Annotated in this window: 55 protein-coding genes (1 of these 55 running past the window's edge); 30 read left to right on the top strand and 25 right to left on the bottom strand. The window is 51.7% G+C overall.

Annotation, left to right across the window (positions count from 1 at the left end):
• The first annotated feature begins 454 nt into the window (after positions 1–454).
• Positions 455–2,365 (top strand): endonuclease MutS2, encoded by a 1,911-nt coding sequence (locus EVJ34_RS11705; protein WP_131485734.1) that lies wholly within the window; start codon positions 455–457, stop codon positions 2,363–2,365.
• A gap of 90 nt (positions 2,366–2,455) precedes the next feature.
• Positions 2,456–3,163 (top strand): hypothetical protein, encoded by a 708-nt coding sequence (locus EVJ34_RS11700; protein WP_131485733.1) that lies wholly within the window; start codon positions 2,456–2,458, stop codon positions 3,161–3,163.
• Positions 3,164–3,191: 28 nt separating this feature from the next.
• Here the strand turns inward: EVJ34_RS11700 and EVJ34_RS11695 are convergent, their stop codons facing one another.
• The gene (locus EVJ34_RS11695; RefSeq protein ID WP_131434548.1) at positions 3,192–3,761 is read right to left on the bottom strand and encodes a hypothetical protein; all 570 of its coding nucleotides are present in this window, start codon (positions 3,759–3,761) and stop codon (positions 3,192–3,194) included.
• A 142-nt stretch (positions 3,762–3,903) separates the two neighbouring features.
• Between EVJ34_RS11695 and EVJ34_RS11690 the strand changes: the two genes are divergently transcribed.
• The 6 genes from EVJ34_RS11690 to EVJ34_RS11665 all read left to right on the top strand — a co-directional run bounded on the left by EVJ34_RS11690 (position 3,904) and on the right by EVJ34_RS11665 (position 11,023).
• A complete protein-coding gene (locus EVJ34_RS11690) occupies positions 3,904–4,554 on the top strand; it encodes a response regulator transcription factor (protein WP_131485732.1) in 651 nt (216 codons plus the stop codon).
• Positions 4,551–5,819 (top strand): HAMP domain-containing sensor histidine kinase, encoded by a 1,269-nt coding sequence (locus EVJ34_RS11685; protein ID WP_131485731.1) that lies wholly within the window; start codon positions 4,551–4,553, stop codon positions 5,817–5,819. The genes EVJ34_RS11690 and EVJ34_RS11685 overlap by 4 nt, the downstream gene beginning before the upstream one ends.
• Positions 5,810–6,550 carry an AAA family ATPase gene (locus tag EVJ34_RS11680; RefSeq protein WP_131485821.1) on the top strand — a complete coding sequence of 247 codons (741 nt, stop codon included), beginning with the start codon at positions 5,810–5,812 and terminating at the stop codon, positions 6,548–6,550. The genes EVJ34_RS11685 and EVJ34_RS11680 overlap by 10 nt, the downstream gene beginning before the upstream one ends.
• A 210-nt stretch (positions 6,551–6,760) precedes the next feature.
• Positions 6,761–7,612 carry a BglG family transcription antiterminator LicT gene (gene licT / locus EVJ34_RS11675; RefSeq protein WP_131485730.1) on the top strand — a complete coding sequence of 284 codons (852 nt, stop codon included), beginning with the start codon at positions 6,761–6,763 and terminating at the stop codon, positions 7,610–7,612.
• Between the two features lie 99 nt (positions 7,613–7,711).
• Positions 7,712–9,562, top strand: a complete 1,851-nt coding sequence (locus EVJ34_RS11670) for a beta-glucoside-specific PTS transporter subunit IIABC (protein WP_131485729.1) — start codon at positions 7,712–7,714, stop codon at positions 9,560–9,562.
• Between the two features lie 9 nt (positions 9,563–9,571).
• On the top strand, positions 9,572–11,023 hold the full coding sequence (locus tag EVJ34_RS11665) for a glycoside hydrolase family 1 protein (RefSeq protein ID WP_483297328.1): 1,452 nt from the start codon (positions 9,572–9,574) through the stop codon (positions 11,021–11,023).
• Positions 11,024–11,142: 119 nt separating this feature from the next.
• Here EVJ34_RS11665 and EVJ34_RS11660 read toward each other — a convergent pair whose 3' ends face one another.
• Positions 11,143–11,613, bottom strand: a complete 471-nt coding sequence (locus tag EVJ34_RS11660; protein ID WP_131485727.1) for a DUF6188 family protein — start codon at positions 11,611–11,613, stop codon at positions 11,143–11,145.
• 199 nt (positions 11,614–11,812) lie between these two features.
• Here EVJ34_RS11660 and EVJ34_RS11655 point away from each other — a divergent pair, with 199 nt between their 5' ends.
• Together EVJ34_RS11655 and EVJ34_RS11650 are read left to right on the top strand one after the other, a co-directional pair.
• Positions 11,813–13,330: a sensor domain-containing diguanylate cyclase gene (locus tag EVJ34_RS11655; protein ID WP_161568917.1), complete on the top strand. Its 1,518-nt coding sequence runs from the start codon at positions 11,813–11,815 to the stop codon at positions 13,328–13,330.
• A complete protein-coding gene (locus EVJ34_RS11650) occupies positions 13,327–13,845 on the top strand; it encodes a hypothetical protein (protein WP_131434564.1) in 519 nt (172 codons plus the stop codon). The genes EVJ34_RS11655 and EVJ34_RS11650 overlap by 4 nt, the downstream gene beginning before the upstream one ends.
• 13 nt (positions 13,846–13,858) lie before the next feature.
• Here the strand turns inward: EVJ34_RS11650 and EVJ34_RS11645 are convergent, their stop codons facing one another.
• Positions 13,859–14,731, bottom strand: a complete 873-nt coding sequence (locus EVJ34_RS11645) for an ROK family protein (RefSeq protein WP_161568916.1) — start codon at positions 14,729–14,731, stop codon at positions 13,859–13,861.
• 150 nt (positions 14,732–14,881) lie between these two features.
• On the opposite strand from EVJ34_RS11645, the gene EVJ34_RS11640 reads away from it, so the two are divergent.
• Positions 14,882–15,493 carry a class I SAM-dependent methyltransferase gene (locus EVJ34_RS11640; protein ID WP_131485724.1) on the top strand — a complete coding sequence of 204 codons (612 nt, stop codon included), beginning with the start codon at positions 14,882–14,884 and terminating at the stop codon, positions 15,491–15,493.
• 17 nt (positions 15,494–15,510) lie between these two features.
• Positions 15,511–16,173, top strand: a complete 663-nt coding sequence (locus tag EVJ34_RS11635) for an NAD(P)H-dependent oxidoreductase (RefSeq protein ID WP_131485723.1) — start codon at positions 15,511–15,513, stop codon at positions 16,171–16,173.
• Between the two features lie 37 nt (positions 16,174–16,210).
• On the opposite strand, the gene EVJ34_RS11630 is transcribed toward EVJ34_RS11635, so the two are convergent.
• Positions 16,211–16,840, bottom strand: a complete 630-nt coding sequence (locus EVJ34_RS11630) for a nitroreductase family protein (protein WP_483297301.1) — start codon at positions 16,838–16,840, stop codon at positions 16,211–16,213.
• Positions 16,841–16,842: 2 nt separating this feature from the next.
• Positions 16,843–17,289 carry a MarR family winged helix-turn-helix transcriptional regulator gene (locus EVJ34_RS11625; RefSeq protein WP_131434574.1) on the bottom strand — a complete coding sequence of 149 codons (447 nt, stop codon included), beginning with the start codon at positions 17,287–17,289 and terminating at the stop codon, positions 16,843–16,845.
• A 183-nt stretch (positions 17,290–17,472) separates the two neighbouring features.
• Here EVJ34_RS11625 and EVJ34_RS11620 point away from each other — a divergent pair, with 183 nt between their 5' ends.
• The 3 genes from EVJ34_RS11620 (at position 17,473) to aceA (ending at position 21,299) form a co-directional block, all read left to right on the top strand.
• Positions 17,473–19,665, top strand: coding sequence for a malate synthase G (locus EVJ34_RS11620; protein ID WP_131485722.1), 2,193 nt, complete (start codon positions 17,473–17,475; stop codon positions 19,663–19,665).
• Positions 19,662–19,958, top strand: coding sequence for a hypothetical protein (locus tag EVJ34_RS11615; protein ID WP_131434578.1), 297 nt, complete (start codon positions 19,662–19,664; stop codon positions 19,956–19,958). Before EVJ34_RS11620 ends, EVJ34_RS11615 begins: the two co-directional genes overlap by 4 nt.
• Before the next feature lie 66 nt (positions 19,959–20,024).
• Positions 20,025–21,299 (top strand): isocitrate lyase, encoded by a 1,275-nt coding sequence (gene aceA / locus EVJ34_RS11610; protein WP_131434580.1) that lies wholly within the window; start codon positions 20,025–20,027, stop codon positions 21,297–21,299.
• Between the two features lie 41 nt (positions 21,300–21,340).
• Here aceA and EVJ34_RS11605 read toward each other — a convergent pair whose 3' ends face one another.
• A complete protein-coding gene (locus EVJ34_RS11605; protein ID WP_131485721.1) occupies positions 21,341–22,534 on the bottom strand; it encodes a LysM peptidoglycan-binding domain-containing protein in 1,194 nt (397 codons plus the stop codon).
• A 278-nt stretch (positions 22,535–22,812) separates the two neighbouring features.
• Here EVJ34_RS11605 and EVJ34_RS11600 point away from each other — a divergent pair, with 278 nt between their 5' ends.
• Positions 22,813–23,562 (top strand): FixH family protein, encoded by a 750-nt coding sequence (locus tag EVJ34_RS11600; protein WP_131485720.1) that lies wholly within the window; start codon positions 22,813–22,815, stop codon positions 23,560–23,562.
• A gap of 33 nt (positions 23,563–23,595) precedes the next feature.
• Here the strand turns inward: EVJ34_RS11600 and EVJ34_RS11595 are convergent, their stop codons facing one another.
• The gene (locus tag EVJ34_RS11595; protein ID WP_131434586.1) at positions 23,596–25,221 is read right to left on the bottom strand and encodes an ABC-F family ATP-binding cassette domain-containing protein; all 1,626 of its coding nucleotides are present in this window, start codon (positions 25,219–25,221) and stop codon (positions 23,596–23,598) included.
• A 131-nt stretch (positions 25,222–25,352) separates the two neighbouring features.
• Between EVJ34_RS11595 and EVJ34_RS11590 the strand changes: the two genes are divergently transcribed.
• Positions 25,353–25,964: a stage II sporulation protein M gene (locus EVJ34_RS11590; RefSeq protein WP_131485719.1), complete on the top strand. Its 612-nt coding sequence runs from the start codon at positions 25,353–25,355 to the stop codon at positions 25,962–25,964.
• A gap of 24 nt (positions 25,965–25,988) precedes the next feature.
• Here the strand turns inward: EVJ34_RS11590 and EVJ34_RS11585 are convergent, their stop codons facing one another.
• The 6 genes from EVJ34_RS11585 to EVJ34_RS11560 form a co-directional block, all read right to left on the bottom strand.
• On the bottom strand, positions 25,989–26,672 hold the full coding sequence (locus EVJ34_RS11585; RefSeq protein ID WP_161568915.1) for a DNA/RNA nuclease SfsA: 684 nt from the start codon (positions 26,670–26,672) through the stop codon (positions 25,989–25,991).
• A 41-nt stretch (positions 26,673–26,713) separates the two neighbouring features.
• A complete protein-coding gene (locus EVJ34_RS11580; RefSeq protein ID WP_131434592.1) occupies positions 26,714–27,160 on the bottom strand; it encodes an OsmC family protein in 447 nt (148 codons plus the stop codon).
• Positions 27,161–27,216: 56 nt separating this feature from the next.
• The gene (gene pepT / locus EVJ34_RS11575; protein ID WP_131485717.1) at positions 27,217–28,455 is read right to left on the bottom strand and encodes a peptidase T; all 1,239 of its coding nucleotides are present in this window, start codon (positions 28,453–28,455) and stop codon (positions 27,217–27,219) included.
• Between the two features lie 111 nt (positions 28,456–28,566).
• Positions 28,567–29,304: a glucose 1-dehydrogenase gene (locus EVJ34_RS11570; protein WP_131434596.1), complete on the bottom strand. Its 738-nt coding sequence runs from the start codon at positions 29,302–29,304 to the stop codon at positions 28,567–28,569.
• A 92-nt stretch (positions 29,305–29,396) separates the two neighbouring features.
• Positions 29,397–30,071, bottom strand: coding sequence for an LrgB family protein (locus EVJ34_RS11565; protein WP_131485716.1), 675 nt, complete (start codon positions 30,069–30,071; stop codon positions 29,397–29,399).
• Positions 30,068–30,424: a CidA/LrgA family protein gene (locus tag EVJ34_RS11560; protein WP_131485715.1), complete on the bottom strand. Its 357-nt coding sequence runs from the start codon at positions 30,422–30,424 to the stop codon at positions 30,068–30,070. Before EVJ34_RS11560 ends, EVJ34_RS11565 begins: the two co-directional genes overlap by 4 nt.
• Before the next feature lie 151 nt (positions 30,425–30,575).
• On the opposite strand from EVJ34_RS11560, the gene EVJ34_RS11555 reads away from it, so the two are divergent.
• Positions 30,576–31,313, top strand: coding sequence for a YwqG family protein (locus EVJ34_RS11555; protein WP_131485714.1), 738 nt, complete (start codon positions 30,576–30,578; stop codon positions 31,311–31,313).
• Between the two features lie 44 nt (positions 31,314–31,357).
• Here EVJ34_RS11555 and EVJ34_RS11550 read toward each other — a convergent pair whose 3' ends face one another.
• Positions 31,358–34,501: an efflux RND transporter permease subunit gene (locus tag EVJ34_RS11550; protein WP_131485713.1), complete on the bottom strand. Its 3,144-nt coding sequence runs from the start codon at positions 34,499–34,501 to the stop codon at positions 31,358–31,360.
• 24 nt (positions 34,502–34,525) lie between these two features.
• Positions 34,526–35,098 (bottom strand): TetR/AcrR family transcriptional regulator, encoded by a 573-nt coding sequence (locus EVJ34_RS11545; RefSeq protein ID WP_131485712.1) that lies wholly within the window; start codon positions 35,096–35,098, stop codon positions 34,526–34,528.
• 228 nt (positions 35,099–35,326) lie between these two features.
• Between EVJ34_RS11545 and EVJ34_RS11540 the strand changes: the two genes are divergently transcribed.
• The 3 genes from EVJ34_RS11540 to EVJ34_RS11530 all read left to right on the top strand — a co-directional run bounded on the left by EVJ34_RS11540 (position 35,327) and on the right by EVJ34_RS11530 (position 38,876).
• On the top strand, positions 35,327–36,397 hold the full coding sequence (locus tag EVJ34_RS11540; protein ID WP_131485711.1) for a Fe(3+) ABC transporter substrate-binding protein: 1,071 nt from the start codon (positions 35,327–35,329) through the stop codon (positions 36,395–36,397).
• Positions 36,398–36,531: 134 nt separating this feature from the next.
• Positions 36,532–38,169 carry an ABC transporter permease gene (locus EVJ34_RS11535; protein ID WP_131485710.1) on the top strand — a complete coding sequence of 546 codons (1,638 nt, stop codon included), beginning with the start codon at positions 36,532–36,534 and terminating at the stop codon, positions 38,167–38,169.
• Positions 38,169–38,876 (top strand): ABC transporter ATP-binding protein, encoded by a 708-nt coding sequence (locus EVJ34_RS11530; RefSeq protein WP_021068048.1) that lies wholly within the window; start codon positions 38,169–38,171, stop codon positions 38,874–38,876. Before EVJ34_RS11535 ends, EVJ34_RS11530 begins: the two co-directional genes overlap by 1 nt.
• 97 nt (positions 38,877–38,973) lie before the next feature.
• Here the strand turns inward: EVJ34_RS11530 and EVJ34_RS11525 are convergent, their stop codons facing one another.
• The 3 genes from EVJ34_RS11525 to EVJ34_RS11515 all read right to left on the bottom strand — a co-directional run bounded on the left by EVJ34_RS11525 (position 38,974) and on the right by EVJ34_RS11515 (position 42,093).
• A complete protein-coding gene (locus tag EVJ34_RS11525) occupies positions 38,974–39,870 on the bottom strand; it encodes a class F sortase (protein ID WP_131485709.1) in 897 nt (298 codons plus the stop codon).
• A gap of 20 nt (positions 39,871–39,890) precedes the next feature.
• Positions 39,891–41,231, bottom strand: coding sequence for a globin family protein (locus EVJ34_RS11520; protein ID WP_131434615.1), 1,341 nt, complete (start codon positions 41,229–41,231; stop codon positions 39,891–39,893).
• A gap of 82 nt (positions 41,232–41,313) precedes the next feature.
• Entirely contained in the window at positions 41,314–42,093 is a 780-nt protein-coding gene (locus tag EVJ34_RS11515; RefSeq protein ID WP_131485708.1) for a helix-turn-helix domain-containing protein, read from the bottom strand.
• Positions 42,094–42,207: 114 nt separating this feature from the next.
• On the opposite strand from EVJ34_RS11515, the gene EVJ34_RS11510 reads away from it, so the two are divergent.
• Together EVJ34_RS11510 and EVJ34_RS11505 are read left to right on the top strand one after the other, a co-directional pair.
• Entirely contained in the window at positions 42,208–43,857 is a 1,650-nt protein-coding gene (locus EVJ34_RS11510; protein WP_131485707.1) for a glycoside hydrolase family 13 protein, read from the top strand.
• 102 nt (positions 43,858–43,959) lie between these two features.
• The gene (locus EVJ34_RS11505; protein ID WP_131485706.1) at positions 43,960–44,466 is read left to right on the top strand and encodes a flavodoxin domain-containing protein; all 507 of its coding nucleotides are present in this window, start codon (positions 43,960–43,962) and stop codon (positions 44,464–44,466) included.
• Here the strand turns inward: EVJ34_RS11505 and EVJ34_RS11500 are convergent.
• A complete protein-coding gene (locus EVJ34_RS11500; protein ID WP_131485705.1) occupies positions 44,430–46,028 on the bottom strand; it encodes a glycoside hydrolase family 55 protein in 1,599 nt (532 codons plus the stop codon). The two genes, EVJ34_RS11505 and EVJ34_RS11500, sit on opposite strands and share 37 nt — an antisense overlap.
• Before the next feature lie 267 nt (positions 46,029–46,295).
• Here EVJ34_RS11500 and EVJ34_RS11495 point away from each other — a divergent pair, with 267 nt between their 5' ends.
• The 4 genes from EVJ34_RS11495 (at position 46,296) to EVJ34_RS11480 (ending at position 48,112) form a co-directional block, all read left to right on the top strand.
• A complete protein-coding gene (locus tag EVJ34_RS11495; protein WP_016507985.1) occupies positions 46,296–46,496 on the top strand; it encodes a cold-shock protein in 201 nt (66 codons plus the stop codon).
• A gap of 128 nt (positions 46,497–46,624) precedes the next feature.
• The gene (locus tag EVJ34_RS11490) at positions 46,625–47,038 is read left to right on the top strand and encodes a pyridoxamine 5'-phosphate oxidase family protein (RefSeq protein ID WP_131434625.1); all 414 of its coding nucleotides are present in this window, start codon (positions 46,625–46,627) and stop codon (positions 47,036–47,038) included.
• 191 nt (positions 47,039–47,229) lie between these two features.
• Positions 47,230–47,733 (top strand): DoxX family membrane protein, encoded by a 504-nt coding sequence (locus EVJ34_RS11485; protein ID WP_131434627.1) that lies wholly within the window; start codon positions 47,230–47,232, stop codon positions 47,731–47,733.
• An 82-nt stretch (positions 47,734–47,815) separates the two neighbouring features.
• On the top strand, positions 47,816–48,112 hold the full coding sequence (locus EVJ34_RS11480; protein WP_131434629.1) for a DUF3817 domain-containing protein: 297 nt from the start codon (positions 47,816–47,818) through the stop codon (positions 48,110–48,112).
• Between the two features lie 22 nt (positions 48,113–48,134).
• On the opposite strand, the gene EVJ34_RS11475 is transcribed toward EVJ34_RS11480, so the two are convergent.
• On the bottom strand, positions 48,135–49,400 hold the full coding sequence (locus tag EVJ34_RS11475; RefSeq protein WP_131485704.1) for an MFS transporter: 1,266 nt from the start codon (positions 49,398–49,400) through the stop codon (positions 48,135–48,137).
• Between the two features lie 111 nt (positions 49,401–49,511).
• Between EVJ34_RS11475 and EVJ34_RS11470 the strand changes: the two genes are divergently transcribed.
• Positions 49,512–50,702, top strand: coding sequence for a helix-turn-helix domain-containing protein (locus tag EVJ34_RS11470; RefSeq protein WP_131485703.1), 1,191 nt, complete (start codon positions 49,512–49,514; stop codon positions 50,700–50,702).
• A gap of 4 nt (positions 50,703–50,706) precedes the next feature.
• Here EVJ34_RS11470 and EVJ34_RS11465 read toward each other — a convergent pair whose 3' ends face one another.
• Positions 50,707–51,714 carry a S66 family peptidase gene (locus EVJ34_RS11465; protein ID WP_131485702.1) on the bottom strand — a complete coding sequence of 336 codons (1,008 nt, stop codon included), beginning with the start codon at positions 51,712–51,714 and terminating at the stop codon, positions 50,707–50,709.
• Between the two features lie 63 nt (positions 51,715–51,777).
• Positions 51,778–52,104 carry a winged helix-turn-helix transcriptional regulator gene (locus EVJ34_RS11460; protein WP_034780682.1) on the bottom strand — a complete coding sequence of 109 codons (327 nt, stop codon included), beginning with the start codon at positions 52,102–52,104 and terminating at the stop codon, positions 51,778–51,780.
• Positions 52,105–52,211: 107 nt separating this feature from the next.
• On the opposite strand from EVJ34_RS11460, the gene EVJ34_RS11455 reads away from it, so the two are divergent.
• Positions 52,212–53,012 (top strand): VOC family protein, encoded by an 801-nt coding sequence (locus tag EVJ34_RS11455; RefSeq protein ID WP_131485701.1) that lies wholly within the window; start codon positions 52,212–52,214, stop codon positions 53,010–53,012.
• Positions 53,013–53,026: 14 nt separating this feature from the next.
• Here EVJ34_RS11455 and EVJ34_RS11450 read toward each other — a convergent pair whose 3' ends face one another.
• Complete coding sequence (locus EVJ34_RS11450; protein ID WP_021068063.1) at positions 53,027–54,019, bottom strand: 5'-3' exonuclease; 993 nt, start codon at positions 54,017–54,019, stop codon at positions 53,027–53,029.
• A gap of 192 nt (positions 54,020–54,211) precedes the next feature.
• Entirely contained in the window at positions 54,212–55,534 is a 1,323-nt protein-coding gene (locus EVJ34_RS11445; RefSeq protein WP_236636700.1) for a hemolysin family protein, read from the bottom strand.
• A gap of 190 nt (positions 55,535–55,724) precedes the next feature.
• On the opposite strand from EVJ34_RS11445, the gene EVJ34_RS11440 reads away from it, so the two are divergent.
• The gene (locus EVJ34_RS11440; RefSeq protein WP_131434639.1) at positions 55,725–56,522 is read left to right on the top strand and encodes a glucose 1-dehydrogenase; all 798 of its coding nucleotides are present in this window, start codon (positions 55,725–55,727) and stop codon (positions 56,520–56,522) included.
• A 41-nt stretch (positions 56,523–56,563) separates the two neighbouring features.
• Here the strand turns inward: EVJ34_RS11440 and EVJ34_RS11435 are convergent, their stop codons facing one another.
• Positions 56,564–57,086, bottom strand: the end of a protein-coding gene (locus tag EVJ34_RS11435) for a HAMP domain-containing sensor histidine kinase (RefSeq protein WP_131485700.1). 1,433 nt of this gene lie beyond the right edge of the window; only the last 523 of its 1,956 coding nucleotides appear in the window; the start codon falls outside the window, past its right edge; the stop codon is at positions 56,564–56,566.

The following is a 57,086-nucleotide window of genomic DNA, read 5'->3' as shown; positions in this document are numbered from 1 at the left end:
ATCATCCTTTCGCTTGAAAAATGATTGTGAAAAAACAAAACAGGCATGGAGTATAGACGGGTGGCGTGAGCCTTTCGTCCTACCCCATGCCTGATCGAATCAGTCACATGTGATCATTATTCGTTTTGTCACCTTCAAGATAGCACGCCAATGTATAGATATCAAGACCTAATTTGAAAGCGTTCTCTAGAAATTTTACTTCTTCGAAAATCTGTTGTATAGTAAGGGCGAAACTGAATGAGAAAGGTGTTGCATGTTAATGAGTGAGGTTGTATCTGCCTAACGAACTGAAAAATGTTGGATGACACATGTTTTTGTCATGCCTTCATGTTCTGTTACAGATACCGCCCATCCTAAACTGCCAGACACCGGTCTGTCTTTTTGCGTTGGTCGTCATCGGCCGACGCTTTTTGTTTGCGCGGTATCTCCAACCTAATTTTAAGGAGAGATCACCATGAACGAACAAACATTAGAGAAATTACAATATAACGACTTGATTCAACGCGTTGAGCGCTACTGCATCAGCGGATTCGGCCGTCACTTGCTCCGGAACCAACGTCCGACGAGTCACCTGCAGACGGTAAAAAAACGGCTCCAAGAGACATCGGAGGCACGTGCGATTCTCGACGCGACGTCACACGTTCCTTTTATTGGCGTGTCTGCTATGGAACCGCTCATCGGTAAAATCAGTCGTGGCATCCAGCTCGAGGCGAGCGAACTCGAAGCCGTCGCTGAATTTTTCCGAGGTGCCCGTAAGTTGAAACGCTTCATGGCCGAGCAGGCGTTCTTCGCCCCACTCCTGTCTCTTTATGCGGGCGAAATGAGCGAATGGCGCAGCATCGAGGAAGACATCGTCCAAGCGATCCGCGGGGGACGTGTCGTCGATGAGGCGTCCAAAGAATTGAAGCGGGTCCGCAAACAAATCGATATTCTCGAAGGACGAATCGAGGAGCGGTTGAACAAGTTCTTGAAGAGCGCCGCGAACCGAGAGGCGATTCAAGACGGATTTGTGACGAAGAAACAAGATCGATTCACGATTCCAATCAAAGCTTCATATAAGCACAAAGTCGCCGGGGCGATCATCGATACGTCCAGCCGGGGGACGACGGTCTTCATCGAACCGGAAGCGGTCGCGAAGTTGAACGCGGAACTCGTCGTCAGACGAACCGAGGAAGCGGTCGAAATCTATCAAGTGCTCGCCACGCTCACCGGTATGGTGGCGGAAGTATTGCCGACAATCGAGGCGACGCTCGACGTCATCGCGCAATATGACATGGTGTTCGCGAAAGGAAAGTATAGCCAAACCATCGACGGCATCGCCCCGCGTGTGAACGGTGTCGGGAGAATCCGTTTGAAACAAGTCCGGCATCCGCTCCTCGAAGGTGCGGTCCCGCTCGACTTCTCGCTTGGGGAGACGTACCGTGGACTCATCATCACTGGACCGAACGCAGGCGGGAAGACGGTCGTCTTGAAGACGATCGGGCTGCTCAGCTTGATGACGATGAGCGGCCTTCATATCCCAGCTCATTCCGACACGGACATCTCGACGTTTGACGACGTCTTCGTCGACATCGGGGACAACCAGGACATGGGTTCGGCGCTCAGCACGTTCTCGGCCCATATGCATAACGTGGCAAGTATCATGCAGAAGGCGGGGAAACGGTCGCTCCTGCTATTCGATGAGATTGGGAGCGGGACCGAGCCGAACGAAGGCGCGGCCCTTGCCATCGCGATTTTAGAAGAAGCGTACAAACGAGGTTGTCTCGTCGTCGCTTCGACCCATTACGGGGAAATCAAGGCGTATTCCGAGACGCATCCGGACTTCATGAATGCTGCCATGCAGTTCGACCCCGACACGCTCGAACCGAAATATCGGTTGTTGATCGGACAGTCGGGTGACAGCAACGCCTTGTTCATTGCCCGGAAAATGAAGCTACCTGAATCGATTTTGAAGCAAGCGGCCCGTTATATGCACGACAAGACGTACGACCAGTCGCTCCTTGATACGACGCGTCTGACACAAGAAGTCGTCCGCCCAGTCGTCGAACCAGATCAAGTCTTGTCGAAAGGGGATCGAGTCCGTCTGCTCGATACGGATCAAGTCGGTCTTGTCTATGCGATGGACGAATCGTTGCGTCAAGTCACTGTATATGTTGACGGTGTTTTCAGCGAGCATCCGCTCCGTCGGGTCCGGCGTGAGGCGAAAGCGCTCGACTTGTATCCGGCTGGTTACGACCTGGAAACGTTGTTCGTCGATTATCGGGACCGGAAAGAAGCCCATGACTTTGCCCGCGGTTCGAAGAAGGCGCTCCGTCGTGTCGAGAAAGAGATTCGGGCGCGGCAGCGTGCCGAACGAGGCGAATGAGTGTATGCAACAAGGCACTCGGGTAAGGAACAAGGACCGGGGGTCACCACGTATCATTCGGCTTTCGGGTAACGTGTTGGAGGTGACTGGATGTTTTGGTTAAGCTTGTTGTTTGCCATCGGATTTGCTTTGATTCATTATTTCTCCGGACAATTGATTCATGTGCGGGAGACACCGCGGAGCCGCTTTATGTCGCTCGCCGGCGGTATCGCTGTCGCTTATGTGTTTCTGCATCTTTTGCCTGAGCTGAACGAATATCAACAAGAACTTGAAGGGCATCTTGAGAGCGGCCTGTTCGCCTCGATTGAGAATCATATCCTCGTCGTCAGTATGCTCGGGTTAGCCGTCTTTTATGGATTGGAACGATTGGCCACACAAATGAAAAACCGTGGGCGCGGCAACGTGTTTTGGATTCATATGACGTTGTTCGTCGTGTACAACTTCAGTATCGGTTACGTGCTCGCAGAAAGTGAATTCGATACGCCATGGGCGATGACGCTCTACTTTCTTGCGTTAGGGATTCACTTCATCACGGTCGATCAGGGCCTGAGGCATCATCATCGCGAGCAGTATGACAAGCGTGGCCGATTGTGGCTGTCGTTGGCCGTGCTCGCCGGCTGGGGAATCGGGACATTCTCGGCGCTCCATGAAGTGACACTGTCAATGATTGTCGCGTTCTTGGCTGGTGGCATCATCTTGAACGTCATGAAAGAAGAGTTGCCAGAAGAACGGGACAGCAGTTTTCGCGCGTTTGCCGTTGGGCTGATCGGATACGCATTACTGTTATTGGTCATATGAAAAGGCAACCACGAGGTTGCCTTTTTGTTTATAAGGAATTGGTGCTCTGATTGTCTACGTTATCATCGGTCGCAGGTGTGTCCTCATCTTGATTTGATCCACCGAATGGGCCACCGTGATGAGGGCCGTGTCCACCTCCGTGACGTCCACCACCAAAACCGCGCATATCGCCTAAGTCGTCGTAACTCGTGACGTCAGCAAAACGCTCTTCATGGTCGGCAAGAATCGCGTCGGCCTCCTCTTGCGTCAAGTCACCGGATTCGACGGCTGCCTCAAGTTTCACTTCATGAGAGGTGATCATCCCTTCGATGAACTGTTCGATGGTGATCCCTTTTTCTTCTGCGAGTTCAGGAAGCGATTGTCCTTCTTCTCGCGCAGCTTCCACTTCGGCTTCGGTCAAACCGAGTGCCTCGAGCAAAGCGGCCTGCCCGGCTGCCCGGTCACCGAACATACCCCGCTCACCGCGTTCACCGCGTTCGCATTGTGTCGTCGTTTCCGTTCCTTCTGTCGTGGTCGTATCGTTCGTGGCGGCATAGACGCCGGTGCCTGAGACGGCAAGTAGGCCGGCCAGGGCGATTGCTAATTTAGATGTCTTCATGTCAATCTCCTCCTTTACTACCTCAAGTGTAGGACGTGGGCGTTCAAAAGTTGTGAGGGAGTTGCAAGGTTTCTGCAAATTGTCTTTGGGAAACGATGGGAAGATTTCGCGATACGATATAATGAAGATGGAGGCGATCGAGATGAACGTACTTGTAGTCGAAGATGAACCGAAACTAGCGGACGGGATGGCCCGTTTTTTGACGTATGCGGGTTTTCACGTCAGTGTGGCGAGTACGCTCGCCGAAGCGAAACGACAGCTCGGACAACCGTTTGATGCGGTCCTGCTAGACGTGCGTTTGCCGGACGGGGAAGGATGGACGCTCATTCCGAAACTGAAGACGCTAAAGCCGCGGCCGGCCATCATCTTGACGACGGCACGGGGAGAGGCAGATGACCGTGTGTTCGGCCTCGAGCTCGGAGCCGACGATTATTTGGTCAAACCGATTGTATTAAAAGAACTCGAAATCCGTCTGAAGCGTCTCGTCAAGCAGACGGATGAGCTGTCGTTCGGCGACATGACGGTGGACGTTCGCTCCCGCACGGTGATGGACGCCGGGCAAGCGATTCGCGTGACCAATAAAGAGTATGAGTTATTGCTCTACTTGTTGAAGCATAGCGGAGAAGCGCTCGATCGGAACCGTCTACTTGACGAGGTGTGGGACTATACGTTCGCCGGAGACACACGGACGGTCGATACGCACGTCAAACAGTTGCGCGACAAATCGCCGACGATGAAACGGCAATTGAAGACGGTGCACCGCGTCGGTTATCGATTGGAGGAAATCCGATGAGCCGGTTGATGAAAAAATTACTCTGGACGGCAATTCTCCCCCTCGTTGTCATGGCGTTGCTCACGTTTGGCCTGACATCGCTATTGATTGGACGTTTCGCTGAGACGGAGAGCTATGACCAACTCGAACGTGAGGCGGATATCGTGTATGAGGCACTCGTGGATGGTCGAGGCATCCCGGGTCAACTCGACGTTCTTGTGTTTCAGGACGGAGAGGCGGTCAACCTGGACCGTGGAGGCAGGATGCGTCGTCATATGACCCCAGTCCTCGATCCAGACTCACTTTCCGAACGAGATGAGGTCAGCGCGAACGGGTCAAGGTTATTGACGTTCCTTCGAGAAGAAGGGGATGTGCAAATCGTGACGTATGCACCCGTCCCGCTGTCGACCCCTCAGTTTCGCCAAATTTACGTCATTCTCGGGAGTGGTTTCTTACTGGCACTCCTCGTCGCCATCGGTGTGACGTATTGGATGGGGCTTCGCTTGACGTCCCCGCTCATCAAATTGAAACAGGCAACCACAGCCATCATGTCGGGCAGGCATGACATCGCGCTACCGCCTGTCACCGACGATGAGATTGGCGATTTGACGGAAGCGGTCCGTCAGATGAACACGTCGCTCGAAGAGAAAGAACGACTGCAAAATACGTTCATCTCAGGGGTTACGCACGATGTCCGGACGCCGCTTGCCATCGTACGAAACGAGGCCGAAATGCTTGAACTCGGTGTCGTCAAACAAGAAGATGTGGCGGCGACGGGTCGAAGTTTAACTGAAGAAGTCGATCGGATCGATCGGCTCGTCAGTCAGATGCTTGAGTACTCGAAGTTATCGGCGGGCAAGCTGGCGCTCACGATGGGGTCCGTCCACGTGAGCCAATTAATTGAAGAGACCGTCTTGCGGATGGATGACTGGTTCCTTCAAAAAGAGGTCGCGGTTGTACTCGAACTTGAGGACGTGACAATCCAGGCGGACCGGTTGGCGATGGAACGTGTGCTGTCGAACTTTCTTCAAAACGCATACCACGCCAGTCCAATTGGAGGCGTGATCACCATCAGGCTATCCGAGCGACGACTGGAAATCGAAGACGAAGGGCCGGGTATTGCCGAGACGATGCGCGCCAACATTTGGGACATGTATGTGAAAGGCGATCGTTCGAACGGGCATGGTCTCGGTCTTGCTATCAATAAGCTGTTGCTTGAAGCGCACCAACTCACTTACGGGGTTGAATCAAACGAGGGGGCGATTTTTTGGATCGAATGGGACTGAACTTGTTTTTACGAGGTGTCCGCTTAGAGCGAGATCGGATTGAGACGCGAGGTTACCCGTTCTCGCTCCCGATTTTTGAAGGATTTGACGAGTTGACGCTGACGAAGTCGGTCACGTTTTTAGTCGGAGAAAATGGTAGTGGCAAGTCGACGTTGATCGAAGGGATGGCCATCGCCGCCGGATTCAATCCGGAAGGTGGTGCGACGACGTTCCGATTTGAGACCGAGTCGACACATAGCCCGCTGTTCGAGGCGTTACGTCCGATTCGTGGCGCCTATCGCCCGAAGGACGGTTTTTTCCTTCGGGCCGAGACGGCGTATCAACTGTCGAGTTATGTGGATGAAATTGCACGGACGTCTCCTGATCCGGAACGGTTTTATGCGTCCTACGGGGGGCGGTCGCTCCATGAGCAGTCACACGGTGAGGCGTTCTTGTCGCTCATGCTTCACCGATTCCGGGACGGGGGACTATATATTTTAGATGAGCCCGAGGCCGCCTTGTCGCCGATGCGGCAGTTGACGATGCTCGCACGGATGCATGAACTCGTGCAAACTGGGAGCCAATTTATCATTGCGACCCACTCGCCAATTCTCATGTCGTATCCGGACGCGGCGATTTTGGAAGTCGAGACAGGACTCCAACCGACGACGTTCGATGAACTCGAGCATGTTCGTGTCATGCGTGACTTTTTAGCGGCACCAGAACGAATGCAACGCATCCTGTTCGAGTGAAAACGGTCACGGTGTAAGCGTTTTATTTTTATGTTGACGTCAAGATTTCAACGGAGTATGCTAGTAGCGAGAAGAAGAAAATCCATTTTGGGATTGTTACTGGTCAAGCAGGCAAAACCTAAATTGATGCCGTTCATCCAAATTTGGGGACCGGTGTGAATTTAGGTTTTTTTCTTTTCATTCGAACTTGAGCGGAGGTGAATTGATTCCATGCAGATTTCAAAAGTGTTCAACAACAACGTCGTGGCCATTCAAGCGAACGGTCAAGAGCAAGTCGTCATGGGACGGGGGATTGCGTTTCAAAAGCGTCCGGGCGATGCGATCGATCAAGCGCGGATTGAAAAGGTCTTTACGCTCGAGAGTAAAGAGAGCCACGAACGGTTCGTTCATTTTTTGAATGAGATGCCAGCTACTGAGATGGATACGGTCAAAGAAATCGTCAAGCTCGCGGAGACGCGACTTGAGAAGCCGGTCCATGATTCGCTATACGTGACCCTCGCCGATCACATCCATTTTGCCCTCAGTCGGTATCGGGATGGGATCATCATTCGGAACCCGCTCGTTTGGGAAGTGAAACGATTTTATGGACCCGAGTTCGTAATCGGGAAAGAAGCGGTCGCCCTCATCAACGAGCGACATGACGTCAAGTTAGACGAAGACGAGGCGGTCGCCATCGCCCTTCATCTCGTCAACGCGACGATGTCAGGCGCCAAAGGTGAGAATTTGCATCTTGTCACCGAGATGACACGCGCCACACAAGCGATCCTCACCATCATCACGTACCACTTTCAAATTGATTTGGATGAAGAGTCATACGCTTACTCACGGTTTTTGACCCACTTGAAGTATTTCGTCCAACGACTTGCCTCAGGGGAGCAGATTAAGCCAGGTGGCGACGAGACGCTGTTCGAGATGGTGAAGCTGCGTTATCCGGACGCTTACGAATGTGTCGAGAAAATCGCCGGTCTGATTGCCACGAAGTACAATTACGAGGTCTCGACCGATGAACGCTTGTATATGATGATTCATATCGAAAACTTAATGAAAGAACGACGATCCTAAGGATGGTTACTGATGATGCAGGCCAAACCTAAATGACGACACCTCCCGTGTGCGTTCATTTAGGTTTTTCTTTTTACCCAAATTGAAGGAGTGAATAGCATGAGCCAAACAAAAACGCTCGCCGCGGACATCATTCGTCACGTCGGCGGGAAAGACAACGTCAAAAGCGTGTTCCATTGTGCGACACGGCTACGTTTTAAATTGAAAGATGAACAGAAAGCGAATCCCGAGGCATTAAAAAACCATGACGGTGTCATCACGGTCGTCCAAAGCGGTGGTCAGTTCCAAGTCGTCATCGGCAACAACGTTCCTTACGTTTACCAAGACGTGGTCGAGGCAGGTGGATTCCAGACGTCATCGAACGACGATACGGAAAAAACGGGTGTCTTTAACCGTTTGATTGATGTGATTGCGGGGATTTTCACCCCGATTCTCGGTCCGATGGCCGGTAGCGGTCTATTGAAAGGATTGCTCGCCATTCTTGTCGCCCTCGGCTTGCTCACGCAAGACATGGGCACGTACATCGTCTTGAACGCAGCGGCCGACGCGCTCTTTTACTTCTTACCAGTCATTCTTGGCCATTCGGCAGCGAAGAAGTTCGGCGGCAATCCGTATATCGGGATGATCATCGGGGGTGCGCTCGTCTACCCGGCCATCGTCGCGATGCAAGGAGCGGGCGAGTCACTCACGTTCCTCACGGTTCCGGTCGTCTTGATGAGCTACGCGTCTTCGGTCATTCCGATTATCTTGGCGGCGTACGTGTCATCGAAAGTCGAGACGTTCTTCAACAAACACACGCATGAGGCGGTCCGTAACTTCACGACCCCGATGATGGCCCTCTTGATCGTCGTCCCGCTCACGTTCCTCGCGATCGGTCCGGTCGCGACATACGCGAGCCAAGGACTCGCCGGCGGCTATTCGTTCTTATATGAACTTAGCCCGGTCGTCGCCATCGCCTTCATCGGCGCGTTCTGGCAAGTGCTCGTCATGTTCGGTCTCCACTGGGGGCTCGTGCCGATTATCATCAACAACTTGGCGGTCGTCGGCATGGATACGATCGTCGTCGGGGTCCTCATGGCGACATTCGGTCAAGTCGGAGCGACGCTCGCCATCACATTGAAGGCGCGTGACGCGAAAACGAAAGGGCTCGGGACGTCATCGACGATTGCCGGCGTGTTCGGCATCACCGAACCGGCGATTTATGGATTGACGCTCCCACGTAAAAAACCGTTCGTCTTCGGGATGGTTGGCGGTGCGGCCGGCGGGGTCGTCGGCGGTATGCTCGGTACGGCAGCTTATGCGATGGGTGGCCTCGGTGTGTTCAGCATCCCGGTCATGATTCCGGCGACGGGCCTCGATATGACGTTCTATGGTGCGTTAATTGGGATGGCAGTCGCCACACTCGTCTCGTTCGGACTCACGTTCGCATTCCATAAAGAAGTCGAGGCAGGTGAAGCGACAACGGCAGAAGTAGCACCGGCCGTCTCAAAACACGTCGGTTTCCCGGTATCGGCTCCAGTCAGAGGAGAAGCGGTTTCCCTCGAGACCGTTCGCGATGAAGTGTTCTCAAGCGGCGCGATGGGGAAAGGACTTGCCATCATGCCGACAGAAGGGGTCGTCTATGCCCCATTCGATGGCGAAGTTGTCACAGTCTTCCAATCGAAGCATGCCATCGGCCTCCGCTCGAATGGCGGCGTCGAAGTATTGATTCATGTCGGAATCGATACGGTCCAACTCGGTGGAAAACATTTTGAAACGTTCGTCCAAGCTGGACAGCGTGTGACCGAGGGTGATGTATTGGTGAAATTTGATTTAGAGGCTATCGCCCAAGCCGGTTATGACACGATTACCCCGGTCATTGTCACGAATACAGGGAATTACTTAGATGTCTTGCCGACACATGTCGGCATTGTCGAACCAAACCACGACGTCTTGCGCGTCTTAGCCTAAAAGGAGGAAATGAACATGAAACAAGTAGCGAAAAACTTTTTATGGGGTGGCGCCACGGCGGCGAACCAATTTGAAGGTGGGTACCAAGAAGGTGGCAAAGGGCTCTCGATCGCGGATGTGATGCCAGGCGGCAAGGATCGGATGAAAATCATCCATGACCCGACGTTCGATTTCGAGTTGCATGACGAGTACACGTACCCGAACCATGAAGGGATCGACTTCTATCATCACTACAAGGAAGATATCGCCCTCTTCAAAGAGATGGGCTTCAAGACGTTCCGCATGTCGATCGCGTGGTCGCGCATCTTCCCGAACGGGGATGAGCTCGAGCCGAACGAGGAAGGGCTCAAATTCTATGACCGCGTCATCGATGAGCTCGTCGCACAAGGAATCGAGCCACTCGTCACGATCTCACATTACGAGTTGCCACTCCATTTGGCGACAGCATACGGGGGTTGGCGCGATCGTCGCCTCGTGACATGCTTCGAACGGTACAGCCGTGTCTTGTTCGAACGTTACCAAGGCAAGGTCAAATATTGGCTCACGTTCAATGAAATCAACGGAGCCCAGTTCATGCCGATGCTCAGTCTCGGGATGGCGATCCGCGAAGGGGACGACCAGTTGCAATTGACGTACCAAGGGTTGCACCATCAGCTCGTCGCGAGCGCGCTCGCAACAAAAGCGGCGAAAGAAATCGATCCATCGATGCAAATCGGCTGCATGCTCATCGCTGCGCCGGTCTATCCGTACAGCTCGAATCCGGAAGACATCTGGTATGCACACGACGCCGAGCGTATGATGAACTTCTTCTGCGGCGACGTCCATGTCCGTGGTGAATATCCATCATTCGCGAAACGATTCTTCCGTGAGAACGGGATCGAACTCGTGATGGAAGACGGGGATCTCGAGACGCTGAAAGCGAACACGGTGGACTTCTTCTCGCTCAGCTACTATATGTCACGTACCGAGAAAGCAGAGAAGACGGAAGAAGAGGCAGCAGGGAACATCATGAGCGGAGTGAAAAATCCTTACCTCAAGGCGAGTGACTGGGGTTGGGAGATCGATCCGATGGGATTACGCGTCATTTTGAATAAACTGTATGAGCGCTATGAATTACCGCTCTTCATCGTCGAGAACGGTCTCGGCGCTTATGACAAAGTCGAAGCGGACGGTTCGGTCCATGACGATTACCGGATCGAGTACTTGCGTGACCATTTGAAAGCGATGGTGGAGGCAATTGAAGATGGAGTCGACGTCATCGGTTATACGAGCTGGGGTTGTATCGATCTCGTGAGCGCGTCGACCGGGGAATATAGCAAGCGTTACGGCTTCATCTACGTCGATAAGCATGACGACGGGTCGGGAACGCTCGAGCGTTCGCGGAAAGACTCGTTCTTCTGGTATCAAGACGTCATCCAGACGAACGGAGCGAGCTTGTTCGAAGATGAGACGGTAAAATAAAAAAGAGCGGCCGCGGCCGCTCTTTTCTTATGCTTTCGTGACTTTGCGTAAGAGGATGATGGCGAGACTGACGCCACCGGCAATCAACATATATGTGAGAATCTCCGTCCAGGCTGCCATCAGACATCTTCCTCGGCAAAAACGGCCAAGTCCCCTTGAGGCATGGCGACGAGTAAGAAATGTTCGCCTCCGAGCGGACGGGCGTCTCCGGCCTGCCAACTTTCATACTGTTCGTGATAGCCGTTCACGAACAAGACGGCTCCAGATTCAAATGTTAGTTCAAGGTTGGGGTTGTCTTCAGATAACCGGATGGAACGGACGCGTTCACGCCGGAGTCCGACGAGGTGATGGAGTTGCTCATCTTCGTTGAAAGAAGGGCCCGATGAATGGACGTACCAAGGTCCTTCAATCGAGAGCCACGACTCGTTGCCGTCTCGGTTGAAGTAGAGGAGATGATGGTTGGGACCGGAGCCAAAATCGATTCCGACGAAGGAAGACGCGTTAAATAGATGCTGTAAAATCTGTGTTGCTTCAAGATGTTCGGTATGGGTCACGCTTCCACCTCGCTTAAATAGGTTAGTTAATTCCATCATTTCACGTTACTCCGCTAAAGTAAATGAAAGGATTATGTGAAATCACTCATACGTAAAAAACGTCAGCTCTACATTTTTTGGGAAATATTGCAATCGATTTAAAAAATTGGTCAGTGATTGGACGAATAAAGTCCCGGTTTCGATGATTCGACTTATAATCAAATAGTTAGATGAATTGATGAAACGAGGGGTAACCATGGTTTATGGCTTATTGATTGGCGGCATCGTCCTCATCACCATCGTCCTCAACATCCTTCGGTTGATGACGACCCCCGCTCTGAATCGCTGGCTGCTGGCCGGTACGAGCAGTCTTGTCGTGATGTGGCACGGGGTGTTGTTCGATTTTTATGATTTGCATTGGTCCGTGCTGTTATTGATGATGACGGGACTCGTCTGCTTTCACTGGAAAGGCATGGTTGCAGCCATTTTGGTCGGGTGGATCTTGGTGTACAGCCAATCGGGAACGTTGTCGTTTCCGCTCTTACTCAGTTATATCTTCTTCGGATTAGGCGCCGCGTTGCTCTTCGGTTACGTCAAGCAGTTGAAGCGTGAGCGGTCGGGACGGTTACGGATGTTGACGGCGAGTTCTCGCCAATTGAACGTGTTTCGGGAAGTCAGTTTTACGATGCAAGACACGCTCGATCCGGATCGGTTGCTACAAACGATCTTGACATCGGTGACAGCCGGGCACGGGCTCGGATTTAACCGATCGATCATCTTCTTCGCGGATTTAGAAAAAGATAGCATCTACGGAGTCATGGGAACGGGACCGATGAATCCAGAGGACGGTTTTCAGATTTGGGAAGAAATCACGAAACAACACATTGACCTTCAAGGACTGATTGATGAGAAAGAGACGGACTCGACGCACGATGAGCAGTTGAACGAACGGATTCGGAAAATGACGATCCCATTTCAGGGAGATCATCTGTTCAAACAGGCACTCGACTCGGGACGGCCGCTCCACGTCTACGCAAGCATCACCGACGATCCTGTGCTGCGGATGTTACATACCGATTTGCAAATGGATGAGTGTACGATTTTCCCGCTCCATCATCAAGGTATCCCATACGGACTCCTCGTGATCGATAACGTCGTCAACAAGAAACCGATCACCCCTCAAAAGATTGATAGCGTTCGCCCAATCGCGGAACAAGCCTCGCTTGCCCTTCATCAAACGACGCTCTATCAGCGGATTGAGACGTTGGCGCTTCGTGACGGCTTGACGCGTCTCAAAAACCATCGCTCATTCGAACAAGATTTGGACGTCTTGTTCCGGGAATGCGAAACAGACGAACTATCATTGATTGTCATGGATATTGACCATTTTAAACACTTCAACGATACGAACGGTCACTTGGCCGGAAACGAGTTGCTCACGCGACTCGCGAGTGTCATTCGCCGAAGTGTGCCGGATGAACAGATGGCCTATCGGTTCGGGGGCGAAGAGTTTGTCGTCCTGTTGCCGCAGTATGACGAGGTCGAGGCGGCACAGGTGGCGGAGACAATCCGTACCGCCGTGCTCAAAACGAACTTTTTGAATGGAGAAAGTCAACCGGGTGGGCAGTTGACGCTCAGCTTCGGTGTCGCTTCGAAGCACACGCTTCATGAACAGTCCCTCGAACAGTTGATTGAGTGCGCCGATCAAGCGTTGTATGCAGCCAAATCAAAAGGGAAAAACCAAGTCTGTCGTTGGGAAGGGGTGCCGTTATGACCGAATTTAGCGTTATGATCATGACCGTCGCCTTTATCGGTTCGATTTTATTAACGAGTCAGCCGTGTTATCGTTTGGTGACAGGTAACCTTGCGAAACGACACGCTGCGACGCTCGGTGTATCATTGAAAGACGTCTCATTCTCGTTCGACCAAATGGTGTATTTCATCGCGTTGCCGACGACGATTCCAGAGGTCCGCGATGCGGCGAAAGAGGAATTGGTCGTCGAACCATATTATGAGTCTTACTTCTTTCCGGAAGTGAACGGCGTGCAAGTCTCCGTAAAATCGGAATCAGCAGTGATTCCCATCGCCTATTTGCCGATTGACGACTTCAGCCTTCCTGTGCTGGATCGATATTTAGAGACCGGCAAAATCAATGAGCGCGTCAACCGGACGATTCGGGAACATATGATTGTCCATGGCCGCACGCTCGAAGCAATTCGAGACGAGGTGTATCATCAACTTCATGAAGACCGCCTGGCACAATTAAAGGGTTTCCATCTCAGACCGTGATGGAAACCCTTTTTTACTTCGTCAACATATGAAACCGTGCGGCACCAATCAAATTGGCCTCGTTGAAATGGGCGCACGTCTCGAGATCGATGCGGAACGTCCCAAACGCGTCGCACAGTGCGTCCAAGTGTCGCTTGATGCCGTCCCGCACTTCAGGACGTCGGCTGATGCCGCCCCCGATTAAGATCAGATCCGGGTCGAGCCCGAACTGGAGATTGTAGATGCCGATCGCGTTCCAGCGATAGAAGCGCTCTAATTCTGTATGGATGACCGGATTGGTTTGAAGCGCGAACACATCTTTTCCGGTGAGCGGGCGACCGAGTTGCTCGCTGCAACGCTTGACGAGAGCGGCGGTAGCGCCGATTTTACTCCACGTCCCATCTGGATGGGGAAGAGACGGGTCGAGAATCCAATAGCCGAACTCCCCTCCGTGGAAATGGGAACCGACCATGAGGACGTCCGAATCGACGAAGGCTCCGCCGATGCCTGTTCCGATGACGACCGTCGCGTAGCTCGTCACCGACGCGGCCGCACCATTCCATCCTTCTGCAAGTGCCGCCGCATTGGCATCGTTCAAGACGGTGACCGGTAAGTCGTAACGGTCTTCGAACGCCTGTAGAAACGGACGATTATGGATATAAGGCAATGCGCTGATGCCATGAATCACACCGGTCGTCGAGTCGACGGAGCCGGGCGCACTGAAGGCGATTCCGTCGAGTGGGGCCTCGCCGGTCGCTTCGTTAAATATCACATCGACTTGTTCGAGCAAGCCTTCCCACGTCGCAGGGGTGGGGACGTGTTTGTTCGACAAGAGGTTGCCGTCGGCTTGGACGACTCCGTATTTGATACTAGTACCACCAATATCGATGGCAAAATAATGTTGCATACTGCTCGACTCCTTTATGTGGGGGATGACAAAAGTATTATGACACATTTCAAGGTCAAAATATGATAAATTTATAGGTACAAATTTATGTCATAAACAGTTCTACAAATCAAAAGAAAATGGCCGCGCCATCCAAGAAAGGACACATTCATGACTGAACAAGACTATGAACGATTGCTTCAAATCGAGACGGCGAAACCGCAACAAGGGTTCCCGGCCTCGGCCGAATATCATCGTTATGAACCGACCCCATACGAGGCGCTCGACTTGTTGCGTGACGCGTATCCGCTCGCGGCCACGGATACGGTCGTCGATTTTGGTTCGGGCAAGGGACGCCTCCCGTTTTATCTCGCTTATACGTTCCGAGTCCGAGCCATCGGTATCGAGATGGACGGTGGCTTCCACGAGGCGGCGCTCGCGAACTGGATGAATTACGCCAAGAAACACAGGACGCGGGGAAGTGTCCAGCTCGTCCGCGGCTACGCCGAACAGTTTGAGGTGCCGGTTGAGGCGAACCGCTTTTATTTCTTCAACCCGTTCTCGGTGAACGTGTTCCGGCAGGTCGTTGCGAACATCATCGACTCGGTCGAACGCGAGCCGCGACCGGTCGATCTCATCCTCTATTATCCAGCCGACGAGTACTTACATTTTTTGAATGACGAGACGCCTTTCCGCTACGTACAGGACGTTCGCTTGCCGTTAAAGAATCTTCATGAGCGCTTTCTTATTTATCGGTTTGATATGATGGAGTCATCTTGGTAAATGGGGAGTGGATCATCGTGAAAAAAGAAGATATTTTAGATGCGTATCGTTGGCGTCAAGCGACGAAAGAGTTCGACGCGGACCGAAAAATCGATGAGGAAGATTTCGAATTCATCTTGGAGACAGGCCGCCTATCACCAAGTTCCTTTGGCTTCGAACCTTGGCAGTTCGTCGTCATTCGCCGCGAGGACTTACTCCAAAAAATCAAAGATCATGCGTGGGGTGCGCAAGGACAGACGTTGACGGCGAGCCATTTCGTATTGATTTTGGCGCGGACGCCTGAAGCGATGCGTTATGATTCGGAATACTTGCGCCACATCATTACGGGCGTCCAAGGACGGACCGAAGACGAGTACGCGCTTCGGGTGAAACGTGTCCGTGAGTTCCAAGAACAAGATTATCGACTGTTGGACGACGAGCGGGTCTTCCAAGAATGGATCAAACGCCAGACGTACATCCCGCTCGGCAACATGATGACGGCCGCCGCCCAGATCGGCGTCGACTCATGCCCGATCGAAGGATTCAATCAAGCGGAAATCGATGAATTATTGATCTCGGAAGGCGTTATGGAACGAGGCGCCTGGTCGCTCTCGGTCATGGTCGCGTTCGGACATCGGGCCCGCGACTTCGCGCCGAAAACACGTCGCGATTTCAATGAAGTCGTCAAATATATCGGATGAAAAAAAGCTCAGCAACGTGACGTTGCTGAGCTTTTGCTTATTTCCAGTCGGTGATGCGGTCGATTGGGAAGCGGACCGATTGGTAACCGTCTTCCGCGGCTTTTCCGATCGAGAGGAGCATGACCGGAAGATAGCGCTCTTTCTCGAGGCCGAACGCTTCCGCGATATTCGCTTTGTCATAGCCGCCGATCGGGTTCGTATCGTAGCCGTGGGCACGAGCGACGAGCATGAGTTGCATCGCGACGAGACCTGAGTCGAGCAAGATGCTGTCTTTGACAGACTCTTTCGGGGCGTCTTTGAAGATGCCTTTGATCATCTCAACTTGACGGTCGCGGACTTCTGGTGGCATGAGGCCACGCTCGACGGCCGTATCAAAAATTTCTTGTGTGTAATCGGCCATCTGGTAGTCGGCAAAGATGGCAATCACAGCAGATGACGTCTCGACTTGGCGTTTATTGAAACTTGCGAGCGGGAGGAGCGTGTCTTTGCCTTCCGCGCTATCGATGACGACGAAGCGCCACGGTTGAAGGTTGAGTGATGACGGTGCCGTCGTCGCTTCCTCCAGAATTTGTGTCATCTCTTCTTTCGAGATTTTGACGTTCTCATCATAGACGCGAATCGAGCGGCGTCCCTTGACGATTTCCATAAAGTCTTTCTGTGTTGTCATGTTCATATAAAAGTCTTCCTTTCATGTTGAATGTTAGTTTGTAACGTATTTAAAAGTTCGAGTAACTGTCGTTGCTCCTCTACCTTCATGTTTACAAAAAGTCGGTCCGATAAGCACTTCTTTTGCTCGGTCCAATGTGCAATCCGCTCCCGACCGACATCGGTCAAGTCGACATAAATGACCCGATTGTCTTGGAGGCAGCGTTCGCGCGTGATCAACCCTTGTGTCTCGAGCTGTTTCAAATGTCGCGTGATGGCGGCATGGTCGACCCCGACCCGTTGTTGCAGTTCACGCTGACGCAAAGAGCCGACGTGATGCAAGTTGCTTAAAATATCGAAGCGAGTCGAGCTGAGCCCGTCCATTTCCGTATCGAACAGTTGGGCCAGTTCTTTTTGTACGGTGATGACGTGGTAGAGAATCTCATCGCTGAGCGAACAAGCGTCGCGCATCGGGTATCCTCCTTTAAAAAACTAATTGATAAATCAATCATTGATAGGTCACACATGTATAGTAATCGGTTTTGAGAGAGAACACAAATAAAAAGTTTCAAAAAAACTGTTGTCAAACTGTTATATAATAGTCTATATTATAGTCAACTGATATATAACAATTGGATGGGAGGATGTGACGGCTTGGAACATTACAAACAAGTAGGTACTTATCACGTACATGAAACACTGCTCGACTTCATCTCGGCTCGCATACTACCTGAAGAAGAGGCACGGCAACACTTTTGGCATGGGGTCGAACGTATACTCGATGCGTTCATTCCTCGAAATGAATCACTGCTTCAAGAACGCGAGTCATATGAGCGACTATTACAGGAATGGTACAGCGAGCACAAGCAAACCTTTGATCTCACAGATTACGAGCGTTTTCTTCGATCTATCGATTACATCGAAGCAACCGTCCCTGATTTTAATATCGACGCTTCTGGTGTCGATTTAGAAATAACAAGACAAGCTGGACCACAACTCGTCGTTCCACTCGACAATGCGCGCTATGCGTTGAATGCGGCAAACGCCCGCTGGGGGAGTCTCTATGACGCCTTGTACGGAACGGACGTCATCGACGAAGAGGACGGAAAAACGAAGTCGAGCGGCTATAATCCGATTCGAGGAGCGGCGGTCATCGCGTACGCCAAACAATACCTCGACGAGACGTTCCCGCTTCGAACAGGTTCACATCGGGACGCGGAAGGGTATACGGTTCGCGCCGATGAACCATATGCCATCATCAATGGACGAGACGTCCCATTCGCAACCGATTGTTTCATCGGTTACGTCGGGAATCCAAATCATCCAACGAGCTTGGTGCTCGTCCATAACGGGCTCCACGCTGAACTGAAATTTGACCGGAATCACCCGATCGGCCGTACGGATGGAGCAGGGCTAACCGATATTGAACTCGAGTCGGCCTTGTCGGCCATCGTCGACTGTGAGGATTCGGTCGCGGCCGTCAACGCTCGGGACAAGGTCCACCTCTACAAAAATTGGCTCGGACTGATGGATGGTACGCTCGAAGCAACATTCTCGAAAGGAGGTCGACCGCTCACTCGGAAGTTGAACCCTGACCGGAAGTATATCGGGAAAGATGGGCGTGAAGTCACGCTTCCGGGCCGATCGCTCCTCTTTATTCGAAACGTCGGTCACTTGATGACGACAGACTTGATGCTCGACGCGGAAGGACGTGAAGTACCGGAAGGCATTTTGGACGGGATTTTCACCGCGCTCATCGCGAGCCGCCACCTCGATGCCAGACAAAATTCCCGCGAACGCTCCATCTATATCGTCAAACCGAAGATGCACGGCTCGAAAGAAGTGGCGTTCACAAATGATTTGTTCAACGCGATTGAAGATGTACTCGAGTTGCCGCGTCATACGCTCAAAGTCGGCGTGATGGACGAGGAGCGGCGCACGTCGCTTAATTTGAAAAACTGCATCGAGCAAGTGAAGGAACGCATCGTCTTCATCAATACCGGATTCCTCGACCGGACCGGCGATGAGATTCATTCGTCGCTCACCTTCGGACCGATGCGAAAGAAAGGCGAGATGAAGACATCGGAGTGGCTTGACGCTTATGAACGTCTGAATGTCCAAATCGGACTTGACACAGGATTCCATCAACGCGGACAGATCGGGAAAGGGATGTGGGCGATGCCCGATCGGATGCGCGATATGATGCGTGAAAAAATCAATCATGTCCGGTCCGGGGCGACGACAGCCTGGGTCCCATCGCCGACAGCCGCGACGCTCCACGCGCTACACTACCATCAAATGGATGCGTTCGGGGTCCAACGTGAGTTCATCGGTCGTTCATTTGATCCAACCACCGAGCGGGGCCGTCTGCTTGAAGTACCACTTGCCACACGTCTTTATACAGATGAAGAAGTGAACGAGGAGCTCGAGAACAATTTGCAAGGGTTGCTCGGTTATGTCGTCCGTTGGGTCGAGCAAGGTGTCGGTTGCTCCAAAGTGCCTGATATCCATCATGTCGGCTTAATGGAAGACCGAGCAACGCTCCGTATTTCGAGTCAACATGTCGCCAATTGGCTATACCATGACGTTTGTAGCCGGGACCAAGTCGAAGCGACACTTTACCGGATGGCCGAGGTCGTCGACGCGCAAAACGCAGCGGACCCCCACTATCGTCCGATGACGCCAGATGTAGACCGCTCGATCGCCTATCAAGCGGCGAGAGACTTAGTGTTCGAAGGAGATGCGTCGCCAAACGGGTATACGGAACCGATCTTGCATCGGCGGCGTCGAGAATTTTTAGGTCAAATATCATTAGAACCGAATTTAAAAGGAGGAGCATCATCATGACAACGAAAAAAATCGAAAGTGAACAGTTGATTGAACGTTGGGTCGTCCGGCGGATCGTCTCGGGAGAATCGACCTCGGCGCTCGCCAACACGGCGTTCGTCTACGGGAACGATTTGATGCGCCTCGTCCTCGACCGGACCGATGGGTCGCTTCAAATCATGAGAGAGCCGGTCGAAGAAGTCGTCGTGTTCCGCAAACCAGAGGAACGGGATGAGGAAAACGTCTGTCGTTGCTGCGGCATGGAGCACTCGTCATTCAAAGCGGCACTCGAATGCTGCGCCTACTTGGATTAAATGCGCACCATATGTTATATAACAAATTAAATTTATTAAATCTAATATGATACAGGAGGAACGGATATGAATGAGCAACGCATGCAACTCGAGGAGATTTTTCAATCAGAACGGTTTGACGGGGTCGAGCGTCCTTATGGAGTCGACGACGTCATGAAGCTTCGTGGATCGGTCTTAATTGAGCATACGCTCGCGACAAAAGGGGCCGAACGATTATGGAAGTTACTCCATGAACGAGACTACGTCCACGCACTTGGAGCGCTCACTGGCAATCAAGCGATCCAACAAGTGAAGGCGGGGCTTGAGGCCATTTATTTGAGTGGCTGGCAAGTCGCTGCCGATGCGAACTTGTCGGGACACATGTACCCGGATCAAAGCCTGTACCCAGCCAACTCGGTGCCGAGCGTCGTCAAACGAATCAATCAGGCGTTACAACGGGCCGACCAAATCCAAACGGCGGAAGGAAAAGGGGACACGCAATGGTTCGCTCCGATTGTCGCCGACATGGAGGCTGGTTTCGGCGGTGTGCTCAACGTGTTCGAATTGACGAAAGCGATGATTGAAGCGGGTGCGGCCGGTGTCCACTTAGAGGATCAACTGTCTTCAGAGAAGAAGTGCGGTCACCTCGGTGGGAAAGTGTTGCTCCCGACACAGACGGCCGTGAAAAACTTGATTGCGGCCCGCCTCGCGGCAGACGTCATGGGTGTTTCGACGATCATCGTCGCCCGGACAGATGCGCATGCGGCGAACTTGATTACGAGCGATATCGACCCAATCGACCATCCGTTCATCGTCGGTGACCGGACGCCGGAAGGGTTTTATCGGACCGAGGCAGGCATCGAGCAGGCAATCGCCCGCGGTCTCGCTTATGCGCCTTACGCCGATCTTGTCTGGTGCGAGACGTCTGAACCTGATTTGGATGAGGCGCGTCAATTTGCGGACGCGATTCACGCAAAATATCCAGGGAAACTGCTCGCTTACAACTGCTCACCTTCGTTCAACTGGAAGAAGAAGCTGTCGGACGAGGAGATTGCGACATTCCAGCAAGAGATTGGTGCGATGGGGTACAAGTTCCAGTTCGTCACACTCGCTGGCTTCCACTCGCTCAACTTCGGCATGTTCGAACTTGCGCGCGGCTACAAAGACCGTGGGATGGCCGCCTATTCCGAGTTGCAACAAGCCGAGTTCAGTGCAGAACAGCACGGTTACACGGCGACACGTCACCAGCGCGAGGTCGGGACAGGGTATTTCGATGAGGTGTCTCTCGTCATCTCGAGCGGTCAGTCGTCAACGACGGCACTGGCCGGATCGACCGAGGCAGAGCAGTTTGAAGTGAAATAAAGCAATCAAAAAGATGATGCCGCGGCATCATCTTTTTGCATTCAACGCAGAATCGTGAGTACTTGCCCGACGCTGATCAAGCTGACGTTCGTAATATTGTTAGCGGCCGCAATCTTCGCAACAGTGGTGTTATACATCGTCGCAATCTTGTAGAGTGTGTCCCCTGATTTGACCGTGTATTTCACCGTAGTCGTTGGTGGTGTGACGGTCGTACCTGGGATGACGAGCACTTGTCCGACGTAAATGGAGTTGACGTTCGTAATGTTGTTGGCGGCGGCAATTTTAGCGACGGTCGTTTTATACAGAGTGGCAATCTTATAGAGCGTGTCGCCAGATTTGACCGTATATTTGACGGTCGTCGCAGGTGGTGGTGTGACGGTCGTGCCCGGGATGACGAGCACTTGTCCGACACTGATTAAATTGTAGTTTGTAATCTTGTTAGCGGCGGCGAGCGTCGAGACAGTGACGCCGTAAGTCCGGGCGATGCTGTAGAGCGTATCGCCGGATTTGACGGTATACGTTTTAGACGTCGTGCTTGATTGGTAAGCAAGCAATTGGGAGACGGTGACGAACTTGTAGCCTTTCGCTTTCAGTTGCGAAATCATCGTCGGCAAGGCGAGCGGTGTACCTGGCGCACCAGCACCGGTGTGCATCAAGACGATTGAACCAGGTTTAATGTTCGTTTGGACTTTGGTGTTAATCTGAGTGGCAGTGAGACCTTTCCAATCAATCGTGTCAATATTCCATTGGATTGTATAGCCGTAGCCGGCAGCGCCGACTCCGCTTAAGACAGCGCTATTGACGGCGCCGAACGGTGCCCGGAAAATCGGTTTCGTCGTTTTACCGGTAATGGATTTGATTTTTGCTTCCGTCCGATCAAGTTCTGATTTCATTTGCGTGGCGGTCAACTTTGTGAAGTCTGGATGGGTATACGAGTGGTTACCGAGTTGGTGACCTTTAGCTGCGATGTTTTTAATGTATTGGGGATGGTTAGCGGCGCCCGATCCAGTCAAAAAGAAAGTGGCTTTGACATTGTTCTTGGCAAGTATGTCCAAAATCTTATTCGTATTCGCACCATCCGCTCCGTCATCGAACGTCAATGCCACGACTTTACTCGTCGTGTTCACACTCGTGATGAATTTCGAAGCGGCGGCGTCAGCCGATTTTGGATAAGCGACTAACGGTGCCAACATGATCAATACAGCCATCAACATGCGCACAAATTTGCTTTTCATTTTGGTTTCGCCTCCAGTCTTAGGTGTATGTATCTTGATGTTAAGGCTTTCCAAATATTTACCTGTGTATATATTTTATATACCCTTCTTTCGATGTAAGATGTCGTAAAGTCTAATAATAGGTAAAGGAATTTTTGGATAATGACCCTCAATATTTGTGTTCAATTTATGAGTGATAAACGCGTCAAATATCACACAATTCTCACACATTTCCTAATAAAGGGTGCTATCATGAACAATGTGTGAAGAATGTAAGCGATTGAATAGGGGGATTCATGATGAGACAAACAGTGAAACGAATCGGGATGGCGACCGGAATAATTGGTTTGTTCGTCCTTGGGGCGTGCGGGGCAGATGAAGCGACTAACAGTACGGAGACGGTGCAGTCGATGGAACCAGTCGAAGCAGAATTAAACGTGCCGGCGACAGCCGACAAAGACGAAGCGGTCACGTTGGCCGTTCGTGTCACTCAAGAGGGAAAAGCGGTCGATGACGCGGACGAGATTAAGTTCGAGGTCTGGAAAAATGGCGCCAAGGAAGAGAGCGAGATGATGAAAGCGTCGCTCACAGAAGATGGGGTTTATGAGGTGGAGACGGCGTTTGCTGAAGAGGCGGTCTACACGGTGCAAGTCCATGTGACGGCCCGTGCGATGCACACGATGCCGACGACGAACGTGACGGTCGGTCACCCGGAGACAGCGGCCGAAGCCGAGGCTGAGGAGGATCACCACCACCATGCCGGAGCGGATATCGTCCTCGATCCAAAGCAAGCTGTTGCCAATGAAGTACAACCGTTCACTGTCAACGTCGAGATTGAGCACGAGGCGTTAACGGGTGCGGACGTCCAACTCGAAGTGTTCAAAGACGGGGCGGACAAGCACGACTGGGTGAAGCTCGAGGAAACGGAAGGCGGAAGTTATGCAGGTGAGCATACGTTCCCTGAAACGGGCACATACAACGTTCAAGTCCACGTGACAAAAGGACACGACATCCATGAACACATCATGGAGACGGTCGAGGTCAAATAAAAAAATCGATCGGCCGCGGCCGATCGATTTTTCTTATGCGTTCTGATAAAGTGATTCGACTTGCTGTTGGAGCGATTCGTTCTCGAGGAACTCGTCGTACGTCGCTTCTTTGTCGACAATCCCGTTCGGCGTCACTTCGATGATGCGTGTGGCAATCGTCGAGATGAGCTGATGGTCATGTGAGCTGAAGAGGAGTACGCCTTTGAATGTCTCGAGCCCATTGTTGAGCGCCGTGATCGACTCGAGGTCCAAGTGGTTCGTCGGATCGTCGAGGACGAGGACGTTCGAGTTCGAGAGCATCATTTTCGAGAGCATGCAACGCACTTTCTCTCCCCCTGAGAGGACAGATGCTTTCTTCATGACTTCTTCGCCTGAGAAGAGCATACGACCGAGGAAGCCGCGAAGGAACGTATCCGACTCGTCTGCTGGAGAGAACTGGCGTAACCAATCCAAGATGCTCTTATCCGAGCCTTCGAAGTATTCCGAGTTATCTTTCGGGAAGTACGACTGTGTCGTCGTCACACCCCATTTGACCGTACCTGCGTCCGGTTCCATCTCGCCCATGATGATTTTGAAGAGTGTCGTGATGGCGACGTCTGAACGGCCGACGAATGCGACTTTGTCCGTCTTGTTCAGTGAGAACGTGACGTTGTCGAGCACTTTGACGCCGTCGATTGTTTTCGAGATGTTGTCGACGTAGAGCACGTCGTTCCCGATTTCACGTTCCATCGAGAACCCGACGAACGGGTAGCGGCGTGACGACGGACGGATATCGTCGAGCGTGATTTTATCGAGCAACTTCTTACGCGACGTCGCTTGACGCGCCTTCGAGGCGTTCGAGCTGAAACGGGCGATGAAGTTTTGAAGCTCTTTGATCTTCTCTTCTTTTTTCTTGTTCTGGTCGTTGGCCATGCGTGAAGCAAGTTGGCTCGACTCGTACCAGAAGTCATAGTTCCCGACGTACAATTGAATCTTGCCGAAGTCGAGGTCGGCCATGTGCGTACAGACTTTGTTCAAGAAGTGACGGTCGTGGGATACGACGATGACGGTGTTCTCGAAGTTGATCAAGAACTCTTCGAGCCACTGGATCGCTTTGAGGTCAAGACCGTTCGTCGGCTCATCGAGGAGAAGAATGTCAGGTTTGCCAAACAATGCTTGAGCAAGGAGGACTTTGACTTTCTCGCCACCTGTGAGCTCGCTCATGAGCTTGTGGTGGGATGCGTCGGTGATGCCGAGTCCTTGAAGGACCATGGCAGCTTCCGATTCGGCTTCCCAACCGTTCATCTCGGCGAATTCGCCTTCGAGTTCAGCTGCGCGCATGCCATCTTCGTCAGAGAAATCTTCTTTCATGTAGATGGCGTCTTTCTCTTTCATGACTTGATACAAACGCTCATGGCCCATGATGACCGTTTCGAGTACCGCTTGGTCTTCGTACGCGTAATGGTCCTGTTTGAGGACAGCGAGGCGTTCGCCAGGTGAGAAGCTGACGTCACCTGTTGTCGTGTCTTGCTCACCGGCAAGAATTTTTAAGAATGTTGATTTCCCGGCGCCGTTTGCGCCGATCAAGCCGTAGCAGTTGCCTGGTGTGAACTTGATGTTCACGTCTTCGAACAACTTGCGTCCACCGAATTGGAGACTTACGTTATTTACTGTAATCATGTATAGGATCCCTCGTTTTTCTGATTTGTTTACGACGTGTATTGTATCACGTTTTTGGAAAACGCGCAGTCGTGGGGAAAAATGAAACGAACGTTGACGAGATTCGTATAGCTTGATAAGGGGGAATTCAAATGAAAACATCACTATCCATTCGCGAGGCGTGGTCGAACTATTATCGGAAAGACTTTTTACGCCTATGGATTCTGTTTGTCGTCACCGGTATCGGGTCGTACTTCTTGTTTCGATCGTTTATCGCACCCGATCAAGTAGACGAGATTTTAGCCCAGCTCGGAGATACGTTTGAATCGAGGGGCTTGACGTTCGATACGAGCGCGCGCGAGACGATGATCGCCTTGTTCGTGAACAATACACGCGTCACGTTGTTCGCTTTCCTGCTCGGGATGATTCCGCTCTTCATTCCATACGTGTTCGTCGTCATCAACGCCGCTGTGATCGGTTTAGTCGCCATGCTCGTCGGGTTCGCCGGCGAATCGGTCGTCCGGGTCATCGTGCTCGGCATCTTGCCGCACGGCATCACCGAGATTTCGGCCATCTTACTCGGAGCGGCGATGGGGTTATCGCTGAACCGTTACATCTGGAAGAAACTGCGGGGAAAAGAGACGGACGTCACGTTCAAAGCGCTGTTTCTCGCTGGGTTGAAGACGTTCGTGTTGATTGCGGTGCCGCTCCTCGCCCTTTCCGCTGTCATCGAGGCTTACGTGACCCCGCTATTATTACAGTAAAAAAGCCATCCACGATGGCTTTTTTTACTTGAAGTGAGGCGTTGTCTCAACGCAACGGATCATACGAATCCCTTCTGTGGTCAGCTCGCCGTTCACTTGCCAAATTTCGAGTCCGTCCGCGATCGCATCGCGAAGCATCTGGCGAATCCGTGCATCATGGTTCCGGTTCGGATTGCCGGTGAAGGCGGGCGCATCGTATAGGAAGACATACAGCAGGACGGCCCGTTTAGTTTCCGGCAACGTCGCAATCAACGTCTCGAGATGCCGCATCAACCGTTCGGTCTCGATCGGTCTCGTCAACGGACGTCGTTCAAATCGGGGGAGCGGCGTCACGAACAACTCGGCGAGCGGTGCCTTCACTTCCATATAGACACCATTGACCTTGAAATCGAGTCGTGACTCGCGGACGACTGTCTCTCGTTCCATATGTCTCGGAGAAGGAAAAGCTGAAATCACGTTCGTCTGCAAACAATGTTCGACGAAATCGTTGACGCGCCCTCGATGAATTCCGATCCATTGTCGGTCCGCGTCAATCGAGATGGCCTCCACCGTGAAGGCGGTGTTCCGTCGCGGGTCGTCCGTCGTGGAGACGAGGCAAGGGACCCCGTCAAAGACGAGGTCACCGATGCGGCCGGTGACCGGACAGTGACAGGCGACGACGGTGTCGCCGAGCAACACGTCCATCAGGAACCGATTGCGGCGTTTCAAGATGACCCCTTCCTGCAAGGGGGATACAAAGCGATACATCGTCAGACGACGCGCGTGACCGTCGTGTCGAGCTCGAACGTGACATTGCCGGCCAAGGCGCGTGAAATCATACAAGAGTCCTTCGCTTTTTTAGCAATCCGTTCGACGATTGTGATGTCACGGTCTGTGGCCGTTTTGGGGACGTTGATACGTGTCGTGTAGCGAATCGTCTCATACGTGAAGACTCCGTTTGTCACGTCGACGATGCCTTCGGCGTCAATCGTGATGCCTTGATGCGGCAGGTCACTCCGTCCGAGCATAGCCGCAAGTGTGATGATATAACAGGTCGCCGCGGCACCGAGTAGCATCTCATCCGGGTTCGTGCCGATGCCAGGACCGTCCATTTCCGGGGGAATCGAAATTTGTGTCTTTAACCGTTCGGCCTCGAGCGTCCCGACGTCGTTGCGTCCGCCGGTCCAGTCGAGGTTCATTTGAAACGTATGCTTCATAAAAAAATCGCCTCCAATGTCTCTATTCTAAAAGAGAACGGTTGGAGGCGCATGTGTTATGCTCGCGCGCGTTCAGCGAACGTGCGGAGCGTCCCGATGATGACGTGGGTCGCTTTTTCCATGTTGTTGACGGAGACGTACTCGAACTTGCCGTGATAGTTCTCGCCGCCCGTGAAGATGTTCGGGGTCGGGAGTCCCATATACGACAGTTGTGAACCGTCCGTCCCGCCGCGAATCGGCTCAATTTTCGGATCGATGTCGAGTTCGCGCATGACGTCGGCGACGGTGTCAACGATGTGTTTCACCGGCTCGATTTTCTCGGCCATGTTGTAGTATTGATCGTCCATCTTCAAGTCGACGCGCGCTTCGCCGTATTTCTGTTTCCATTCGACGACAAGCTTTTCAAGCAACGCTTTGCGTGCCTCGAACTTCGTTCGGTCGTGGTCACGGATGATGTATTGCAGCGTCGTCGTCTCTACGTCGCCAGAGAAGCCGTTCAGATGGAAGAAGCCTTCATAGTCGCTCGTATGCTCTGGTGCCTCATCGGCCGGAAGGCGGTTGTGGAACGCCATTGCCAGTTTCATCGAGTTCACCATCTTGTTTTTAGCACTGCCCGGGTGCACGTTCGTCCCGTGGAACGTGACCGTCGCCCCGGCGGCATTGAAGCTCTCGTATTGCAGTTCGCCGAGCGGACCGCCGTCCATCGTATAGGCGAAGTCGGCGTTGAAGCGGGCGACGTCGAATTTATGTGGTCCTCGTCCGATCTCTTCGTCCGGTGTGAAGGCGATTCGGACCGGTCCGTGCGGAATCTCCGGATGGGCCAGTAAGTATTCGATCGCGGTGACGATCTCGGCCATGCCGGCTTTGTCATCGGCACCGAGGAGCGTCGTCCCGTCTGTCGTGATGAGCGTATGCCCGACGTAGCCGTCAAGTTCAGGGAAGTCGCGTGGGGACAAGATGACATTGAGTGCCTCGTTCAAGATGATATCGCCGCCCTCGTAATGCTCGACGAGTTGCGGGTTGACGTTCGTCCCGGTGAAGTCGGTCGCCGTATCGACGTGGGCAAGCAGGCCGATTGTCGGAACGTCATGGTCGACGTTACTCGGAAGGGTGGCGAACAAGTAGCCATATTCATCCGTCTCGACGTCTTCGAGTCCAATCGCTTTCAACTCAGCCTCGAGATGACGAATCAAGTCCCACTGTTTCGCCGTTGAGGGTGTCGTTTCACTCGTAAAGTCGGACTGTGTATCAATTTTTGCATACGTGATTAAACGTTCAATTAATTTCGATTGCATGGTCTGCCTCCTCTAATGAATCTATCTCATTTAGTGTAGCATGAGAGCCGTTTTGGGAAGTATCGAAATTGTTTGAAAATAAAAAGAGAGGCGCGATGGCCTCTCCCTGGATTACTGGACGATGACGCCGCCATCGATGACGAACTCGGCCGCGGTAAAGTAACTCGATTCTTCTGATGCGAGGAACAAGACGAGGTTCGAGACGTCGCCCGGTGTGCCGATTCGTTTAAGCGGTACCGTCTCTGCCATCTGTCTGACGATTTCTTCGACACCCGGTTGCATAATCATCGGTGTCTCAATTAAGCCCGGGTGAATCGAGTTGACGCGAATCCCATCAGCTGCGACTTCAAGCGCGATCGCTTTCGTCATCCCTCGCACCGCGAATTTCGAGGCGACGTATGCGGCCCCACCCAGACCAAGAATGCCTGAAATGGACGAGATATTGATAATCGATCCATGTCCTGCTTTCCGCATCGATGGAATGACCGATTTCATACCGAGGAACACACCGACTTGGTTAATGTCGATGACTTTACGGTAATCGGCTTCGGACAACTCGTCAAGTGTATGCGTCAATGCGATGCCGGCGTTGTTGACGAGAATCGTGATCGGGCCAAACTTTGCTTCGGCGGTCTTCACCGCACTCTCCCAGTCTTCTAGTTTGGTGACGTCGTGTTTCAAGAAAACGACAGCCTCACCGAGTTCTTTGGCGAGCGCTTCGCCTTCATCCACTAAAATGTCGGTAAACAATACGTGTGCACCTTCCGCTACGAGCTTCCGTACGTGGGAGGCACCCATTCCGCGGGCCCCACCGGTCACAAATGCGACTTCACCTTGTACACGTCCCATTGTCCTTCCTCCTTTTCAAACAAGAAAGCACCGTCTCTCTATATTATAATATGCGTTATTACATATTATGAAGTAGTTTGACCGTGAAATAGTTAGAAAAGAAGGGGGAGGAGAAACGGCAACATAAATGACGTGAAGATGGCAGATAGACCCATCGCGGCGCCGCCTGTCGCCCCAGACAGTGGATGTTCTGTGGCGGCTTGGGCCGTTCCGATGCCGTGGCTGAGCGTTCCGAGCGCCAATCCGCGCGTGAACGGGTCGGTCACGTTGAAGAGTGTGAGAATCGTCGGACCGAGCATGGCCCCGAGGATTCCGCAAGCGACGGCGACCGACGCGGCGAGCGCGGCATCACCTTGTAGTTGCCGCGCCAATTCCAGTGCGATCGGTGACGTCACCGATTTGACGGACAAGGCGAGCAAGACGTGATCTGTCAATTTGAGCGCGGTCCCTAACCCGACAGCGACGAAAATCGTCGACAGCGTCCCGAGCATAATGGCCCCGAGTGCCCGTTTCGCGCGCGCGAGCAAGATGGGCAAGTTGCGATAGAGTGGTAATCCGAGTGCGACCGTGGCTGGTCCGAGCAACGTTGTGATGGCGTCCCGGGCCGGTGCGTACGTATCATACGTCTGTCCGGACAAAAGTAGCACCACAATCAACGTCGCCGTACTCAAGAAGACAACGTTCGTGAACGGGGACGCCCATTTGAAGGACAGTTTGCGGCTCAACATATAGACACCGATAGTGACGAGCACCCAAAATAACGTCATGACGCTTCACCTCGTCTTCCTGAGATGAGTGCGGTGACGATGAGGCCGACGAATAGACTGATAATCAAGGCGGCAAAGAGCGGCACACCTTCCGCCTTTAATAAATCACTGTACGACATGAGTCCGACCGCGATCGGGATAAAGAAGAAGGCGAGGTGTTTTGTCAAAAAACCAGCGCTGTCCTCAATCCATTCGACACGGATGATGTTTGTCATCAATAAGAGTAATAGGAGGACCATGCCGATGACGCTTCCAGGAATCTTTAGGTTGAGCGTCGCGACAATCCAATTGCCGAGCGTGCTCAGACCAAACAAGAGCGAAAGGCCAATCACCCATTTGATGAGACGTTGCATATATGACATCCTTTCGCGAATAAGTTCAAAACGTATGCATTTTCTCAAGTTTCCTTCGTTCGGTCAAGATAAAGGCTATATCAAAAACGATCAAGGGTACACACGTTCGGTATGGTAGACTACTTTTATCATATCTGAATGAGGTGTTCGAATGGAACTTCAATCAATCAAACAGTTTATTGATCAACACGGGCTTGAACAGGGGGACGACATCTTAGCGGCATTCACGAAGCGCATCAACTTGAAGCTTGTACCCCGAACGACACGAGAAGAAGTCGCAATCGGTCACTCGAAATTTGGCGGCTATCCGGATTTACCGAGTGCGTCGGACCATCCCGGAGAGAATTTGACGTTATTGGCACAGTTCCGGCTGAGTGACTTCGCTGGTTTTGAGTCGGTTGAAGCGCTCCCGAAAGAAGGTGTGTTATCGTTTTTCTATGATTTGGACGAACAACCGTGGGGTGACGCGAACGAACGTCATCTTTGGCGTGTCCTCTATACAGAAGCGACAACGCTTGAACGAGTTCGAGTCGGCGAAGCGCTTAACGAGAGGGCTGTCGCATTCGAGGAAGGATATGTTCAGAACGATCATGAGCTGTTTGATCTTATGAGTGAGGATGAATATTCCACTCTTGAGGAGTTATTCGATCGGGATGAGGCGCATGCGATAGGCGGGCATCCGGACGAAGTACAACATGACGTGTTTGAAGAGATTGAAGAGACACATGGGGAACGATTCCGTGATCCGTTTCTCTTATTCCAAATGGATTCAAGCGAAGAACTCGACATCATGTTCGGTGATACTGGTATCCTCTATTTCCTCATCCCGACCGAAGCGCTCCGAGCCAAGCGTTTTGAAGAAACTGAAATCATCATGCAATGTTACTGAGCACAAAAAGAGAGTCGCCCCGTTGCGGGCGACTCTCTTTTGAATTAAGCTTCTTTTTTCTTACGGAACCGTGCGAAGAACTCATACACGATTGGGACGATGAGGAGCGTCAAGAGCGTTGAACTTGTCAATCCACCGATGACGGTCACGCCGAGACCTTTCGAGATCAAGGCACCACCTTCAAGGCCGAGCGCGAGCGGTGCTAGGGCACCAATCGTCGCGAGTGCCGTCATAAGGATTGGACGGAGTCGCGTACCCGCTGCCTCAAGTAAGGCATCACGTGTCGAAAGACCAGCCGCTTCTTTATGAATGACACGGTCAATCAAGACGATGGCGTTCGTGACGACGATCCCAATCAACATGAGTGCCCCGATCAAAGCGGATACGGAGATCGTTTCGCCTGTGATGAGAAGGGCGACGAGTCCCCCGATAATCGCATACGGGAGCGAGAATAGGACGACGAACGGTGTGACGGCACCGCCGAACGTGATGACGAGCACCAAGTAGACGATGGCGATAGCCGCGAGCATCGCGAGACCGAGCTGAGTGAACGATTCTTGAATCTGTTCAGTGACACCACCGACGTCATAGGTGACACCTGTCGGTAGCTCGATGTCAGACACACGTTCTTCAATGGCAGCCGAAGCTTCCGTCGCTTTGTCGGTGCTGAGTTCGACGTTGACGCGAGCGAGGAGCTTCCCGTCACGTTGAACGAGCGTATCCGGTGTCGTACCTTCCTCGACTTCGATGAAGTCTGAGATTGGACGTGGTCCGAACGGTGTCGTCACTTCTTGTTCCTGCAAATCTTCAATGCTGTCGTACGTGACTTGTTCGGTTGGAATGATGACGTCGAGTTGCTTGTCATCAATCGTCACCGTCGAGAGCGGACTTTGCTGTGCTTGGAACTGCCCAATCGTCTGGGCGAGCTGAGCGGCCGACACACCTGCTTCAGCAGCTTCTTGCTGGTCGACGTTGAACGTGTACTGGACGTATGATTCACGAAGGTCAGACGTCGCTTGGCGGACGTAATCCGTCTCTTCTTCAATCGTCTCAATGAACGTCGGAACGATGGCTTCGAGGTCCTCGAGTGAGTTGGCGTAGACGTTGTATGTCACACCGCTCGTTCCGGCACCGCCGGCGAAGTCTTGTTCTTTCCATTCGCCACCTGAGGCGAGTTCGTTCAATTGTTCGATGTCGGCCAACTTGACGTCGGCAAAGTCTTCTGTGTCCGGATCGTACTGGACGATGAAAATTCCTTGTTTGTTATTACCTGGGTTAAGCGGGTTCTCGCCACCGACCGTGAATTGAACGTCGGTCGCGTTCGCTTGCTCTTCCATGAAATATGTTTCAGCAATTTCTGCTGCCGCGATCGAATCATCGAGCGTCTGGCCTGGCTCTGGGTCGAACGTGACGTAAAGCGTCTTCTCAGACTCTTGGTTCAAGAAGTTGACGCCGATGGCCGGGACGAGGGCGAAGCTTCCGATTAAGAGCGCTGTCGCTAGTCCGAAGACGACGAGTTTATGGTTGAGCGACCAGTTGAGGACGCCGCGATACCATTCGGCTAGTTTTCCTGGTCCTTCTTCCGGTTTCAACTTGTCGCGGTTTTTAAAGAACGAGTCGGCCATCATCGGTACGACTGTGATTGCGACAAGTAATGACGCGAGCAAGGCGAAGACGACGGTCAAGGCGAACGGTAAGAACAGTTCCCCGACGAAGCCCGTGACGAATCCGAGTGGCAAGAAGACGGCAATCGTAACGATTGTCGACGACGCGATCGGGACGAACATTTCCTTCGTCGCGGCAACCATCAATTCTTTACCGCGTAACGTCTCGTTCGGACGGGTAAGACGACGATAAATGTTTTCGATGACGACGATGGAATCGTCAACGACCCGCCCAATGGCGACAGTCATCGCGCCGAGCGTCATGATATTGAGCGTGATATCGAGCTGCTTCAAGACGATCAATGCCATCAAAAGCGAGAGCGGGATGGAGATGACCGCAATAATCGTCGAGCGGAAGTTACGAAGGAACACGAGAATGATCAAGATCGCGAATAGACCACCGAGTAACGCTTTCGATACCATCGTTTCGACCGATTCTTCAATCGGTTGACCTTGGTCGAGCGTGACCGACACTTTAGCCGTGTCATAGTCGGCTTCGAAATCAGCGAGCACTTCTTTGACGGCGTTGACGACGTCAACGGTGTTCGCGTCTTGTGTTTTCGTCACTTGAATCCCGATGGAACGTTCCCCGTTCGACCGTGAAATGGACTCCTCGATACCACGGTCTTCAATCGTCGCGAGTTCGCTCAAGGCGACGGTCGGGACGGTTGTCGGAATGTTAGCAGGTGGGACGGCACCTGGTCCTTCAGTCGGTACCTGTGGTGTCTCGCCGGTCGGAAGTTCCGTCGGCGCACTTGGCACAGGCTGTTCCGTTTGGGCTGGTGAGTACGGGATTTGAAGGTCGCGGAACGCTCCGAGCGTCTCTGACTTCCCGTCGATGACGACGGCTTGCTCCGTATCACCGAGTTCATATAAACCGAGCGCGATGCGAGCATCATTCGCTTGAATCAACTGTTTGACCGTATCTTCCGTCAAGTTGTATTCGGCGAGGGCGTCCGCGTCGAACTGCAACTCGACGCGACGAATCTCTTGTCCGGCGATTTGGACGGTCTGGGCACCTTCGATTCCTTCAAGGGCCGGTTGTAATTCTTCTTCGACCAATTTCGTCAATTCGGCCAAATCAAGGCTCTCATCTGAGACGGCCGCACCTACAACTGGGAACGCATCAAAGCTGAGACGCGATACTTGTGGGTCTTGGGCGGCTTCAGGCAACTCGACATTGCTGAGCGCATCTTTGACGAGTTGTTCAGCTTCTTCCATGTCGGTGCTGAAGTCGTAATCAATTTGAATGTTTGAGGCGTTCTGGAACGAGCTTGAACGGACTTGTTCGACTCCGTTCAAGCTCTTCAAACGTTCTTCGAGCACGGTGCTCACTTCGTCGAGCACTTGTTCAGGTGAGGCTCCTGGATAAATCGTCGTCACCGAGACGGTCGGTGTCGTGATGTCAGGCAATGTTTCTAGTTTCATCGTCAAGCCGGCGAAAATTCCGGCGGCAGTCAAGATGATCGTCATCAACCAGACGGCGAACTTGTTGTTGACGGAGAAGGACGTGATTTTTTGCATGGGGTTCATTTCTCCTCTGATGGCTTAGTCTGTTTTACCCGAATCGATGTTCCGGGCTCGCTCGATCAAGCGAGCGATAATGTCTTGTTTTAAAGCGGGAGGGGCGACGCCGACGTTGAAGTGTTCGGACATCATCATCCCTTCGAGCGCATAGCGGATAATCATCGTTTCGACAGGGTCGCTCGTCTGTTGAAACTGAGCGAAGAACGTGTCGAGGTCGTGTTTCCAACGTTCGGCATACTCTTGATCGACAGCGAACAATGTCAAAAAGGCAATCATTTTCTCGGCGTCGATGTGAATCGCTGAGCGCTCCGGATGAAGTTTCGTCTCGTCAAACAGGCGAACGAATGCTTCGACAGGGCCATTCCCTTCAGTTTGAAGCGATTCGTACAACTCATTTTGCTCGGTTTGAAGTCGTTCGACGATTGCGGTCAATAGCGCTTCTTTGGACGGATAGTGATACAAAAGACCACCTTTTGACACACCGGCTGTCTTCGCGACTTCATCTAATGTCAGATGATGCACACCTTGCTCCATAATGATATCCGTCGCTGCATCCAACAGTTTTTGTTTGGTGAGTAGTGATCGGTTTGTCATGTCACACCTTCTTTCTGTACCGACCAGACGGTTTGTTCTCCTCCACTATAGTCGCTCTATCATTTTGAAGTCAAGACATGATGACGACAAAACTGTTAAGTTATAATTTTATAACTACTGTAAACGATTTCAAAAAAAGGTTGACGTGAGAATGATTATCAGTGATGATAGTAACTGAGAGTAATTATCATTACCGATAGTAGAGATGAATAAGTGGGGGATGATCAAATGAACAAAAAGTATATGGCGCTCGGTCTATCAGCGGCGCTCACGACATCACTTTTGGCCGCTTGTGCGAGCACGGAAGAAACAACGAATTCAAATGATAACGAGACAGCAGAGGCGTCGAAAGTCGTCAACGTGTACTCGAGCCGTCACTATGACGTCGATAAAGAGCTTTACAAGCAGTTTGAAGAAGAGACAGGTGTGAAAGTCAACGTTGTTGAAGGGAAAAGCGATGAGCTTCTCGAGCGCTTGAACACGGAAGGTGAGAGCACAGAGGCTGACCTCTTTATTACTGCAGATGCAGGAAACTTGTATCAAGCGAAAGATGCGGGACATCTCCAAGCGGTCGATAGCGACGTGCTTGAATCGAACGTCCCTGAAAAATATCGTGATACGGACAACGAATGGTTTGGTCTCACGAAACGAGCACGTGTCATCGTCTATGCGAAAGACCGCGTGAAACCTGAAGACTTATCAACGTACGAAGCGCTCACAGAAGAAGAATGGAATGGGAAAGTGCTCGTTCGTCCGTCTGAGAACATGTACAACATCTCACTCCTCGCTTCATTCATCGAAGTGAACGGTGTCGACCAAGCGAAAGAGTGGGCGAAAGGTATGGTCAATAACTTCGCACGCGACCCACAAGGGAACGACCGTGATCAAGCGAAAGCAGTCGTCGCAGGCGAAGGTGATGTCGCCATCATGAACACATACTACATGGGACTCATGTTGAACTCGGAAGACGCGGAAGAGAAGAAAGTGGCTGAACAGCTCGGCGTATTCTTCCCGAACCAAGATACAACGGGGACACATGTGAACATCTCGGGGATTGCGATGACGAAAGCATCGAAAAACTCAGAGAACGCGAAGAAGCTCATGGAGTTCATGTCTGATCCATCAGCACAAGAACAGTTTGCAAGCGTGAACTACGAGTATCCGGTCAATGAATCGGTTGAACCGAACGAGCTTCTCCAATCATGGGGTGAGTTTAAAGAGCAGGACATCAACTTGTCTGTCCTCGGTGAAAATCAGCAAGAAGCCATCCGTCTCTTCAACGAAGCGGGCTGGAAATAAGACGACTTCGGCTTGAACAGATGTTCAGGCCGAAGGTTTTTGCGTTTCCCGGCATGCTGACGGTACACCGGCGACGAGGAAACTGATATGATGGGACAGGAAGTGACTGAACGAAAGAACGGGAGTTGTACGACATGAACTGGTATGCGATCAAACGACAACTGAATGGATGGGCCATCCTGAGCTTTATCGCGCTGTTGTTTATCGTCCTACCAGGGATTGTCGTCTTGGTCGAGCTGTTCGCACCGGTCAACGAGAACTGGCAACATATTCGTGAGTACTTATTGCCGACCTATGTGCGCAATACGCTGTTCATCATGCTCGCGACCGGAGTGTTGACGACGGTCATCGGGACGAGTTTAGCCTGGTTCGTCACGGTGTACGAGTTCCCGTTCCGTCGGTTCTTCAAATGGGCGCTCATCTTACCGCTCGCCATTCCGCCTTATATCGGGGCTTACACGTATCATGGGATTTTGAACTATACAGGCGTCATCCAGACGACGCTGCGCAACGAATTCGGCATCACGGTCGACCAGACGTATTTCAACATCATGACGATTCAAGGGACCGTGTTCATCTTTACGCTGTTCTTGTATCCGTATATCTACACGATCACGCGGGCCTTCCTGCACAACCAATCGTCCTCGATGGTCGAGAACGCCCGTATCCTCGGACGCGGGTCATGGGACATCTTCTTTACCGTCGTTATCCCAATTTCGCGCGTCGCTATCATCGGTGGGGTCAGCCTCGTCTTGATGGAAGTGCTGAACGATTATGGGGTCGTCAAATATTTCGGGATTCAGACGTTCAGTACCGCCATCTTCAGTACGTGGTTCGGAATGAAAGATACGTCCTCGGCGCTCAAACTGGCCGGGACGCTCATGATTCTCGTCATCGCCATCTTGACGATGGAACGGCTCGTCCGCGGGCGGAAGCAGTTCAGTTATGCGACGACGAAAGTGAAACCGCTCAAACCGAGACAACTGAACGGCTGGCATCGTTACGCTGTATTCGGTTATGTGGCTACAATCTTTGGGATTGCATTTCTCATTCCGTTCGTTCAACTCGTCGCATGGACCGTATTGACCTTTGAACAAGTGTTCACGGCCGAGTTTTTCCGCCTCGTCTGGAACACGGTGAGCGTCGCTTTCATCGCGACGGTGATCATTCTCGTGTTCGCGTTGATTATCGCCAACTATACGCGCCTGTTCCCGTCGAACATGACGCGCGTCATCTCGAAAGTAACGACGCTCGGCTATTCGATTCCGGGAGCGGCCATCGCCATCGCCGTCATCACGTTGTTCTTGCTGCTTGATGAGTGGGTGCTGAACGTGGCGCTCGCTTTGGATTTAGGCCAGACGTTCGTGTTCAGGACGACACTCATCATGCTCATCTTTGCCTACGTCATCCGTTTCCTCGCCATCGGCTACAACTCGATCGAGAGCGGATTTGAGAAAGTCGGCAAGTCGTTCACGGAAGCGTCGCGCATGCTCGGATGGGGGACGGTGCAGACGTTCTTCCGGGTCGATATCCCGATGATTAAAGGGGCGATCATGAGCGCGTTCATCCTCGTCTTTATCGATATTATGAAAGAATTGCCGCTGACGCTGTTTTTACAGCCATTCAATTTTTCGACGCTCGCTACACAAGCGTTCAAATATGTCAGTGACGAGAAGATTCATGAGGCAGCGCTCGCCTCGATCGTCATCGTGCTCATGAGCGGGCTGTTGATTTTTGTTTTCCACAAGGTGCTTGATAAGGAGGCCGACTAATGTTTGTTCAAATCAACGATTTACACTTCAGCTATAAAGGTGCGCAAGCAGAGACGATCAAAGGGTTCTCGATTTCGATCACAAAAGGTGAAATCGTATCGCTTCTCGGCGACAGCGGCTCTGGAAAGAGTACGATTTTACGCCTTATTGCAGGGCTCGAGATGCCGAACCAAGGGGTCGTCGTCGTCAACGACTGTGTTTGTTGCGACGATTGTCAGTTCATGCCGCCTGAACAGCGTGGTGTCGGGATGGTGTTTCAAGATTATGCGCTCTTCCCGCATATGACCGTTGAGAAGAACATTCGCTTCGGTCTGCATAAATTGAGCCGGAAAGAGCGGAACGAACGCGTTGAAGAAATGTTGACGCTCGTGAACTTATCCGAGTTCCGTCATCGCTATCCGTATGAGCTCAGTGGCGGTCAGCAACAGCGTGTCGCGCTCGCGCGTGCGTTGGCACCGAAACCGTCGCTTCTCATCTTAGATGAGCCGTTCAGCAACTTGGACACGTCGCTCCAACATCGCATTCGGGACGATTTGCGCCGTCTCCTCAAACAGACGGGGACGACGACAATCTTCGTCACCCACGATGAAGAGGACGCGGAGGCGCTCGCCGACCGTATCGTCTATCTCGGCGAAGGCAAGATTAAAAAACAGATCATGACGGAGAACAATAAGACGTTCAACCCGCAGATTCCTTGTTTCGTCTAAATAAAAAAGCATTCCTCGGTCGAGGGATGCTTTTTTGCTTGAAGTTACAAGTTGGTAAAAAGCACCCACGGATGGCGGTCTGTGGGTGCTTCGGTCATCATTTTGTCTGTGCGGAAGGACTGGACTCATTCCCGAGCTGATCGATGGCTGTCACGTAATAAGTGGCCTGTTCGTTCATGACCTCGATACTCTTCCGAGCGTGCGACGGGATACTCTCGATATGCGTCGCTTCACCATCGACGACTTCATAGACGCGATAGCCGATGACGGCGTCGTCACGGACGGCGTGCCACGTCAACAAGTTCCCGCGGAGTTCGACGCTCGTCGGTGCGTCGAGTTCGACTTCCGTATTGATTTCGGTATCGACAAGCTCGGTATAGACGACGAAACGCTCGTCATAACCGCCGTCACCGAACGTACCGGAACACGTGATCAAATTCAAATGTCGACTCGATGTGGCCCCGAAGATATCTTCGATTGGTGCGTTTTTCGTATCATAGCTCTCTGTCTTTGTGACACGAAACGTCAACGTGTTGCCGTTCTCGTCGATGATCGTTACGTCATCGCCTTTCTTCAGCTGATCGAGTTCATAAAAGACAGCGGGTCCTGTCTTACTATCGACGTGTCCTGCGATGACGGCATTCCCTTTACTGCCGGGTTTGACGCCCGGTTCGAACCAACCGACTTGGTTCTCGTCTTTCGGGACGCCCATCTGTCCATTATCAAGTACGCCGACTTGTTCAATTGCGGTATCGACGTTGATGGTTGGAATTTGAAGTTGGACGGGTGTCGCGGCCTTGGCACTTTCCTCTTCCTCGGCTAATCGGAGCTTCTTCACCTCTTCCTGTAGAAGTGAGAATTCAGCCGATAAATCTGGGCTCTCCTCTATTTGTTTTTCTTCTACAGGTGGTGACGACGATTCTTGGGCGCTCGTCCACGTCCAGAAGCCAAAACAAAAGAGAGAGAGCGCCAGAAACAAATGGCGCTTGTTCATGGGGCTCCCTCCTTATTGAATTATTGTTCAGACACTTTACGGTTGCGAAGCGTTACGAAGGCGAGTAAGATTCCGCCAAGTACAGCAAGGCCAGCGTAGAGCGTGTTCATTGATTGTTCTTGTGCACCACCGAGACCTGTTTCAGGCATCTCTTCAGGCATTGTTGTTTCAGCGAACTTGTCAGGCATTTGTGTCACGATTGCGTTACCGAGTGTCTCACCAACACCGAACATGAACGCGTATCCTTCACGGAATGACATCCAAGCAGCATCCGCGTCACCAGCTACATACTGATCGAACGTTTGAAGCACGAGTGCCTCATGTTGTTTGATCGCTTCTTGGCCAGCTTCTTGTGGCAAGTTACCTTCTGTCGCTGCATCAAGGAATGTGCTGAAATCGACAGCGAACTGGTCGAGCTTCATGCGTGCTTCTTCAATTTTAGCTTCATCGCCTTCGAGTGTAGCAGCAACGATGTCACCTTGTGCTGTGATGTGGTTCCCGTTCCATACTTTTTCGAATTGGGCCGCACCTTCGTCACCGTAGACTGAACCGATAGCTGCTTTGAAGTCGAGTGTGTTCTGATCTTCAGCCCAGCTCACGTAGTCGAAGTCTTCCGCTTTATCGTAGCCTTTTTGCATGCCGATCGCAGCGAGTGCGAAGTGCTCACCAGCAAGGCTGTTCAATGTTGAACGAAGTTCGACGGCTGGTGTATCAGCAGCAGTCTCAAACTTGTCAGGCATCTGTGTGACGACCGCTCCAGAGAGGGCTTTACTGATGTCGAACATGAGCTTGTATCCTTCACGGTACGTCATGTAAGCCGACTCGTAGTCACCGGCGACGTAGTTGTCAAATACCGAGAGAACTTGATCTTCGTGAAGCTCAAGTACGTCAGCAGCTGCATCTTTTGGTAAGTTCCCTTCTGTTGCGGCATCGAGGAATGTCGAGAATTCTTCGACAAATTCATCGACTTCTGCTTCAGCTTCGGCGCGAAGTTCTTTGTCTTCTGATTTAGCTGCTTCGACGAAGTCAGCTGAGTAGTCGTTATGGCCGGCGAAGATATCTTCGAACTGAGCTGCGCCTTCGTCTCCGTAAATTGATGCGATGGCCGGTGTCATATCGAGTGCGTTTTGATCGAGTGCTTTCATCGCGACTTCCGCGTCTGGCGCTCCGTCGTATGCTTTCATCATCGATGTGACGGCTAAGACGTAATGCTCAGACAAGAGTTGGTCGAGCGTGGCTCGTAAGTCACCTGCTGGTGTGCTTGCTGTCGGCGCGTGATCCGCTGCCTGTGCATTCAATGGTACGAGTAAGCCGAGTGCGAGTGCTGGTGCTACAATCTTGTTCATCGTTTTCTTCTTCATGGGTAATCGCTCCTTTTTTTGAGTGGTTGTCGTTGTTTACACCCATCTAACGGAGCGGTTCAAAAAATGGATCACTCTTTTTTTATTTTTTTTCGTTTTTTTGTTGGAGTGTGCGATAAACCCCCGGTGCGACGCCATATTTTCGTTTAAAGATGCGATGAAAATATGGATAGGTGCGAAATCCGGACAGCTCGGCGATCCGTTCGAGGGAGTGTTGCGTATAGCGCATCTGCTCTTCGGCGAGCTGGAGCCGGATCGACTGGGCATAGGCGACAATCGTCATGCCGGTCACTTCTTTGAACAAGTGGACGGTCCGCGATACGCTGAGTCCGACTGAATCGGCGACGTCTATGATTTTAAAGTCATTCGTGACGTTTCCTTCTATATAACGCATCATACGTGACACGACTGGGGGCCTCATGTTCATTTGAACTTCTCTGAGCGACCGGTCGATCATGAGAAGCAAGGCTTCGATCAACGTTTCAATCAAATCGTGACTTTGTTCAGTCGTCGGGCGTCGCGCCTCTTCGGTGATGTGTTGCCAGAGCGACAACAACCGAGGGTCGATTGAAATGGACGTGATGTGTGAACGGGTGGCCCCGGTCCACCACGCATCAAGTGACGAACCGTTGCAGAAGAGATGGTAATCCCCACTCGCCGGGTTGTCGACATGTAGTTCGTACTCATCACCGGGTTTGACGAGTAACAAATCGCCAGGCTGCGCCTCATATGTCTTCCCATTGATGCCGATTCGCGCCGTCCCTTCCGTCTGCAACCGAATCAAATATGTGTCTAAGCGATTAGGTGAGGGAAATGTGTAGGTTGTTGTGTGATATGAATAGCCACAAAAGCCGACCTCCATCGAATCATCCTTTCTTAATAGCAAAATCGTGCATATTCTCATCATATCATGGATAGAAAAAAGGGCGAGGAGCGGGTACGATGATATCGACAGAACGTATGAGGAGGATGAAACATGAAACAATGGTGGAAAGAAGCAGTCGTGTATCAAATTTATCCGCGTAGCTTTAATGACTCGAACGGCGACGGGATTGGGGACATCCCTGGGATCACCGAAAAGATGTCGTATTTGGCGGAACTCGGAATCGATGTCATTTGGCTGTCGCCGGTGTACGATTCACCGAACGACGACAACGGATACGACATCCGCGATTACCGGGCCATCATGGATGAGTTCGGGACGATGGACGACTTCGACGCGATGCTCGAAGAGGCGCATCGTCACGGCATCAAAATCATGATGGACCTCGTCGTCAACCACTCGTCGGACGAACACCAATGGTTCATGGAGTCGCGCTCCTCAAAAGACAGCCCGTACCGGGACTATTATATTTGGAAAAAAGGCGAGAACGGTCAGCCGCCGACGAACTGGGGCGCTTTCTTTGGAGGGAGTGCGTGGCAATACGATGAGGCAAGTGACGAATACTACTTGCATCTGTTCAGCAAAAAGCAGCCGGATTTAAACTGGGAGTCGGAGACGCTACGGCGTGAAGTGTACGATTTGATGACGTACTGGCTCGATAAAGGGGTCGACGGCTTCCGAATGGACGTCATCAACATGATTTCGAAAGATCCGAGTTATCCAGATGGCGCGACGCGGGGGACGGGTTACGGGGACGGCACACCGTTCTTCTTCAACGGACCGCGCATCCATGAGTTTATGCAGGAGATGAATCGTGAGGTCCTGTCGAAATACGATACGATCACAGTCGGTGAGATGCCGGGCGTCAGCGTCGACGAGGCGAAGCTTTATACGGGAGAAGACCGTGACGAGCTGAACATGGTGTTCCACTTCGAGCATGTCGACGTCGGCAACGGCAGTTTCGGCAAATGGAACCCGACGGACTGGAAGTTGACGGACTTGAAGACGATCTTCTCGCGTTGGCAAGAAGGTCTTGAAGAAGATGGGTGGAACAGTCTCTACTGGAGCAACCATGACCAACCGCGGGCCATCTCACGATTCGGGAACGACTCGGACGAGTATCGTGTCGTCTCTGGAAAGATGCTGGCGACGCTCCTGCACATGTTGAAAGGGACGCCGTACATCTATCAAGGTGAAGAGTTCGGGATGACGAACGTGGCGTTCGACTCGATTGATGAGTACCGTGACATCGAGACGCTCAACGCGTATCGAGATTACACGACGAACGGGCTGTTGACGCATGAGGAGATTTTCCGCGGCATTCACGCACGTGGGCGCGATAACTCACGGACACCGGTCCAGTGGTCGTCAGAGCCGCAAGGCGGATTCACGTCAGGGACACCGTGGATCGGAGTCAACCCGAACTACGTGACGGTGAACGCGGAAGCGGCCCGACTTGATCCGGACTCGCTCTTCCATTACTATCGCCAATTGATTCAGATTCGAAAACAAAATCCAATCGTCGTTTACGGGAAGTATGAGTTGTTACTCCCGGACGATGAAGCGGTATACGCCTTCACGCGTACGTTCGAAGGGGAGAAGTGGCTCGTGCTCTGTAACTTCTCGGCAGAAACGGTGACACGTGAGCTCCCGTATGACGTGACAGAACGCGTCATCGGCAACATGGAACCGATTGAACCGTTCACGCTTCGTCCGTATGAAGCCCAAGTGTATAAAGTGTGACCAAAAAACTCGCCTCCGTGGCGAGTTTTTTTGTGGTCACTAGTAAACGTGAATGCTTTCGGGAATAGAGATAGTAGAGACTGACCGAAAGGGGGAAATGCGATGAATACGTTAATTGCATACTCGACCCGTTACGGTACGAGTGAGAAAGTCGCCCATTTGTTGGCCGAACGGCTTCCGGGGGACGTCCACATTCAAAACGTGGTCGAACAGCCGGACGTCGAGTGGGGGACGGTTGACCATGTGATTGTCGGCAGCTCGATCCGGATGGGGAAAATTCAAGACGAGATGAAGGCTTGGCTCCACATGAACGAAGTACAACTGCTCAAACGACCGCTCGGCCTCTATCTCTGTGCCGGTACACCGACCGCGGGCGAACGGCAACGTGAACTCGAAGACGCTTATCGAGAAGTGTTGCGGACACACGCCTATTTCGTTGAAGTCGTCGGCAACGGCTATGACTTCGAACGGATGGGCTTTCTCGACAAAGCGATCGTCCGCATGATGGCGAAACAGACGGTGAGCTCGCTCAATTTAGACGAGGCGATGCTCGACGAACTCGTCGAGTCGGCTCAAGCATCATTACGCATGCGTTCGGAGAACCCGTAAGCGAATAAGTCGTGAGCCTCGAGCGGGCTACTAGTGGAGATGAGTACGTCTCCACTTTTTTGTTCGCCTTCAATCCGGCGGATCATGACGTTCGTCAGCTGTCCGCCGACTTTCAACACGATGGGGGCCGAGTTACGGCAAATGACGTCTTCAATTGTGACGTGATCGGTCCGGTTATCTCCGCCGAACAGTTCGATATCGGCCCGGCCCGAAGTAAACCCGCTCGCCGCAATCCGTTTCAGGCGGACGTTCCGGGACTTGTATTGAATGGCGAGCGCCGGATTTCCACGATAGTCGTATTCAGGATTGCCAATCGCCGTGAACCCGTGAATGAACACGTCTTGATACGCCGATACGACCTGGCTACGCGCAGAAGACTTCTTATAAAGCTTCGAGCGGACCGGCTCCATCGAGACGAGATTCGTCCCCGAAATGAAGCGTGCCGTCTTCGACTGCGGATCATCGGCCAAGTGATGGCTGATATGGCGGAAGTTGAATGAACGATTGTCATGATACGAGAAATGTCCGAATATGTGGACGTCATGAGCGGCCGAAGACGTCCCGTGGGCTTTCACTTCGACTCCCCCGAAACAACCTTCACTCATATTGTTGACGAGCGTGATGTGGCGTGACCCATCATCGATTTCAATCCCGTTCGAGTTTGAGAACCCATAGGCATGCGTACGTCCGTGAGGATGATGACAGTAGCAGTTCGTGATATAGATGGCGTCGCTATGATGGGTCGTAATGCCATCGTCCCCGTAGTTCGTCGCCTCGCAGTGGTCGAGCCACACGTAGAGGCTACCTTTTTTGGCACGTAACCCGTCTCCCAAGTAATGATAATGGGGAGAGGTGATGTCGAACGCATGCAATCCCGCATTTTTCGCTGTAACGTGGTGAATCCAGCCGAATTTGACGTGCGCGAACGTCAACGCACTTGAAGCCGTATCACCACTCGACGTGCGAGCGACGTGACCGAGGCGCTCCACGTTCCAGTCGAGCGTCACATGCGCGACTTCGATATGATGGTTTCCGGAGAACGGTGTCATATTTCGAAGCAACCGGCGATGTTTCGGGGCTCGGTCCGAAAGTTTGATAATCGTTTCTTGCTGGCCGGCACCTTCGAGCACACAGTTCGACGGGATACGGATGCCGCGGACGATGTATACGCCGGCCGGTACGTGGACGTGACGGTTCGATCTGAGGGCGAGCCGGAAAGCGAGTGTACAATCCGTCTGTCCGTCCCCGACGGCTCCATAATCAGTGACATCGACGTGATGGTGCGCCCGTTGTCTCAAGTTCAAGTGCTCGGCATCGAGTCGGCGCATCCACACTGGGCGGACGATTCCGTCTACCGTCTCGAGTGGCAACGAACTCGTTACCGGGACGATGCGTTCGGTCATCGGTAAATGGGAAAGATAAGTTTTCGCTTGCTCGGGATAGGTGGTACGTCGAGTCGACTCATGCCAATCGAGAGATTCCGTCAATAGCTCATCCATCGTCCAATTCGAGTGATGGGCGATTGTGGCAGCAATGTTCGAGCGATCAATGTATGCGGTCATATGGTTCATCCTCCTAGCGTTCACTACAATTGGATGTACCCGTTTTAGAAGTATTTTTAGCAAACCGAAGTATTTAGTAGACAGAAGCATTTATCCATGGTATATTCTATATGTGCTTAATTAAGAATAGCTGGAAACATAATTCACAAAACGCTTTGGATTATTTTTCGTTTAAGATAATCCTAGAGGTTTGTGATTTTTTATTGGTCAGTTTTTTCTAGTAAGGCACTACTAGAACGCACAGCGTTTATTTCAGGAGGGTTCATTATGAACACAGGTAAAGTAAAATGGTTTAACTCAGAAAAAGGTTACGGCTTCATCGAAATGGAAGGCGGAGACGACGTATTCGTACACTTCTCAGCAATCCAAGGCGACGGCTTCAAGACACTTGAAGAAGGCCAAGCAGTAACTTTCGAAATCACTGACGGAGCTCGTGGACCACAAGCTTCTAACGTTGAAAAAATCTAATCTTCCTTATCTCAAGGAATTTTATAACCTGCTCGCTTCGGCGAGCAGGTTTTTTGTTGTCCACGTGTTTAATCACTCGTCCCCGGGGAATGAATATACGAGTGACTACCACAAGGAGGTTTTTCAGAATGGATGCAATGCAAACGGCAAAACAGATTTTGGATCATAGTAACGTTGGGACAATGGCGACGGTTTACAAAGGGAAGCCACACAGTCGCTATATGACTTTTTTCCATGATGATTTGACGCTCTATACCGCGACTTCGAAAGACACGGATAAAGTGGACGAACTGAAGAACAATCCGTATACGCATATTCTAATCGGCTATGACGGCGATGGTGTCGGAGACACGTACCTTGAGATTTTAGGGGAGACGAGTGTATCGGACGATGAGTCGATGAAAGAAAAAGTATGGAACGATAAACTTGAAGGCTGGTTCGACGGTCCAGACGATCCAAAACTCGTTATTTTAAAAATCACACCGCAGTCGATGCGCGTGATGAATAAAAAAGGTCAATCTCCTCAAGAAGTAAACCTTTAAATCAACCCAAGACGTCCCGCGTGGGCGTCTTTTATCATGGACTGATTTCCAAAAAGTGACTGACCTGTGACATACATATTAACGAAACGTGAACTCTTATCCTAACCTATGTGAAAAGTTGAACATGAGTGGTATATTGTGAATGTAATCACATATAAGTCATTATTCACTCATTCAAAGGAGGAATGATCATGTTCACAAAATTTTGGCAGAATCATAATATCGCTACCGGTATTTTGACAGTCCTTCGTCTCTGGCTCGGATATGAATGGCTCACAGCAGGTTGGGGAAAAATCACAGGTGGATTCGCTTCGGAAGGTTTCCTCAATAATGCGCTGACTCTTGCCACGGGTGACCACCCAGCGGTTGCTGGTTGGTGGGCAGCGTTCCTTGAAAACTTTGCAATTCCGAACGCAGCTTTGTTCGATGTGTTAATTCCATACGGTGAATTTTTAGTCGGTCTCGGTCTCTTGCTCGGTGCCCTTACACGCAGCGCAGCCTTCTTCGGGCTCGTGATGAACATGGCATTCTTGCTCTCAGGTACGGTCAGCACGAACCCGACGATGTTAATCGTCTCTGTCTTAATTCTCGTCGCGGGTTATAACGCTGGTAAACTTGGTGTCGATGGCTTGTTCCTACGCAAATTCGTGGAGACGAAAGTGTTGCATCGTTCACCAAATCGTCAAATAGCCTAACGATTTTCTAACGTTCTCCTGTGACAAGGCTCACCGTTATCGGCTACGATAAACATAGCATCGATTGAAAAGGAGAACGGATATGAACGCAACTCAATTTAAATGGCTTGGTTATACAGAGGGGACATCATTCCTGCTCTTATTATTGATTGCAATGCCACTCAAGTATTTGGCTGGTATGCCGCTGGCTGTCAGTATCGTCGGTGCGGCCCATGGATTCTTGTTTGTTGCTTATGTGATAGCTGCTGTCTATATGGCATGGCGTTTCAACTGGGGCTTCAAAGTGTTAGTCCTCGCCGTCACGGCGTCGGTCATTCCGCTCGGACCGTTCTTGTTAGAGAAACGAGTCCTTCCATCAACAGAGAAGACATCGAACTGAAACGTTCGATGTCTTTTTTCGTTCACTGATGTGCCGACGCGCTTTCGGCATTGGCGAACGCATCAGCTTTTTCGCCTACGATATCATGACGGATTCGATGCATCGCGAATAACGTGATCGACAGCAGACAGACCATGCAAATGGTATAGAGGTATGCGACGGACACCCATTCGCTCAATGCGCCGAATAAGATAAATCCGAGTGGCGTGATGCCCATAGCGAGTGCTTCGAGGACGCCCATGACGCGACCGAGATAACTCGGTTCCGTGTTTGTCTGTAAATACAGTTGCATCGGGATGTTGACGCGGAGAATGAAGAAGCCGCTCAATAAAGCGAAACTTGTGAACAAGACGATGGCCGGCGTGACCGAGAAGTCAAAATAGATGGGCATGGCCGGTACAATAAAGAGACAACTCATGACAATGAGCGACGTGCGAACGGTCGCAAGGCGATACTTGATTGCAAAGACCGGTAACGCATGGGCGAGCGAGGCGACTAAAAAGCCGACGGCGAACATGCTCTCTAAAAAACCGAACTGGAGGGGACTGACTCCGATTTCCTGTAAAGCAACAATAGGAAACAAGATTTCTGAGGCGATGAAGAAGAAGTTGAGCAAGGCGGCAAGAACGGTCAATGTCCATAACACGCGTTGTTGTTTCAAATAGCGGAAGCCGGAGCGGACGTCGTCCCATGTCGATTGATCGGAAGAGACGCGTTCATGTGTTTGGAACGTGAGGCGAGAGGCGACAAGAGCGGCGATAACAAATAAGAGGGATGAACTGAGTAGGAAGGCCGAGATTGGTAACAGTTTGAACAAGGCACCCGCTAACAATGGTGTACCGATGCTCGAAACGGAAATGACAGTTTGAATCAATGAGTTGGCGCGTTGAAGTTCGTTCTGATTGAACAAGAGCGGAATCGAACTCGATAACGTGACCGATAAGAAAGTCGAGACGACAGAGAGCAGACATGTGATAATCAAGAAAGCAGGGACGCCGAATGTCCAAACGAGACTCGCGGCCCCGGCCAAGAAAAATAAGGCAGCGTTAAGTGATTCCATCGTGATAATCACACGTTTGCGATCCAGTTTGTCGGCGAATGCCCCAGCAAACGGTGATAATAAAACGCGCGGTACTGTACCGGCGAGTAGGACGAGCGCGAACTGGAGCCCCGAGCCGGATGTTGTCAGCACGGTCAAGCCGGCGACGAAGGTGAAGAGACTTGATGCAAATAGCGACATGAATTTTCCAAGCAACAGTACATACAAATTTGATGATGTGGTCGTCATATCAATTCTCCTTTACTAATAAGTTCAACCTGATTTAACTTTATAGTAAGTGAAACAGACGAGAATGTAAACAATAAGTTCAATTAAATTTAACTTTTGGGAGGTGCCCTTATGATTGGACAACGGATTAAAGCGTTACGAAAAGACAAAAAGTTGACGCAAAGTCAACTGGCCGAAGGCATCATCACAAAATCGATGCTCAGTATGATTGAAAACGGAAAGGCAGAGGCGTCGATGCGCAGTCTTCGTGAGATTGCGAAACGACTGGACGTATCGGTGCAGTCATTGCTCGTCGATCCGCGCGAGGCGGAACTACAGAAAATTGTCGAGGAGATTGAATATGCGCAATTGACGCTTGATCCGTGGACTGAGAAAGCCACGCATGAAGCACTCATTCCGTACCTAGAGCCCGAGATGAACTCAGTATGGCAAGGTCGTGCCTATATCATTATGGGAGACCAATTGAGGTATAGCGACAAACGAGCCGAACTGTTATCGTTTTATGAGCGTGCCATCACCTTATTTGAGCGACTTGGCGAACGAGATGAGCTAGCGATGGCGCTTGTTGGAAAAGCATTTTATCACATTTTATGGAATGAGTTCGAGGAAGCAAGCGCACAAATCGATCGGATGGAATGGTTAGATGTGCGAAACATGTCTTCGAGAACCCGGATTGAATATGCGATGCTACTCGTTATGAAAGAGCTGACGTATGACGGTGATTTGTCAGGAGCAATTCGTCATTTAGATGCTGCCCTCGTTCATATGCACCAGACGAGAACATATTATCGAGCGGACGATGTATATCGGACTATCGCGTTATGTTCGCTGTATTTGAAGGACGAACAACGAATCGATGAAGCATTCGTGAAAGCGAGACAGTACATTCAGTTCACTAACGATCACGTCGCAAAAGTAAGACTCGCATTGTCAGAAGCTCTCTATACCATCCACTATCGTCGTGAAGAACACTTAGGGCGACACATCGAAGAAATGGAACGACTGCTAGCTGAAGATTACCCATTCATCGCCGCGATTGAAATGTCAAAAGGCGTCTACTATGCGATGAAAGGGGACAAAGAAACAGGGGACAAGGCGTTCGACCGTCTATGGGAAGGAATGGATGATTGGAAGGCACATAGTTTGATTGACCAGGCCGTGTATTTCGAAGGTGTGCTGATTGGGGCGAGCTATGGATGTGGGGAGAAGTTAATCCCGTTTATACGTGAAGCCGTCGAAAAGCTCCCAGTAGGATTCTACCGGACGCATTTGACCGAGCTATTAAAAAAAATCAAGGGCTGACGTGTCAGCCCTTGAACGTTTGAATGAGTGTCCCTTTCCCATCTTCGACTTGAATCGAGGCGTGTGCACCGTTGATGAGTGTCATTTGCGGTGGGACGTGCCCGCAGTCGATATCGTAAATGACAGGTACGTCGAGTAATGCTTGCAGTTCTGCATACACGTCTTCTGCGGTGTAGCCTTGGACGGGTTGTTGGGCCGCGCTGCGCCCGAACAGAATGCCAGACGTATGATTGAACCAACCGGCCCACTTCATTTGAAGCAGGGTCCGTTTGAGTGCGGGGACGTCGAGCTCGGCGTTCTCGAAATACCAAAGAATCGGTTCCCCGTTCAAATGGGTCTGTTGGAACGTGGCGACGTCGCCGTACGGTGTGCCGATCGTATGCATCAGGACATCGATACAGCCGCCGAGCAGTCGTCCGGTAGCTTCTGTCCCGCCGAGTGATTTCCACTCCGTCGGTTCGGTCAAATGATAGACGTGCGGGCTCGGGTTCTCATGCTGCCACTCTTTTTGGAACTGCTCCGAGGCAAGTTGGATGACCGTCTCGCCTTCTTTCGCCGATACGACGTCAAGCCAACGCGAGCTCGTCGCATCCCACTCTTCGCCGCGCAAATCGATGAGGTTCGTCCCGTGTGCCGAAGCGATACCGGTCTTGAGCGTGTAGACGAATAAAAACAGGCTGACGTCCGAATAACCGAGCATCCACTTTGGCGGGAGGCTAGCCCAGTCGATGCGGTCTAATAGCTCGGTCAATAAGACGCCGCCCCATGGTGGGATAATCAAATCGATGGCCTCGTCATGGAACAAGCGCGTCAACTCATCGGCCCGGACTTCTGCCGGTGCGGATTTTGCTTTGTCCTGCGTCCAGACTGAGGGTTCAAATTGAAGGGTGAACCCGTGACGGGTGAATGTGGCTTCGGCCTCGTGGAGCAGCTTGTGCAATTCAGCGGGAACTCCAGATGAAGGGGCTGTCACACCGAAGTGATGTCCGGTTAACTGTGGATAACGAATCATGTGAACCTCCTGTGGATAAGTGATGGTTTAAGTTGCGGAAATAGGTTATCCACATGTGGACAATTACTTGTTGCGCATACGTTCGGCGTGTTGAATGCCCCAAGCGTTCATCGTCTCGAGCACCGGGATGAGCGTCTTCCCGTACTCGCTCAAGCGATAGTCCACACGAGGCGGCACTTCGGGATAGACGGTCCGGATGATGAGGTCCTGCTCTTCTAAATCGCGGAGCTGGGCCGTTAAAATCTTTTGGCTGATGTTCGGGAGCGAGCGTTTCAACTCGCTGAACCGTAACGTGTCTTCGTTGATGAGCGCGAGTAAAATCGATGGTTTCCATTTTCCCGTAATCATCTCCAGTGCGGTATCGACTTCACAACTTGAAATCAGTGGCATCCGTCTCACTCCTCTCTGCAGTATCCTTGAGGTAACTATACCACCTTTTTGTGGCGTCTTCTGTCAATCTTACTTAGCGAGTATACTGAAGACAGAGGTGAGGAAATATGAAACTATCAAACATTAAACTCGGCGCCGTCACGTTGCGCGTCAACGATTTAGCAACGATGAAAACATTCTACGAACGTGTCATTGGAATGGACGTCATTGAAGTAGGACTCGGCCGTATCACGCTAGGTGCACCGAATACACCGCTCGTCGTCTTACATGAAGTGAAAGGCGTTCGTCAGAGTCCGCGAGCAGCCGGTTTGTTCCATATGGCCATTCTACTGCCAGACCGCGTCGAACTCGGAAGGATGCTTCGTCATTTGATTGAGCAACGAATCGAAGTCGGCCAAGGCGATCATTTAGTCAGCGAGGCGTTTTATTTGAGCGATCCGGAAGGGAACGGCATCGAACTCTACGCCGACCGTCCCCGTGAACAGTGGGAATATGAAGCAAACGGTCACGTGAAGATGGCGACGGATCCGGTTGAGTATGAATCGATGCTTGAGGCGGCAGCCGACCGTCCGTTCACCGGTCTTCCGACCGGGACAACGATGGGGCATGTCCACTTCAAAGTACGTTCCCTAGAAGCGGCAAAATTATTCTATCAAAATCGTCTCGGTTTCGCGGTGACGACCGATTCGTATCCGGGTGCCTTATTTTTCGCGGCCGACGGGTATCATCACCACATCGGAACGAACGTCTGGGCCCGTCCGAATGAGCCGATGAGAGAAGCGGCCGGCTTAGAGGCGTGGACGCTTTTGGTCGATGCAGAGATGAACCGCGCGCTTGGCGGGACGACACCGGAATGGTCGCTCACCGACGATGATGGCATCAAGGTAAATATAAAAAGCGTGGACTAATTGTCCGCGCTTTTTTAGCGTGCTGAAATTTTCTTTTGACTCGAATCAAACGAGAGGCGAATGCCGCGTTTTTGATACGCTTGTTCGACACGTTTTGAATTGATGCTGAGCTCGAGATGAGCCAGTTTCAAATGTTCAAGTTCTGGCACCGTGACATCGAGACGGACGAGCTCCATGTTGCGCTCGGCCTTTTTACGTGTGCGTCTCAAGTTGCGGGGCACTTCTTCTGACGTCAGTGCCGCGATCGTTTCATTGATCAATTGTCGTTTGTCGCCTTTGACGCTTAGCGCCGTATAGAGCTTATCGAGCGAACCGAAGCGCTTGATTAACTGGACCGATTGACTTTCGTCCAATCCGGCCACAGGTGGAATCCCGTCTGAACGGTCTCCTGTCAATGCTTTGACTGCTGAGAGCTGTTTTGGCTTCAATCCCTCGTACAATGCCGCAATCTCCTCAGGGCGAATCTCGAGATGTCGCTTGAGCGGGAGTGGACGATTGTCTTTGATGTCGCAACGAGCCTGCATTTGTTGCAACTCCTGCGTTTGAAGCCAGACGGTGATGCGTGGGCTCACGAGCTGAAGCAAGTCTTTGTCCTTCGTCATGATGACGACAGGGGCGCTACAGCTAAACTTCCGAGCGATATGAGCGATCAAATCTTCTCCTTCATAGCCTTCGACTTGATATTGCGGGATTCCGCTTTCTTCAAGCAATTGGCGCATGAGTTCCATTTGAGCTTTCAACTCGGGTGGTGTCTGGCGGCGACGGCGTTTATAGCCTGGGTAAAGCTCGCGGCGCCATAATGTTTCACGTGAGACGTCCCACACGACGACAAAATGAGTTGGACGATGTCTGCGCAGAATCGTCCGGATGAGGCCGGTCATACCGATGACGGCACTCCGATCGTTTTTAGATACCTCGCGTCCTTTTTTCGTTCGGCTCGCGGCGGCACCATAGTAGGCACTGGCCAGCATGGAGTTTCCGTCAATTAAAAATAGTTTACGTTCCATGCGTAACCTTCTTTCTGCAGTTGTTGGACCGAACATTTATGAACTGTTCGGTGATGTTGTGTCAATGAGTGACACGCACTCAAATAAGCAACATATGTGCAGTATATCACGACAAGGCTTGAAAATATAGCGACACTTCGAACGGCCCACGAAAAGCCCTCCCCGAAAATTCGGGGAGGGCGGTCAAATCGGTCAGTCGAGTTTAGGTTGAATCTCGTCTTTATGAGCTAAAATCAAGTCGACGAAAACGATGCGGTGATTGTCGATTTCACGGACGATCAACTCGTGTTCGCCCGGCAATATGAAGCGTTCGCCAGTGCGTGCATTCGCTTTTTGTGACAAGACGAAGCCGCCGATCGTATCGACGTCATCCTCAATCTCGATGCCGAACCGTTCTTCAATCTCTTGCGTTAAGACGAGGCCAGACAGGCGATAATGGCCGGGTGTGACCTCGGTGATTTCAGCCTGCTCGTCGCGGTCGAACTCATCTCGAATCTCTCCGACGATTTCCTCTAGGATGTCTTCAATCGTGAGGAGACCGGCCGTGCCTCCGTACTCGTCGATGACGAGACACATCATCGTTCGAGCGTTTTGCATTTTCACCATCGCCTCTTGGAGCGGCGTGAACTCCGTCACGAGCGGGAGTTGATGGATGAACGATTCGAACGGGGCGTCGCTCTTGACGAGTTGGGCCGTGAATAACTGTTTGGCGTTAATAAAGCCAAGCACATCGTCACGGTCACCGTCACGTGTGACCGGATAACGTGTATATTGGTGCTCTTGGACGGTAGCGATAATCATCTCGATCGGGTCTTCTTCATCGATGGTCACCATATTCATTCGTGGGACCATCGCATCTTTTGCGACACGTTCGTCGAAAGAGAAGATATTTTGAACGTAGGCGAGCTCATTCTCGTTAATTTCTCCACTTCGGAAACTCTCGGTCATAATGATTTTCAGTTCTTCTTCCGAGTGCGCCGTCTCTTGTGCCGTCGTCTGTACGCCGAACAGTCGAAGTGTCAGGCGGGCCGTGCCGTTTAGCACGTGGATGAACGGATACAGTAGTTTGGTGAAGAAATAAAGGGGTCGGGCGACGAGCAGTGTCAAGCGCTCGGCTTCATGCACGGCGAGGGTCTTCGGGACAAGTTCACCGATGACGACGTGCAAGAAGGCGATCAGTAAAAAGGCGATCAAAAAGGACAGGACGGTCGCGAGCGACGATGATACGTTCAAGCTGTCGACAAGCGGTTGAATCATCCCTTCGATTTGATCCGCACCGATCCAACCGAGACCGAGGGCGGCGAGCGTGATGCCGAACTGTGAAGCCGACAGCGAGTCGTCAAGGTTTTCAATTACCTTTTTGGCGACAGAGGCCCGTTTGTTTCCCTCGAGTACGAGTTGGTCAAGACGGGCGCCGCGCACTTTGACGATTGAGAATTCAGCCGCTACAAAAAAGGCGGTCATGAAAATGAGCAGGGCGACGATCAATAAGCTGAATAACATGGGACTGTCCAAAAATTCCCCCAAAAATCGGGGAGTCACCTCCATTAGAGTAAGTTATATGCGTTCAGGAGAATCCCTGAAAACGAATAGTTTGTTTCAGTATAGTAGATTTGACACAAATATTCAAAAAACAGCCTAAAAGGTTTCACGAAGAGGGGAATGAGGGAAGTACAAATCGAGAAGAGACGAAGGAGGAATTCATATGGCGAACTATCCAGAGTTACAAGGTAAAGTCGCAGTCATCACCGGCAGTTCGAAAGGACTCGGTCGAGCGATTGCCGAGCGCTACGCGAAAGAAGGGGTCCATGTCGTCCTGAACTATCGAAGCAGCGAAGACGAGATGAACAAAGTCATCCAAGGCATCGAGGAGGCTGGCGGTAAGGCGGTCGCGGTGAAAGGTGACGTCGCGGAAGAAGGGCTCGCTGAGAAGATGATTGAGACGGCCGTGTCCGAGTTCGGAAAGATGGACATCTTCGTCAACAACGCAGGCGTGCAAGTCGAAGCGAAAACGCATGAGATGGAACTCGACAACTGGAAGAAAATCATCGACACGAACTTGACCGGAACGTTCCTTGGCGTGCGGGCCGCCCTCAAGTACTTCGTCGAGCATGAAATTCAAGGAAACATCATCAACATGTCCTCGGTGCACGAAGTGATCCCGCGTCCTGGCTATACGCATTATGCGGCGAGTAAAGGTGGCGTCAAGATGTTCACGAAATCGGTCGCGCTCGAGTACGCACCGAACAAGATTCGTGTCAACGGCATCGCGCCGGGTGCGATCGACACACCGATCAACGAAGAGACAATGCAAGACCCGGAAGAGAAGAAAGGACTCGAGGCACTCATCCCGACGCATGAGATCGGGCGTCCTGAACAGATTGCGGCCGTGGCGGCCTGGCTTGCTTCTGACGAGTCGTCGTATGTCACAGGCGCGACGATTTTCGCGGATGGCGGGCTATCGCTGTACCCGGCTTTCGGTCCTGAAAATAAAGTACAATGACGAAAGGGAGGGCTCGCTTTACGCGAGTCCTCCCTTGTTCGTTAGCTGCTCATCTGGTCTTCCATACTATACTTTGGCAAGATAATCGTGAACGTCGAGCCATGGCCAACGCTAGAATCGACTCGAATCGAGCCGCCGTGCCCTTCAGCAATCTCTTTACAGATGGCGAGGCCGAGGCCCGTGCCGCCGATTTTACGGCTGGCCGAATTGTCGACACGATAAAACTTGTCGAACAGTTTCGGTAACGCCGCCATCGGAATCCCGATGCCTGTATCCTGGATTGAAATTTCAATGACGTCGGACTTGTCATTTGTAACGCAGACGGCCACTTTCCCGCCATCCGGCGAGTACTTGATCGCATTGTGGAGCAAGTTCGTGAACAGCTGACTGAGCCGATCTCGGTCACCATATACATAGAGATTTGTGTCACATTCGAGGGCGAGCTGATGATGTTCGCTCGCGCCTTGGTGGACGGCAATCGTCTCTTTCAAGATCTCATGCAGGCTCTCCGGTTGGCTATGGTACGTCTGTTTGCCGGACTCCATCCGTTGCACGTCCAATAAG

The sequence above is a fragment of the Exiguobacterium sp. SL-9 genome, from assembly GCF_004336985.1.
Classification (GTDB): Bacteria; Bacillota; Bacilli; order Exiguobacteriales; family Exiguobacteriaceae; genus Exiguobacterium.
This window is presented reverse-complemented; position numbering and strand designations above follow the sequence as displayed.

Bases quoted from the DNA above. Each gene is read 5' to 3' on its own strand.
- aceA (WP_131434580.1), top strand. From the start codon at position 20,025: ATGAATGAGCAACGCATGCAACTCGAGGAGATTTTTCAATCAGAACGG.
- EVJ34_RS11505 (WP_131485706.1), top strand. From the start codon at position 43,960: ATGAATACGTTAATTGCATACTCGACCCGTTACGGTACGAGTGAGAAA.
- EVJ34_RS11615 (WP_131434578.1), top strand. From the start codon at position 19,662: ATGACAACGAAAAAAATCGAAAGTGAACAGTTGATTGAACGTTGGGTC.
- EVJ34_RS11520 (WP_131434615.1), bottom strand. From the start codon at position 41,231: ATGAAGAAGAAAACGATGAACAAGATTGTAGCACCAGCACTCGCACTC.
- EVJ34_RS11475 (WP_131485704.1), bottom strand. From the start codon at position 49,400: ATGACGACCACATCATCAAATTTGTATGTACTGTTGCTTGGAAAATTC.
- EVJ34_RS11680 (WP_131485821.1), top strand. From the start codon at position 5,810: ATGGGACTGAACTTGTTTTTACGAGGTGTCCGCTTAGAGCGAGATCGG.
- EVJ34_RS11625 (WP_131434574.1), bottom strand. From the start codon at position 17,289: ATGCGCGACGCTTGTTCGCTCAGCGATGAGATTCTCTACCACGTCATC.
- EVJ34_RS11605 (WP_131485721.1), bottom strand. From the start codon at position 22,534: ATGAAAAGCAAATTTGTGCGCATGTTGATGGCTGTATTGATCATGTTG.
- EVJ34_RS11640 (WP_131485724.1), top strand. From the start codon at position 14,882: ATGACTGAACAAGACTATGAACGATTGCTTCAAATCGAGACGGCGAAA.
- EVJ34_RS11525 (WP_131485709.1), bottom strand. From the start codon at position 39,870: ATGAACAAGCGCCATTTGTTTCTGGCGCTCTCTCTCTTTTGTTTTGGC.
- EVJ34_RS11485 (WP_131434627.1), top strand. From the start codon at position 47,230: ATGTTCACAAAATTTTGGCAGAATCATAATATCGCTACCGGTATTTTG.
- EVJ34_RS11600 (WP_131485720.1), top strand. From the start codon at position 22,813: ATGAGACAAACAGTGAAACGAATCGGGATGGCGACCGGAATAATTGGT.
- EVJ34_RS11570 (WP_131434596.1), bottom strand. From the start codon at position 29,304: ATGGGACGTGTACAAGGTGAAGTCGCATTTGTGACCGGTGGGGCCCGC.
- EVJ34_RS11660 (WP_131485727.1), bottom strand. From the start codon at position 11,613: ATGGAATTAACTAACCTATTTAAGCGAGGTGGAAGCGTGACCCATACC.
- EVJ34_RS11490 (WP_131434625.1), top strand. From the start codon at position 46,625: ATGGATGCAATGCAAACGGCAAAACAGATTTTGGATCATAGTAACGTT.
- EVJ34_RS11460 (WP_034780682.1), bottom strand. From the start codon at position 52,104: ATGCCACTGATTTCAAGTTGTGAAGTCGATACCGCACTGGAGATGATT.
- EVJ34_RS11495 (WP_016507985.1), top strand. From the start codon at position 46,296: ATGAACACAGGTAAAGTAAAATGGTTTAACTCAGAAAAAGGTTACGGC.
- EVJ34_RS11705 (WP_131485734.1), top strand. From the start codon at position 455: ATGAACGAACAAACATTAGAGAAATTACAATATAACGACTTGATTCAA.
- EVJ34_RS11450 (WP_021068063.1), bottom strand. From the start codon at position 54,019: ATGGAACGTAAACTATTTTTAATTGACGGAAACTCCATGCTGGCCAGT.
- EVJ34_RS11555 (WP_131485714.1), top strand. From the start codon at position 30,576: ATGGAACTTCAATCAATCAAACAGTTTATTGATCAACACGGGCTTGAA.
- EVJ34_RS11545 (WP_131485712.1), bottom strand. From the start codon at position 35,098: ATGACAAACCGATCACTACTCACCAAACAAAAACTGTTGGATGCAGCG.
- pepT (WP_131485717.1), bottom strand. From the start codon at position 28,455: ATGCAATCGAAATTAATTGAACGTTTAATCACGTATGCAAAAATTGAT.
- EVJ34_RS11455 (WP_131485701.1), top strand. From the start codon at position 52,212: ATGAAACTATCAAACATTAAACTCGGCGCCGTCACGTTGCGCGTCAAC.
- EVJ34_RS11595 (WP_131434586.1), bottom strand. From the start codon at position 25,221: ATGATTACAGTAAATAACGTAAGTCTCCAATTCGGTGGACGCAAGTTG.
- EVJ34_RS11580 (WP_131434592.1), bottom strand. From the start codon at position 27,160: ATGAAGCATACGTTTCAAATGAACCTCGACTGGACCGGCGGACGCAAC.
- EVJ34_RS11670 (WP_131485729.1), top strand. From the start codon at position 7,712: ATGAGCCAAACAAAAACGCTCGCCGCGGACATCATTCGTCACGTCGGC.
- EVJ34_RS11500 (WP_131485705.1), bottom strand. From the start codon at position 46,028: ATGACCGCATACATTGATCGCTCGAACATTGCTGCCACAATCGCCCAT.
- EVJ34_RS11440 (WP_131434639.1), top strand. From the start codon at position 55,725: ATGGCGAACTATCCAGAGTTACAAGGTAAAGTCGCAGTCATCACCGGC.
- EVJ34_RS11700 (WP_131485733.1), top strand. From the start codon at position 2,456: ATGTTTTGGTTAAGCTTGTTGTTTGCCATCGGATTTGCTTTGATTCAT.
- EVJ34_RS11630 (WP_483297301.1), bottom strand. From the start codon at position 16,840: ATGACAACACAGAAAGACTTTATGGAAATCGTCAAGGGACGCCGCTCG.
- licT (WP_131485730.1), top strand. From the start codon at position 6,761: ATGCAGATTTCAAAAGTGTTCAACAACAACGTCGTGGCCATTCAAGCG.
- EVJ34_RS11530 (WP_021068048.1), top strand. From the start codon at position 38,169: ATGTTTGTTCAAATCAACGATTTACACTTCAGCTATAAAGGTGCGCAA.
- EVJ34_RS11480 (WP_131434629.1), top strand. From the start codon at position 47,816: ATGAACGCAACTCAATTTAAATGGCTTGGTTATACAGAGGGGACATCA.
- EVJ34_RS11590 (WP_131485719.1), top strand. From the start codon at position 25,353: ATGAAAACATCACTATCCATTCGCGAGGCGTGGTCGAACTATTATCGG.
- EVJ34_RS11535 (WP_131485710.1), top strand. From the start codon at position 36,532: ATGAACTGGTATGCGATCAAACGACAACTGAATGGATGGGCCATCCTG.
- EVJ34_RS11550 (WP_131485713.1), bottom strand. From the start codon at position 34,501: ATGCAAAAAATCACGTCCTTCTCCGTCAACAACAAGTTCGCCGTCTGG.
- EVJ34_RS11645 (WP_161568916.1), bottom strand. From the start codon at position 14,731: ATGCAACATTATTTTGCCATCGATATTGGTGGTACTAGTATCAAATAC.
- EVJ34_RS11690 (WP_131485732.1), top strand. From the start codon at position 3,904: ATGAACGTACTTGTAGTCGAAGATGAACCGAAACTAGCGGACGGGATG.
- EVJ34_RS11655 (WP_161568917.1), top strand. From the start codon at position 11,813: ATGGTTTATGGCTTATTGATTGGCGGCATCGTCCTCATCACCATCGTC.
- EVJ34_RS11540 (WP_131485711.1), top strand. From the start codon at position 35,327: ATGAACAAAAAGTATATGGCGCTCGGTCTATCAGCGGCGCTCACGACA.
- EVJ34_RS11560 (WP_131485715.1), bottom strand. From the start codon at position 30,424: ATGCAACGTCTCATCAAATGGGTGATTGGCCTTTCGCTCTTGTTTGGT.
- EVJ34_RS11665 (WP_483297328.1), top strand. From the start codon at position 9,572: ATGAACATGAAACAAGTAGCGAAAAACTTTTTATGGGGTGGCGCCACG.
- EVJ34_RS11565 (WP_131485716.1), bottom strand. From the start codon at position 30,071: ATGACGTTATTTTGGGTGCTCGTCACTATCGGTGTCTATATGTTGAGC.
- EVJ34_RS11510 (WP_131485707.1), top strand. From the start codon at position 42,208: ATGAAACAATGGTGGAAAGAAGCAGTCGTGTATCAAATTTATCCGCGT.
- EVJ34_RS11465 (WP_131485702.1), bottom strand. From the start codon at position 51,714: ATGATTCGTTATCCACAGTTAACCGGACATCACTTCGGTGTGACAGCC.
- EVJ34_RS11685 (WP_131485731.1), top strand. From the start codon at position 4,551: ATGAGCCGGTTGATGAAAAAATTACTCTGGACGGCAATTCTCCCCCTC.
- EVJ34_RS11515 (WP_131485708.1), bottom strand. From the start codon at position 42,093: ATGGAGGTCGGCTTTTGTGGCTATTCATATCACACAACAACCTACACA.
- EVJ34_RS11650 (WP_131434564.1), top strand. From the start codon at position 13,327: ATGACCGAATTTAGCGTTATGATCATGACCGTCGCCTTTATCGGTTCG.
- EVJ34_RS11695 (WP_131434548.1), bottom strand. From the start codon at position 3,761: ATGAAGACATCTAAATTAGCAATCGCCCTGGCCGGCCTACTTGCCGTC.
- EVJ34_RS11470 (WP_131485703.1), top strand. From the start codon at position 49,512: ATGATTGGACAACGGATTAAAGCGTTACGAAAAGACAAAAAGTTGACG.